This is a genomic window from Actinoallomurus sp. NPDC052274, assembly GCF_040679475.1.
Taxonomy (GTDB): Bacteria; Actinomycetota; Actinomycetes; order Streptosporangiales; family Streptosporangiaceae; genus Actinoallomurus; species Actinoallomurus liliacearum.
The window spans coordinates 1-45,070 of the sequence record NZ_JBFAUT010000066.1 but is presented as its reverse complement, the minus strand read 5'-3'; the positions used below and the strand labels follow the sequence as shown (position 1 = coordinate 45,070).

49 protein-coding genes and 2 pseudogenes are annotated in these 45,070 nt (G+C 71.9%); 21 read left to right on the top strand and 30 right to left on the bottom strand.

Going from position 1 to position 45,070, the window contains the following annotated elements:
• A partial coding sequence (locus AB0K82_RS37520; protein ID WP_364406314.1) for a triacylglycerol lipase occupies positions 1-693 on the bottom strand: 693 nt, incomplete at its 3' end.
• Between the two features lie 470 nt (positions 694-1,163).
• Between AB0K82_RS37520 and AB0K82_RS37515 the strand changes: the two genes are divergently transcribed.
• The gene (locus tag AB0K82_RS37515) at positions 1,164-1,721 is read left to right on the top strand and encodes a hypothetical protein (protein WP_364406312.1); all 558 of its coding nucleotides are present in this window, start codon (positions 1,164-1,166) and stop codon (positions 1,719-1,721) included.
• Positions 1,722-1,786: 65 nt separating this feature from the next.
• Here the strand turns inward: AB0K82_RS37515 and AB0K82_RS37510 are convergent, their stop codons facing one another.
• Entirely contained in the window at positions 1,787-2,884 is a 1,098-nt protein-coding gene (locus AB0K82_RS37510) for a DUF5925 domain-containing protein (RefSeq protein ID WP_364406310.1), read from the bottom strand.
• Positions 2,885-2,990: 106 nt separating this feature from the next.
• Here AB0K82_RS37510 and AB0K82_RS37505 point away from each other — a divergent pair, with 106 nt between their 5' ends.
• Positions 2,991-3,416 carry an OsmC family protein gene (locus AB0K82_RS37505; protein WP_364406307.1) on the top strand — a complete coding sequence of 142 codons (426 nt, stop codon included), beginning with the start codon at positions 2,991-2,993 and terminating at the stop codon, positions 3,414-3,416.
• 141 nt (positions 3,417-3,557) lie between these two features.
• On the opposite strand, the gene AB0K82_RS37500 is transcribed toward AB0K82_RS37505, so the two are convergent.
• From AB0K82_RS37500 to AB0K82_RS37485, 4 genes are all read right to left on the bottom strand, one after another.
• Positions 3,558-4,448 (bottom strand): TIGR03620 family F420-dependent LLM class oxidoreductase, encoded by an 891-nt coding sequence (locus AB0K82_RS37500; RefSeq protein WP_364406304.1) that lies wholly within the window; start codon positions 4,446-4,448, stop codon positions 3,558-3,560.
• Between the two features lie 110 nt (positions 4,449-4,558).
• Complete coding sequence (locus tag AB0K82_RS37495) at positions 4,559-4,891, bottom strand: metalloregulator ArsR/SmtB family transcription factor (protein WP_364406302.1); 333 nt, start codon at positions 4,889-4,891, stop codon at positions 4,559-4,561.
• A 19-nt stretch (positions 4,892-4,910) separates the two neighbouring features.
• Entirely contained in the window at positions 4,911-5,096 is a 186-nt protein-coding gene (locus AB0K82_RS37490) for a helix-turn-helix transcriptional regulator (protein WP_364406321.1), read from the bottom strand.
• A gap of 321 nt (positions 5,097-5,417) precedes the next feature.
• A complete protein-coding gene (locus AB0K82_RS37485; protein WP_364406299.1) occupies positions 5,418-7,364 on the bottom strand; it encodes a helix-turn-helix transcriptional regulator in 1,947 nt (648 codons plus the stop codon).
• An 11-nt stretch (positions 7,365-7,375) separates the two neighbouring features.
• Here AB0K82_RS37485 and AB0K82_RS37480 point away from each other — a divergent pair, with 11 nt between their 5' ends.
• Together AB0K82_RS37480 and AB0K82_RS37475 are read left to right on the top strand one after the other, a co-directional pair.
• Positions 7,376-8,302, top strand: coding sequence for an alkene reductase (locus AB0K82_RS37480; RefSeq protein WP_364406318.1), 927 nt, complete (start codon positions 7,376-7,378; stop codon positions 8,300-8,302).
• A 257-nt stretch (positions 8,303-8,559) separates the two neighbouring features.
• Positions 8,560-9,297, top strand: coding sequence for a hypothetical protein (locus AB0K82_RS37475; protein WP_364406296.1), 738 nt, complete (start codon positions 8,560-8,562; stop codon positions 9,295-9,297).
• 64 nt (positions 9,298-9,361) lie between these two features.
• Here the strand turns inward: AB0K82_RS37475 and AB0K82_RS37470 are convergent, their stop codons facing one another.
• Positions 9,362-10,906, bottom strand: coding sequence for an AMP-binding protein (locus tag AB0K82_RS37470; protein ID WP_364406293.1), 1,545 nt, complete (start codon positions 10,904-10,906; stop codon positions 9,362-9,364).
• A gap of 12 nt (positions 10,907-10,918) precedes the next feature.
• Positions 10,919-11,539, bottom strand: coding sequence for a TetR/AcrR family transcriptional regulator (locus AB0K82_RS37465; protein ID WP_364406291.1), 621 nt, complete (start codon positions 11,537-11,539; stop codon positions 10,919-10,921).
• A 189-nt stretch (positions 11,540-11,728) separates the two neighbouring features.
• On the opposite strand from AB0K82_RS37465, the gene AB0K82_RS37460 reads away from it, so the two are divergent.
• Positions 11,729-13,258: an MFS transporter gene (locus AB0K82_RS37460; protein WP_364406289.1), complete on the top strand. Its 1,530-nt coding sequence runs from the start codon at positions 11,729-11,731 to the stop codon at positions 13,256-13,258.
• Positions 13,255-14,253, top strand: coding sequence for an ADP-ribosylglycohydrolase family protein (locus tag AB0K82_RS37455; RefSeq protein ID WP_364406287.1), 999 nt, complete (start codon positions 13,255-13,257; stop codon positions 14,251-14,253). Before AB0K82_RS37460 ends, AB0K82_RS37455 begins: the two co-directional genes overlap by 4 nt.
• Here the strand turns inward: AB0K82_RS37455 and AB0K82_RS37450 are convergent.
• Positions 14,250-14,468 (bottom strand): hypothetical protein, encoded by a 219-nt coding sequence (locus AB0K82_RS37450; protein WP_364406285.1) that lies wholly within the window; start codon positions 14,466-14,468, stop codon positions 14,250-14,252. The two genes, AB0K82_RS37455 and AB0K82_RS37450, sit on opposite strands and share 4 nt — an antisense overlap.
• A gap of 157 nt (positions 14,469-14,625) precedes the next feature.
• Positions 14,626-15,480, bottom strand: coding sequence for a helix-turn-helix transcriptional regulator (locus AB0K82_RS37445; protein WP_364406282.1), 855 nt, complete (start codon positions 15,478-15,480; stop codon positions 14,626-14,628).
• A gap of 250 nt (positions 15,481-15,730) precedes the next feature.
• Here AB0K82_RS37445 and AB0K82_RS37440 point away from each other — a divergent pair, with 250 nt between their 5' ends.
• The gene (locus AB0K82_RS37440; protein ID WP_364406279.1) at positions 15,731-16,582 is read left to right on the top strand and encodes an SAM-dependent methyltransferase; all 852 of its coding nucleotides are present in this window, start codon (positions 15,731-15,733) and stop codon (positions 16,580-16,582) included.
• A 67-nt stretch (positions 16,583-16,649) separates the two neighbouring features.
• The gene (locus AB0K82_RS37435; protein ID WP_364406276.1) at positions 16,650-18,329 is read left to right on the top strand and encodes a class I adenylate-forming enzyme family protein; all 1,680 of its coding nucleotides are present in this window, start codon (positions 16,650-16,652) and stop codon (positions 18,327-18,329) included.
• A gap of 64 nt (positions 18,330-18,393) precedes the next feature.
• On the opposite strand, the gene AB0K82_RS37430 is transcribed toward AB0K82_RS37435, so the two are convergent.
• Positions 18,394-18,903, bottom strand: a complete 510-nt coding sequence (locus AB0K82_RS37430; RefSeq protein WP_364406273.1) for a WYL domain-containing protein — start codon at positions 18,901-18,903, stop codon at positions 18,394-18,396.
• 164 nt (positions 18,904-19,067) lie between these two features.
• On the opposite strand from AB0K82_RS37430, the gene AB0K82_RS37425 reads away from it, so the two are divergent.
• A complete protein-coding gene (locus AB0K82_RS37425) occupies positions 19,068-20,675 on the top strand; it encodes a benzoate-CoA ligase family protein (protein ID WP_364406270.1) in 1,608 nt (535 codons plus the stop codon).
• Positions 20,676-20,685: 10 nt separating this feature from the next.
• Here AB0K82_RS37425 and AB0K82_RS37420 read toward each other — a convergent pair whose 3' ends face one another.
• From AB0K82_RS37420 to AB0K82_RS37405, 4 genes are read right to left on the bottom strand one after another with little or no spacing between them, the layout of a single operon-like run.
• On the bottom strand, positions 20,686-21,333 hold the full coding sequence (locus AB0K82_RS37420) for a Rieske (2Fe-2S) protein (RefSeq protein ID WP_364406316.1): 648 nt from the start codon (positions 21,331-21,333) through the stop codon (positions 20,686-20,688).
• Positions 21,334-21,335: 2 nt separating this feature from the next.
• A complete protein-coding gene (locus AB0K82_RS37415; RefSeq protein WP_364406267.1) occupies positions 21,336-21,938 on the bottom strand; it encodes a sigma-70 family RNA polymerase sigma factor in 603 nt (200 codons plus the stop codon).
• 45 nt (positions 21,939-21,983) lie between these two features.
• The gene (locus AB0K82_RS37410) at positions 21,984-22,913 is read right to left on the bottom strand and encodes a metallophosphoesterase (RefSeq protein WP_364406264.1); all 930 of its coding nucleotides are present in this window, start codon (positions 22,911-22,913) and stop codon (positions 21,984-21,986) included.
• Entirely contained in the window at positions 22,910-23,380 is a 471-nt protein-coding gene (locus AB0K82_RS37405; RefSeq protein WP_364406261.1) for a cupredoxin family copper-binding protein, read from the bottom strand. The genes AB0K82_RS37410 and AB0K82_RS37405 overlap by 4 nt, the downstream gene beginning before the upstream one ends.
• A gap of 213 nt (positions 23,381-23,593) precedes the next feature.
• Between AB0K82_RS37405 and AB0K82_RS37400 the strand changes: the two are divergent.
• Both AB0K82_RS37400 and AB0K82_RS37395 read left to right on the top strand, forming a co-directional pair.
• Positions 23,594-23,764 (top strand): annotated as a pseudogene (locus AB0K82_RS37400) (DUF5999 family protein); the annotation flags it as partial.
• A 100-nt stretch (positions 23,765-23,864) separates the two neighbouring features.
• Positions 23,865-25,643 (top strand): annotated as a pseudogene (locus tag AB0K82_RS37395) (glycoside hydrolase family 15 protein); the annotation flags it as partial.
• A 195-nt stretch (positions 25,644-25,838) separates the two neighbouring features.
• Here the strand turns inward: AB0K82_RS37395 and AB0K82_RS37390 are convergent.
• The gene (locus tag AB0K82_RS37390) at positions 25,839-26,678 is read right to left on the bottom strand and encodes a PaaX family transcriptional regulator C-terminal domain-containing protein (protein WP_364406259.1); all 840 of its coding nucleotides are present in this window, start codon (positions 26,676-26,678) and stop codon (positions 25,839-25,841) included.
• 122 nt (positions 26,679-26,800) lie between these two features.
• Between AB0K82_RS37390 and AB0K82_RS37385 the strand changes: the two genes are divergently transcribed.
• Entirely contained in the window at positions 26,801-27,949 is a 1,149-nt protein-coding gene (locus AB0K82_RS37385) for a Fic family protein (RefSeq protein ID WP_364406257.1), read from the top strand.
• A gap of 109 nt (positions 27,950-28,058) precedes the next feature.
• Here AB0K82_RS37385 and AB0K82_RS37380 read toward each other — a convergent pair whose 3' ends face one another.
• Positions 28,059-28,904: a hypothetical protein gene (locus tag AB0K82_RS37380; RefSeq protein ID WP_364406255.1), complete on the bottom strand. Its 846-nt coding sequence runs from the start codon at positions 28,902-28,904 to the stop codon at positions 28,059-28,061.
• A gap of 153 nt (positions 28,905-29,057) precedes the next feature.
• Positions 29,058-30,305, bottom strand: a complete 1,248-nt coding sequence (locus AB0K82_RS37375) for an ROK family transcriptional regulator (RefSeq protein ID WP_364406253.1) — start codon at positions 30,303-30,305, stop codon at positions 29,058-29,060.
• Between the two features lie 93 nt (positions 30,306-30,398).
• Here AB0K82_RS37375 and xylA point away from each other — a divergent pair, with 93 nt between their 5' ends.
• Both xylA and xylB read left to right on the top strand, forming a co-directional pair.
• Entirely contained in the window at positions 30,399-31,541 is a 1,143-nt protein-coding gene (xylA, locus tag AB0K82_RS37370; RefSeq protein WP_364406250.1) for a xylose isomerase, read from the top strand.
• On the top strand, positions 31,538-32,917 hold the full coding sequence (gene xylB / locus AB0K82_RS37365; protein WP_364406247.1) for a xylulokinase: 1,380 nt from the start codon (positions 31,538-31,540) through the stop codon (positions 32,915-32,917). Before xylA ends, xylB begins: the two co-directional genes overlap by 4 nt.
• Positions 32,918-32,962: 45 nt before the next feature.
• Here the strand turns inward: xylB and AB0K82_RS37360 are convergent, their stop codons facing one another.
• The 3 genes from AB0K82_RS37360 to AB0K82_RS37350 are packed head-to-tail and all read right to left on the bottom strand — an operon-like array spanning position 32,963 to position 35,078.
• Positions 32,963-33,145 (bottom strand): hypothetical protein, encoded by a 183-nt coding sequence (locus AB0K82_RS37360; RefSeq protein WP_364406244.1) that lies wholly within the window; start codon positions 33,143-33,145, stop codon positions 32,963-32,965.
• Positions 33,142-34,086, bottom strand: coding sequence for an ATP-binding protein (locus AB0K82_RS37355; protein ID WP_364406241.1), 945 nt, complete (start codon positions 34,084-34,086; stop codon positions 33,142-33,144). The genes AB0K82_RS37360 and AB0K82_RS37355 overlap by 4 nt, the downstream gene beginning before the upstream one ends.
• 44 nt (positions 34,087-34,130) lie before the next feature.
• Positions 34,131-35,078, bottom strand: a complete 948-nt coding sequence (locus tag AB0K82_RS37350; protein ID WP_364406238.1) for a DUF2690 domain-containing protein — start codon at positions 35,076-35,078, stop codon at positions 34,131-34,133.
• A 396-nt stretch (positions 35,079-35,474) separates the two neighbouring features.
• Here AB0K82_RS37350 and AB0K82_RS37345 point away from each other — a divergent pair, with 396 nt between their 5' ends.
• Complete coding sequence (locus AB0K82_RS37345) at positions 35,475-36,053, top strand: hypothetical protein (RefSeq protein WP_364406236.1); 579 nt, start codon at positions 35,475-35,477, stop codon at positions 36,051-36,053.
• 388 nt (positions 36,054-36,441) lie between these two features.
• Complete coding sequence (locus tag AB0K82_RS37340) at positions 36,442-36,810, top strand: hypothetical protein (protein ID WP_364406233.1); 369 nt, start codon at positions 36,442-36,444, stop codon at positions 36,808-36,810.
• Here AB0K82_RS37340 and AB0K82_RS37335 read toward each other — a convergent pair.
• From AB0K82_RS37335 to AB0K82_RS37320, 4 genes are all read right to left on the bottom strand, one after another.
• A complete protein-coding gene (locus tag AB0K82_RS37335) occupies positions 36,797-37,102 on the bottom strand; it encodes a hypothetical protein (protein ID WP_364406231.1) in 306 nt (101 codons plus the stop codon). The two genes, AB0K82_RS37340 and AB0K82_RS37335, sit on opposite strands and share 14 nt — an antisense overlap.
• A gap of 92 nt (positions 37,103-37,194) precedes the next feature.
• Positions 37,195-37,698 (bottom strand): site-specific integrase, encoded by a 504-nt coding sequence (locus tag AB0K82_RS37330; protein WP_364406228.1) that lies wholly within the window; start codon positions 37,696-37,698, stop codon positions 37,195-37,197.
• A 468-nt stretch (positions 37,699-38,166) separates the two neighbouring features.
• Positions 38,167-39,144, bottom strand: a complete 978-nt coding sequence (gene pip / locus AB0K82_RS37325) for a prolyl aminopeptidase (RefSeq protein WP_364406225.1) — start codon at positions 39,142-39,144, stop codon at positions 38,167-38,169.
• An 11-nt stretch (positions 39,145-39,155) separates the two neighbouring features.
• Positions 39,156-39,914, bottom strand: coding sequence for a class I SAM-dependent methyltransferase (locus tag AB0K82_RS37320; RefSeq protein WP_364406222.1), 759 nt, complete (start codon positions 39,912-39,914; stop codon positions 39,156-39,158).
• A gap of 311 nt (positions 39,915-40,225) precedes the next feature.
• Here AB0K82_RS37320 and AB0K82_RS37315 point away from each other — a divergent pair, with 311 nt between their 5' ends.
• Complete coding sequence (locus tag AB0K82_RS37315) at positions 40,226-40,465, top strand: hypothetical protein (protein ID WP_364406219.1); 240 nt, start codon at positions 40,226-40,228, stop codon at positions 40,463-40,465.
• A 62-nt stretch (positions 40,466-40,527) separates the two neighbouring features.
• Here the strand turns inward: AB0K82_RS37315 and AB0K82_RS37310 are convergent, their stop codons facing one another.
• Complete coding sequence (locus AB0K82_RS37310; RefSeq protein ID WP_364406216.1) at positions 40,528-40,992, bottom strand: hypothetical protein; 465 nt, start codon at positions 40,990-40,992, stop codon at positions 40,528-40,530.
• Between the two features lie 434 nt (positions 40,993-41,426).
• On the opposite strand from AB0K82_RS37310, the gene AB0K82_RS37305 reads away from it, so the two are divergent.
• Entirely contained in the window at positions 41,427-41,828 is a 402-nt protein-coding gene (locus AB0K82_RS37305; RefSeq protein WP_364406213.1) for a VOC family protein, read from the top strand.
• 83 nt (positions 41,829-41,911) lie between these two features.
• Here AB0K82_RS37305 and AB0K82_RS37300 read toward each other — a convergent pair whose 3' ends face one another.
• Genes AB0K82_RS37300 through AB0K82_RS37285 form a run of 4 tightly spaced genes read right to left on the bottom strand, consistent with a single transcriptional unit; the run spans position 41,912 to position 43,054 of the window.
• On the bottom strand, positions 41,912-42,007 hold the full coding sequence (locus AB0K82_RS37300) for a DUF397 domain-containing protein (RefSeq protein WP_364406210.1): 96 nt from the start codon (positions 42,005-42,007) through the stop codon (positions 41,912-41,914).
• The gene (locus tag AB0K82_RS37295) at positions 41,998-42,105 is read right to left on the bottom strand and encodes a DUF397 domain-containing protein (RefSeq protein ID WP_364406207.1); all 108 of its coding nucleotides are present in this window, start codon (positions 42,103-42,105) and stop codon (positions 41,998-42,000) included. Before AB0K82_RS37295 ends, AB0K82_RS37300 begins: the two co-directional genes overlap by 10 nt.
• 26 nt (positions 42,106-42,131) lie before the next feature.
• A complete protein-coding gene (locus AB0K82_RS37290) occupies positions 42,132-42,227 on the bottom strand; it encodes a DUF397 domain-containing protein (RefSeq protein WP_364406204.1) in 96 nt (31 codons plus the stop codon).
• Positions 42,218-43,054, bottom strand: a complete 837-nt coding sequence (locus AB0K82_RS37285) for a helix-turn-helix transcriptional regulator (protein ID WP_364406201.1) — start codon at positions 43,052-43,054, stop codon at positions 42,218-42,220. Before AB0K82_RS37285 ends, AB0K82_RS37290 begins: the two co-directional genes overlap by 10 nt.
• An 87-nt stretch (positions 43,055-43,141) precedes the next feature.
• On the opposite strand from AB0K82_RS37285, the gene AB0K82_RS37280 reads away from it, so the two are divergent.
• The 3 genes from AB0K82_RS37280 to AB0K82_RS37270 all read left to right on the top strand — a co-directional run bounded on the left by AB0K82_RS37280 (position 43,142) and on the right by AB0K82_RS37270 (position 44,985).
• The gene (locus AB0K82_RS37280; RefSeq protein ID WP_364406199.1) at positions 43,142-43,444 is read left to right on the top strand and encodes a hypothetical protein; all 303 of its coding nucleotides are present in this window, start codon (positions 43,142-43,144) and stop codon (positions 43,442-43,444) included.
• Positions 43,441-43,803, top strand: coding sequence for a hypothetical protein (locus AB0K82_RS37275; protein ID WP_364406196.1), 363 nt, complete (start codon positions 43,441-43,443; stop codon positions 43,801-43,803). The genes AB0K82_RS37280 and AB0K82_RS37275 overlap by 4 nt, the downstream gene beginning before the upstream one ends.
• Before the next feature lie 276 nt (positions 43,804-44,079).
• Positions 44,080-44,985, top strand: a complete 906-nt coding sequence (locus tag AB0K82_RS37270; RefSeq protein ID WP_364406193.1) for a TIGR03619 family F420-dependent LLM class oxidoreductase — start codon at positions 44,080-44,082, stop codon at positions 44,983-44,985.
• Positions 44,986-45,070 lie beyond the last annotated feature (85 nt).

The window sequence follows — 45,070 nt, the reverse complement described above, 5'->3', positions numbered from 1 at the left end:
GGACGAGGAGTCGGGTTTCACCCGGCGGTCGGTGTCGCCCCCGCATCCCGGCCTGCGCGGTGAGGCCATCGAGGGGCTGCTGCGCCCGGGCGCGGCGTAGTTGTTGGTGGCGCCGTTCAGCTCGGTGCTGGTGTAGGGGTTGATGACCCCGTCGCACGGCGAGTACCAGGTCGCGTACTTCGTGTCGCCCGGCGTCTCGTCACCCGACGACAGCGTGGCGATGAACGACGAGCCGGGGGTCATCTCCTGGCAGGTGACGTACACCTCGCACGCCAGCGCGGCGGTGGTGCCGTGGTTCGCGCCCGCCAGTGACGCCAGGTGGCGGACGTACTGCTGGCCGCCGAGCTCCTTGATGTACCAGAGGCTGACCAGGCCGCCCATCGAGTGGTTGACGATGTCGACCTTGTCCGCGCCGGTCTGCCGCCGTACCTGCTGCACGTACGAGGCGAGGGACGCCGCGTTGGTCTTGTTGTCGCCGTAGGAGTCGTAGTTGAAGGCGTACAGCTCGTTGGCGCTGTAGCCGGCCGCCTCGAACACCGCCTCGGCGGTCACCCAGTTGGTCGAGTTGCCGGTGTAGCCGTGGACGAACACGACGGGCGTGTGGCCGGCGGCGTGCGCGGTCCCGATGGTGCCGAAGACGACGCCGACGGCGGCGAGTACGGCCGCCAGCAACGAGCCGAGTGTTCGGCGCATGAACTCCTCCTGCGGGGTGGGAAGGGTTGATACGCCGCAGAGTCTCCGGCTCCGGAGCCGACCCCCGCATCGGTGAAATCGCCAGTGTCCACCAGTGGACTCCACTCACCCAGCCGTCATTCCTCAAGGCGACGCCGCTCTGATGGATTCGGCTCGCGTCGGGGCGGGCGTAATGCTCGGTGAAGCCACTCGGAGCGGGGTCCGAAAGAGGGCGAACCGCCCGGTGGTGCGGGCCATTACCGAGCCCTTGCGCCAGCCCCCTGTACGACCCTGGGCGACGATGCTCGGTCGCGTGGGCTTTTGCCGAGCCTTGCGCGCATCCCCTGGGCGTCGGCCGGACGCTCATCCCTCGGCCGCCACCCGAGCGGTCCCCCGGGCGGGTACGGCTCCGAGAAAAGCTGGAGACGGTGGGCTCCCCGCCGTGCAGACTGTCCAGTACCTCGTCCACCCACGCATTGGAAGCCCCCCATATGACCGCGATCGTCGGCATCACTGACGGCAAGACCGTCGTCATCGCTGGAGACTCCGCCGGGGTAGGCGGAGACGTCACTCAGCCCCGTCTGGACGCCAAGGTCTTCGTCAACGGGCCTTACGTGATCGGCTACACCACCTCATTCCGCATGGGCCAGATCCTCCGCTACGCCTTCAAGGCCCCGGTCCCGCCCGACGGCGAGGACGGCCTGCACGCGTTCATGTGCACCGGTTTCATCAACGGCGTTCGTGAGGGCCTCAAAGAGGGTGGATGGGCCAGCAAGAGCAACGATCAGGAAGAAGGCGGGTCGTTCCTCGTCGGCCTCCGTGGCCGTCTCTTCGAGATCGGCTCGGACTACCAGGTGGGCGAGCTGGCGGACGGATACACGGCGGTCGGGTGCGGAGCGGAGATCGCCCTCGGAGCCCTCCACGCCACGGCCGACGCCGGCATGCCCCTCGAAGCCCGTGCCATCGCCGCGCTCGAGGCCGCGGCGCACTTCTCCACCGGGGTTCGAGCACCATTCACGATCGTCGGCACGGCAGAGCACGAGGGCTGAGCGGCATCGCCGCCGAAACGCGAAAAACGGCCGTCATCCTCATCAAGAGGACGACGGAGCGTCGCTCAGAGGTAGAAGCCGGTGCCCGAGGTCGGGGGCGGGGCGTCCGGGGCGCGGCCGTCGCGGATCGCGTAGAGCTCCGCGAGCGTCGCGCCGTCGGGGACGCCGTCCGTGGTGCCCAGCCAGGTGGCCGCCTCGGCCCTGGACAGCGGACCCATCTCGATCTGCGCGATGCACCGGCCGGGGCGAACGACGGCGGGATGCAGACCGGCCAGCGGCCGGTTGGTGGTGAGCGCGACGAGCACGTCGCGGCCCTGGCCGACCAGGCCGTCGGTGAGGTTCAGCAGGCGGGACAGCGCCTGCCCGGTCTTCTCGCCGCCCTCGGCGCGGATCAGCTCGTCGCAGTCCTCGAGGACGAGCAGCCGCCAGCGCCGGTCCTCGTCGTCGTCCTCGTCCCCCACGGCGACCTCCATGAGGTAGGCGGGGTCGCCGAAGAGCTCGTCGGGGTCGAGCACACAGTCGAACTGGCACCACTTCGCCCATTCGCGGGCCAGGGCCCGCAGGGCCGTGGTCTTTCCGGTGCCGGGGGGACCGTGCAGGAGGAGGAGCCGGCCGGTCACGTCGGCCGCCTGGACCGCCGCGAGCCGGTCGACGGCCGCCGCGGCCCTCGCCGCGTAGTTCCCTCTGATCTCCGCCCACGGCGGCGCCGTGATCGACCGCTCGCGGCGCTGTGGCCCTTGCCGGCCGGAGTGCCAGAAGCCCATCTCGACGCGGTCCTGCGCCGGTGCCTCGTCGACGGCGTCGCGGACCGACTGCGCGAGGATCGCCGCGGCCAGTTCGTCGCTCACGGCCGTGACCTCGACGACGCCCGCCCCGCTGCGCCAGCGGGCCGCCCGCAGGGTCCAGCCGTCGCCGGAGGCCAGGAGCGCCTCGCAGTTGTCCTCGCGGACCGCGCGGAGCACCCCCGCGTCCGCCGGGCGCAGCGGCGCGTCGGGGCGGATCCGGTCCAGGTGCTTGACCCGGGCGTACGGCTGGCGGCCCGTCGTGAACGGCTGCAGGGCGAGGACGTCGATCACGCTGCGGAGCGAGTCGGTCGTGTCGAGGCGGTAGTCGACGGGTGCCTCAGGCTCGGCCCCTATGATCGGGACGACGGGTTCGGACATGCCCTCGATGATCGGGGCGCCGTTGGGCCGAGTCCAGTGAATTACCACTCTTCGGGCGCGCCGCCGCTCGGCGGCGGACCCCGTGCACGTCCAGAAGGAGCATCACATGGCCACCGTCCGTACCGCGAACGCTCACTGGGAAGGCCCGCTCATGGGCGGGCAGGGCAAGGTGTCGCTGGACTCCTCCAAGGTCGGGGAGTTCGAGGTGAACTGGCCGTCCCGGGCCGAGAAGCCCGAGGGCAAGACGAGCCCGGAGGAGCTGATCGCCGCCGCGCACAGCACGTGCTTCTCGATGGCGCTGTCGCACGGCCTCGCCGGGGCCGGCACGCCGCCGGAGTCGGTGGACACCCGTGCCGACGTGACCTTCCAGCCGGGTGAGGGCATCACCGGCATCCACCTGACCGTGCGCGCGTCGGTGCCCGGCCTGTCCGCCGAGGACTTCCAGAGCGCCGCCGAGCAGGCGAAGGCCAACTGCCCGGTGAGCAAGGCGCTGGCCGGGACCAAGATCACGCTCGACGCGTCCCTGGCCTGATCCGGTCCGGCGTGGGCGCCGGTACGTCCCGCGCCCACGCCGCGCCCCGGCTCAGGCACCGGACCGGGCTCAGGCACCGGGCCGGGCTCAGGCGCCGGGCCGGGCTCAGGCGCCGGGCCGGGCTCAGGCGCCGGGCCGGGCTCAGGCGCCGGATCGGAGTGGCAGCGCGTCGCCGAGCGTGCGCCAGTGTGGCATCGCCGACGCGCCGGGCTCGATGCCGATGACCTGAACGGCGACGTGGTCGGCGCCGGCCTCGACGTGGCCGTGGAGCCGCTCCACGATGGCGTCCGGGTCGCCCCAGAAGACGAGGTCGTCGACGATGCGGTCGCTGCCGCCGCCGGCGATCTCCTCCTCCGAGTAGCCCAGCCGGCGGAACTTCGCGATGTTGTACGGAGTCGTCAGGTACGGGTGAAGGTGCTCGCGCGCGATCGCGCGGGCCGTGCCGGGATCGGTCTCGAAGAGCACCGGGTGCTCGACGCCCAGGAACGCGTCCGGCCCGAGGGTCTCCCGCGCCTGCGCGGTGTGCGCGACCGTGACGTGGTACGTGTGGGCGCCGGCGGCGTGGTCGCGGGCCAGTTCGAGCATCCTGGGCCCGTACGCGGCCAGGACCCGGCGCATCGGAGCCCGCGGCGCGGGGCTCGCCGCCTCGATGGCGTCCATCGCGTCGAGGTACTCGCGCATGGCCGCCAGGGGCTTGACGCCCGGCAGCCGCTCGCCGCCGAACCCCAGGCCGAGCACGTGCCGGTCCGGGTAGGCGTCGGCCAGGAGACGGCCGCCGCCGTACGTCGCCCGGGCCGTGCGCGACCAGATCTGCGCGATGCCGTTGACGACGTGCATCCGCTCGGTGGCGGCGAGCAGGTAGCCGGCCTGCGTGAACGCCTCCCGCCCGCCGACCTCGGGGAACCAGAACGCCCGCCAGCCCAGCTCCTCGAGCTCCTGGATCGACTCGCGCATCCGCGCGGCCGGCTGGTGCTCGAAGTCGAACGTGTAGATCCCGAACGTCCCGAGATCCAGGCCGTCAATGCCGCCCATCGAACATCTCCTCGTCCACTCCAGCGTGACGCATCGAAATATCGCAGATCTTCGATATGAGATGCAACCCATCGCCGTACCGCCACGACCGTACGAGGGTCCGGCGCTCTCTAGAGGGTCCGGCCGAGCGCGGCGACGAGCTGGGCGATGCGCTGCTCGTCGCGCTTGTAGTGGGTCCACTTGCCGACACGCGTGGCGCGCACCAGGCCGGCACGCTGAAGTTCGGCCATGTACGCGGACACCGTCGACTGGGCCAGGCCCGCCTTGGCCTGGATGTGGCTCACGCACACCCCGACCTCGACCTGGTCGGCGATCGCCTGCTCCGGCGGGAAGTGACGCTCGGGCTCGCGCAACCACGACAGCATCTGCAGCCGCATCGGATTCGACAGCGCCTGCAACGCGCGGACCAGGTCGGGATCCGGTGAGAGCGCATCGTCCGCCATGGATCCGGAGTATAGGTCGCTACCGCGTCAGCTCCAGGCGGGCCAGCTCGCGGCGGGACGAGACGCCGAGCTTCGGATACGCCTTGTAGAGGTGGTACTCCACCGTCCGCGGGCTCAGGAACAGCTGCGCGGCGATGTCCCGGCTGCTGTTCCCCTCCGCCGCCAGCCGTACGACCTGCAGCTCCTGAGGGGTGAGCCGCTCCAGGAGGTCGGCGGCGGCCGGGCGGGCGGCGGTCGCGGACTCGCCGGTCGCCCGCAGCTCGGTCCGCGCCCGCTCGGCCCACGCCTCGGCGCGCAGTCGTTCGAAGATCTCCAGCGCCGAGCGCAGCGGGAGGCGCGCGTCGGAGCGGCGGCGGGCGCGGCGCAGCCACTCCCCGTACAGCAGTTCGGTCCGGGCCCGTTGGAACGGCCGCCCGCCCTTGTCGTGGAGGCGCAGCGCCTCGGCGTACGCCGCCTCGTCGTCGTGCAGGAGCGCGCGAGAGCGGAGGGCGACCGCTCGCGCCCACGGCAGGCCGCCGGCGCGCGCCTACTCCTCGAACCGGCGGAGCGCCGGCTCCGCCCGTTCGTGGCGCCCGGCGCGGACCGCCGCCTCCACCTGGTCGGCGTTCGCGACGGTCACGGCGGTGGTGAAGTCCCCGGGACCGCGTCGCGCCTCCTCCAGCCGGTCGAGCGCGTCGTCGTAGCGGCCGAGGCCGAGGTCGAGGAGGCCGCGCGCGCAGGCCGCGGCGGCGGCCTCGGCGCCCGGCGCGCTCCGGCCGCCGACGCCGAGCGCGTCATCGGTCAGCGCCCGGCAGCGCTCCTCGTCACCCTGGACGGCGGCGACCCAGGCGAGCACGATCTCCAGCCGGCCGACCCGTTGGCGCCGGCCGGTGTCGCGGGCGATCGTGATCGCCTCGGCGACGTTCGCCTCGACGTCGCGGAACAGCCCGGCGGCGACCTGCGCCTGGGCCAGGCGCTGCAGCGCGCCCGCCAGTTCGCCGGCCAGGCCCCGCTCCCGGCAGCGGGCGACCTCGGCGGTCGCCAGCCGGATCGCCGCGTCGTCATCGCCGAGGATCAGCCCGGCGTGGATCGCCTCGACGAGCGCGCCGGGCTCCTCGGGCCCCGCGTCGGACACATCCGTCCGGCGACCGCCGCCCGGCGCGTCCTCGAGAACCTCCCGCATCAGCGGGACGCCGCGCGCGAAGTCGTCGTCGACGAGGTGGGCCATGCCCTGGATCAGCGGATCCCGGTACCCGGCCGCGGCCGACCGTTCGGCGGCGGCGCGGATCGCCTCCGCGTCGCCGGAGAGCCAGGCGTACGAGGCGCCCATGCGCAGCATCGCGGCCGCTCCGCGGTCGTCGGCGACCTGCGCGACGAGGATGCGGGCGGCCTGCCGGGGATCGCCGCGTTCGAACTCGACGGCGGCACGGATCCGCGCCAGCCGCGTCCGGGCGGCCGGATCGGCGGTGAGTCCTTCGGCCCGTACGGCGAGCTCGCCGGCGCGGTCGGCGCCGCCCGCGCTCAGGGCGGCTCCGGCCGCCTCGGTGAGGCGCCGGGCCTGGCCGCCGGTGTCGGGCGTCAGCTGGGCGGCCTGCTGGAACAGGGCCGCGGCGGCCGCCCCGGCCGCGCGGTCGCGGGCGCGTACGGCGGCCGCCTCGAGGTCGGCGGCGACGTCCTCGTCGGGCGCGGTCGCGGCCGCGGCGCGATGGCGCGCCCGGCAGTCGGGGTCGGCCGCGGCGGCGGCGAGGGCCCGGTGCACGGTGACGCGGCGGGCGAGCGAGGTGCCCTGGTAGGCGGCGGCGCGGACCAGCGGGTGCCGGAAGGAGATGGAGGTGCCGGTCACCTCCACCAGCCGCGCCTGCTCGGCCGGTTCGAGGTCGTCGGGGGACACGTCCAGGGCCGTTGCCGCGCCGAGGAGCGTCGGCAGGTGGCCGCGCGCCTCGGCGGCGGCGACGAGCATCATCAGCCGGGTCCGCTCGGGCAGCCGGCCGATCTGGGCGCGGAAGGCCGCGAGAACCCGGTCGGCCACCGGCAGCGGCCCGTGCCCGCCGTCGTGCCGCCGCCCGGTGGCTCCCAGTTCCAGGAGCGCGAGCGGGTTGCCGTCGGCCTCGGCCATGACCCGGTCCCGGCGATCGGAGGGCAGCCGTCGGCCGGCGAGGAGCCGCGCGGCGTCGGCGCGGTCGAGCCTGGTCAGCTCGATCTCGGGCAGGCCGTGCCCGGCGAACCCGTCGTCGCGGGCGGCGAAGACGATGACGACGCCCTCCGCCGACAGCCGGCGCGCCGCGAACAGCAGCGCGTCCACGCTCGCCGAGTCGATCCACTGCGCGTCGTCGACCAGGCACAGCACGGGCGTCTCGTCGGCGAGGTCGGCCAGCAGCGTGAGGAGGGCCAGCCCGGTGAGGAAGCGGTCGCCCCGGCCGGGGCCGCCGGAGCCGAAGACCGTGCGCAGCGCGTCCGCCTGCGGGCCCGGCAGGCCCGACAGTCGTTCCTGCACGGGCCACCGGGCTGATCGTCACGGAGGGCACGCAGCCGAGCGTGATCGGCCAGGGCTACCTCAACACGCCGGGCCTGCACTCCTCCGAGCAGGTGGCGGCCTGGCGGAAGGTGACCGACGCCGTCCACGAGAAGGGCGGCCGGATCGTCGTCCAGCTCATGCACTCCGGTCGGATCGGTCACCCGGTCCTGTACCCGGACGGAGCGCTCCCGCTGGCGCCCTCGGCGATCGCCTCGGGGCAGAAGCTGTTCACTCCCGAGGGCATGCTCGACCACCCGACGCCCCGGGAGATGACGGTGGACGACATCGCCCGGACGATCGAGGACCACGCGTCCGCCGCGCGCAACGCGCTGGACGCCGGGTTCGACGGCGTCGAGCTGCACGGGGCCAACGGCTACCTGATCCATCAGTTCCTCGCCGATGGCAGCAACCGGCGGACCGACGCGTACGGCGGTTCGGTGGCGGGCCGGATCCGGTTCGCGGTGGAGGTCGCCGAGGCGGTCGCGGACGCGATCGGGCCCGAGCGGGTCGGGATCCGGGTCTCCCCCGGCGCCCCGGTGAACGGCATCACCGAGTCCGACACCGGCGAGCTGTACCCGGCGCTCGCCGGCGCGCTGGCGCCGCTGGGCCTCGCCTACGTGCACGTGATGGAGGCCGGCGACCGCGGGCCGACGCGCGCGATCCGGGCCGCGTGGCCGGGCGCGCTGATCCTCAACCCGCATCCGTCGCCGGAGCCGCTCCCGGCGACCCCCGAGGCCGGCGTCGACGCGCTGCGGGAGGGGCTGGCCGACGCGATCGCGCACGCCCGCCTGTGGCTCGCCAACCCGGACCTGCCGGCACGGATCAAGGCGGGCGGTCCGTACAACGAGGCGGACATGGCGACCTTCTATGGCGGCGACCACCGGGGCTACACCGACTACCCGGTGCTCGGCGCCTGACCGCCGCCGAGCCGGCGACGACCGTGGCGACCACGGCCGTCCGACGCTCGGTACCGGACCGCCGCCGAGCCGGTGACCGCCGTGGGGGGACCACGGCCGTCCGACGCTCGGTACCAGACCGCCGCCGAGCCGGTGACCGCCGTGGGGGGGGGACCACGGCCGTCCGGCGGCCGAGGCGGCCCCATCCTCATGCGATCCCCGAGGCCACGCAGTACAGTGCGCCGGAGGACCAGAGCCTGAGGCGGAGGATGCGCGCGGTGACCACCGAGCTCCCGGACGAGCCCGCACCGACGCCGTACGTCGCCCGGTACCGGCGTGTCTCGCCGATCCTCATGATCGTGGCCGGGGCGTTCGCCTGCGGGAAGGCGATCCGCTGGATCGCCGGCGCGGCACACGGCGGGCACCCGGACCGCGTGCCCCCGCCCATGGCGCTGGCGGTCGCGTCGATCCTGCTGACCGCCGCCGGGGCGGTGCGGCTGGCGCGGGCCCGGCGCACCGGCGGGATCGCCTTCGCCGTCGACGCGGACGGGATCTTCCTGGGCGCGTCGACGGACGGCGGGCACCACCGGTTCACCTGGGACGAGGTGAGCGCGCTCGTACTGTTCTCCCGGCGTACGGACTTCGTCCACGGCACGGTCCGGTGCGTAGGGCTCCGGGTGCACCCCACCGCCCCGGGCTCCCCCGAGCGGCACCTCGCCGAACTCGACGAGGCGGTCTCCCGCCACGACCTTCCGCTGGGCGCCTGGGCCCGCCTCCGCCGGCTCGACCGGCGGCCGACGCGAGAGGGACTGGTGCTCGCCGTCAGCTTCCACGCCGAGGCCCGTGGCTGGCGGTGCCACTCCGCCCGGCTGGCCCGGGCCATGCGCGCGTACGCGCCCGGGGTCCCCGTCGTCCGCGAGCCGTCCGAGCGGTACTACGACCTGGTCGGCTGGCGGGCCGACCAGGTCGAGCTGCGCCGGATTCTCGAGGACGCCGAGCTGGGCCACTGGTGCTGAGCGGCGCGCCGATACCTGCTCATCCGCCGCTGGGCCGGCGCGCCGGCATCGGCTGCCGCGCGCCTCAGATGCGCCTGTCCCGGCCGGTCCAGTAGGGCTCGCGGACGAGCCGCTTGTAGAGCTTGCCGGTGGGCGTGCGCGGCAGGGCGTCGACGAAGTCGACCGAGCGGGGGGCCTTGTAGCGGGCCAGTGAGGCGCGGCAGTGCGCGATCAGCTCCTCGGCCAGCTCGGGCGAGGGCACGTGGCCCTCCTCCAGCTCGACCGCCGCCTTGACCTGCTCGCCGTACTCCTCGTCGGGCACGCCGAAGACCGCGACGTCGCGTACCGCCGGGTGGGTGATGAGGACGCCCTCGATCTCGGCCGGGTAGATGTTGACCCCGCCACTGATGATCATGTCGATGGCCCGGTCGGCGAGGAACAGGTACCCGTCCTCGTCCAGGTGGCCGATGTCGCCGGTGGTGAACAGCCCGTCGCGGTGGATCGAGGCGGTCTTCTCGGGGTCGCCCCAGTACTCGACGTCGTCGCCGCTCGCGTAGCGGAACCACAACTGCCCGGGTTCGCCGGGCTTGGACGGGGTGCCGTCCGGGCGCAGCACGTGGGTCTCCACGGAGGGCAGCGGCCGCCCGACCGTGCCCGGCCGTTCCAGCCACTCCTCGGACGTGACGACGGTGTTGATGGACGCCTCGGTCGACCCGTAGTACTCGTACACGACCGGGCCGAGCCATTCGATCATCCGGTGCTTCACGTCGGGCGCGCACGGCGCCGCGCCGTGCCAAACGGCGGCGAGGCTGGACAGGTCGTACGCGCGGCGGGTCCGCTCGTCGAGGCGGAGCAGCCGGACGAACTGGGTCGGCACGAGGTGCGTGTTGGTGATCCGGTACCGCTCGACGAGCCGCAGCGTCTCCTCCGGGTCGAAGCCCTGCCGCATGACGAGCGAGCGCCCGGCGCACAGCAGGACGTAGGAGAAGAGCCACTGCGCCGAGTGGTAGACCGGGCCGACCAGCAGCGATCGGCCGCCCTCGGGGATGTGAAGGGCCTGGGCGTACGTGGGGGCGATCGTCGCCATCGTGTCGATCGGCGCGCCGGGCCGCACCAGTTTGCGGCTGACCCCCTTCGGACGGCCCGTGGTGCCCGACGTGTAGATCATCGGCCAGCCGAGGACCTGGTCCGCGGGTTCCCCGTCCGGGCCGGCGGCCAGAACGTCCTCGTACGGCCGGAAGCCCGGGATCTCGCCCAGGCCGATCCTGATGCACGGGTCCGTCTCCGCCGTGGCGGCCACGGCGGTCTCGGCGAACCGGGCCTCGGAGAAGATCGCCTTCGCGCCGGAGTCGGCCAGCACGTACGCCAGCTCGTCCGCGCTCCAGTGCCAGTTGACGAGGACGTACCGCAGGCCGATGTGGGTGGCCGCCGCCATGATCTCGACGTGCTCCCGCCGGTTCCCCGAGTGGATCGCGATGACGTCGCCCGCGGTCAGGCCGAGGCCGCGCAGCGCCCCCGCGAGCCGGTCGACCCGCGCGTCCAACTCCCGCCAGGTGGTCGTGCCGCGCTCGTCGACGACGGCGGGCTCGTCCGGCCGGGCCTGGGCGTACGGGCGGAGAAGTCGGGCCATGAGGACCTCCGATCAGTCGGTCTGGGCACCCGCCATGCGCAGCGCCAGCTCCACGTAGCGGGCCTGGAGCTCGGCGGCGCCGGGCCGCCGGTCGCGGAACCACTCGCTGATGTGCACGCACATGTCGAGGATCGGGACGGCGGTGAGGACCGCGGCGGCCCGGCCGTCGCCGCCGACCAGCCGGAACACGCCCTTCTCGTGCCCGGCGAGCAGGACGTCGACGACGCGGTCGCGCAACCGCCGGCGGATGGTCACGATCTCGTCGTACCACGCGCCGCCGAGCAGCCGGTACTCCCGGTTGGCGACCCGCGCCGTCTCCCGGTGGTCCGCGTGCCGCCGGACGTACACCGCGACGATCGCCCGCAGCTCTTCGCGGGGGTCCCCCGCGACGGCCTCCAGCGCTGCGGTCACCTCGTCCTCCAGCCGCAGGTGGATGTCGCGGACGATGACGTACAGCAGCTCGTCCTTCGACCCGAAGTGGTTGTAGAGGGCGCCGGGCGTCAGGTCGCACGCCTCGGTGATCTGCCGCACCGGGGTCGCGAGCGCGCCCTGACGGTAGAACAGCTCGACCGCGGCCGCGGCGAGCCGGCGCTGGACGCGCGACCCTCCGAGTGGCAGGTCCGATTCGGTCACCGGCTTCGTTCCTCCTCTTGACTGCCGCCCGACCCGAGCGTACTAATGGGTTCCATTCTGTGAATGAACGCTCATTCACTACGCTTACACGGCCAGGATGACACAGGTCGTCCGGGTCCTCGGGGGCGGGGTGCCACGTGCGCTCCGGAGCGTACGCACGCATCGAATCCCGCAGGAAACGAGGTGGCGATGGCCCCCACCGACCCGACGACGTCCCCGTCCGACGGCCTCTCGCTCGACCGGCTGTGGAGACGCGGCCTCGACCGTTATCCGGACACCGCGGCGCGTTACCGCTATCTGGCCGTGGCGGTGTTCGTCACGATCGTCCTGTACTACGAGCTGTACGTCGCGGGCGGCGTCGCGCCGCTGATGCTCGCGCATTTCAAGATGTCGTTCATCTACTACGTGAACATCCTGGTGGTGTCCAACCTGGTCGGTGCGTTCGGATCGCTGGCCGCGGGCATCGCCGACCGGTGGGGCCGCGCCAACCTCGTGACGTACGGGCTGCTGGCCACGGGCGTCCTGGCGATCCTGACGCCGTTCGCCCCGGACAAGGCGACGTTCGCCGTCTTCGCCGTCCTGTCCGGGCTGGTCGAGGGGATGTGCCTGGTCGCCACGCCCGCCCTCGTCCGCGACTTCTCACCGCAGATCGGCCGCGCCTCGGCGATGGGCTTCTGGACCCTGGGCCCGGTGATCGGCAGCCTGGTCATCAGCTTCGTGGCCAACCGCACCCTGCCGCACTTCGACGAGTCCTGGTCCAGCCAGTACTACATCGTCGGTGTCGTCGGACTCGTGGCGTTCGCCGTCGCCCTGGTCGGGCTGCGGGAGCTGCGGCCGGGGCTCCGTGACCAGGTGATGGTGAGCATGGCGGACCGGGCGCTGGTCGAGGCCCGGGCCGAGACCGCCGAACGCGAGGCCGACCTCCGCAACCCCTGGCGGCAGATGCTGCGGCTGAACATCCTCGCCCCGGCCCTCGGCGTCAGCGTGTTCCTGCTGATCTACTACACCGCGGTCGCGTTCTTCACCATCTACCTGACCTCGAACTTCGGCCTCACCACCGCGAAGGCCAACGGCGTCAACAGCTGGTACTGGGCGATGAACGCGATCTCCCTCGTCATCGTCGGCGTGGTGTCGGACCGGCTGCGGGTGCGCAAGCCCTTCATGGTGGGCGGCACGGTCCTCGCGGTCGTGATGACGTACGCGTTCCTGACGCGCACCACCCATCCGCACACGAGCGCGTCCACCCTGATCTGGATCATCAGCCTGCTCGCCGTCGGCCTCGGAGTGGCGTACACGCCCTGGATGGCGGCGTTCACCGAGACGGTCGAGCGGCGGAACCCCGCGCTGACCGCCACCGGCCTGGCCGTCTGGGGCTGGATCCTGCGGATCGTCGTCTGCGTCGCCTACTTCGTCCTCCCGTACGTGGTCGGCGCCATGGACACGCTGACCCGGGCGCCCGAGGTGCTCGCCGCGGCGAAGAAGGTGCCGCCCGGCACGCCCCCGCCGCCCGCGCTGCTGCAGGAGCTCGGCAAGATCAAGAAGGCGGCGGCCGACGCACCGCACCAGTGGCAGCACTGGTGGTGGGTCTGCATCGCCACCGAAGTGGCCTTCGTCTTCCTCATGCTGCCGCTGGCGGGCCGGTGGAGCCCGAAGGCGGCCCGCGCCGACGCCGAGGCGCACGAGCGGGAGGTGGCCAGGCTCACGGGCTCGGCGGAATGACCGACGGAACCATCGAGACCGCCGGCACGTCCGTACTCCTGATGCTCAACAACGATCAGCGAGACCGGGCGGCCGGCCTGCTCCTCGGCGCGGCCTGCGGGGACGCGCTCGGCGTGCCGTACGAGTTCGCCGAGCCCCTGCCGGAGACCGCCGTGCCCGAGATGGTCGGCGGCGGGCTGGGTCCGTACGCGCCCGGCGAGTACAGCGACGACACCCAGATGCAGGTCTGCGTGGCCGAGGTCGCCGCGACGGCGGGCGACCTGCGCTCGGAGGAGGCGCTCGACGGCATCGCCGAGCGCTTCCTGCGGTGGTTCCACGGGGGCGCGAGCGACGTGGGCCTGCAGACCTCCGGGGTGCTGGCGGCCACCGCGCGCGCCGGCGGCCTCGCGCGGTCGATGCGGGAGGCGTCGGCCGACCTGCACCGCAAGACGGGGCGCACGGCCGGGAACGGCTCGCTCATGCGGACCGGGATCGTGGCCCTGCCGTACCTGGCCGACCCGGCGGGGATGGCGGAGGCCGCGCGGCTGGTCAGCTCGCTCACCCACTTCGACGACCTGGCGGCGGACGCCTGCGTGCTGTGGTGCTCGGGCGTACGGCGGGCGGTGCTGGACGCGACGTTCGACGGCGTCCGGGAGGGCCTGGACCTGCTGCCCGCCGAGCGGCGGAACCACTGGGCGGCCTGGCTCCGGGACGCCGAGACCGGCCCGCCGTCGCGGTTCAGCCCGAACGGCTTCGTCGTGCCCGCGCTGCAGGCCGCCTGGTCGGCGATCACCCACACCGCGAACCTCACCGGCGGCCTCGTCGCCGCCGTCCGCGTGGGCAACGACACCGACACGGTCGCGGCGATCGCCGGGGCGCTGCTGGGCGCGCGCTACGGCCTGTCCGCCGTGCCGGACGAATGGCGCGCGCAGGTGCACGGCTGGCCGGGCCTGCGCGCCGACGACCTGGTGAGCCTGGCCCGCCGCGCCGCCGAACCGACCGCCGACCGGCCCTAGCTCGCCGCGTCCTCCCCCGGCCCGCCCGCGCCGCCGCCCGGACGCGCGCGCCGAGGTCCGTTCTGGTGCGACTCGTCGTGGCGGCGGGCGAGGCGCAGGGCGTACTCGCGCGGCGACACCCCGAGCCGCCAGGTGCACACCGCACAGGCCAGGTGGTCGTTGGTGGTCTGTTCGTCGTGGACGATGTCGACCACGCCGATCCGCAGGTTCTCCACGGCCCGCACCGTACACGCAGCGTGACAGGGCACTCCACTTCCGTGACGCGCGTGTCAGCGAGCCGGTGGCGGGGTCAGCGGACGAGGACGCGCACCTCCACGCAGTTGCCCTCGGGGGTGCTCTTGGAGCTCTTTCGCCACAGGTCGTCGGTGCGCGTCACAGGCCCTCCAGGATCGTGCCGATGAGATCGATGGACTCGTCGGGGGTGGCGCTGACGACGCTGAGGCGGTCCATGGCGAGGGTGTACCGGTCGACGTCCTCGCGTTTGTCGAGGTAGAGCGCGTTGCCGAGCTGCTCGACGTAGACCACGTCGGTCAGCTGCGGGTCGGCGAACCGCAGGATGGTGAACCCGCCGGGCGCGGCGTGCAGCGCGCCGGCCTCGAAGGGCGTGACCTGGAGCGTGAGGCCCGGCTGCTTCGCCACGGCCATGAGGTACTCCAGCTGGCCGCGCAGCACCTCGGGACCGCCGACGGGACGGCGCAGCGCCACCTCGTCGATCACCGCCCACAGCCGCAGCACGCCGTCGCGGAAGCGCCGCTGCCGCGTGGCCCGCAGCGAGACCCGGCGCTCCACGTCCTCCGGCGGGAAGTCGCCGAGGGAGATGACGGACGCGGCGTACTCCTCGGTCTGCAGCAGGCCGGGGATGAACTGCGGCTCGTAGGTGCGGATGCGGGCCGCCGCCTGCTCCAGCCCGACGTAGGGCTGGAACCAGGAGGGCAGGATGTCGCCGTAGCTGTGCCACCAGCCGGGCTGGTTGGCCCGGCGGGCGAGGGTCAGCAACTGGTCGCGCTCCTCCTCGGCGGTGATGCCGTACAGCGACAGCAGGATCGCGACGTCCGCCTCCTTGAAGCCGCTGCGGCCGAGCTCCATCCGGCTGATCTTCGACTCGGATCCGCCGATGGCCCTGGCGGCCTCGGCCGAGGCGACCCCGGCCCTGTCCCGGAGCCGGCGCAATTCGGATCCGAGAAGGATGCGGAGCGCGGTGGGGCCGCTCGCTCCCGCGTTCGCCATGACCTCGACCTCCTTCGCGGCAGGCCTCCGAGTCTTCCACGACCGGCCGGGGACCGCCGCGATGCAATCCCATTTTCCGATGGGCTTGCATCCTCAGCGTCGTGGCGCAATGCTATCCCATGGCTGGATGCAATCCCATTGTCAGCCGTGGCCAGGCATGTGATGGTGATGTGGGCGATCCTGTGGCCGCCCACCGATCGTCCGTGTCCGGCGGCAGGTTCCCGGATCCAGCCGCCGGACACGGGCGTTCGTGGAAGAATCGACCGCCTCCGACATCCCGGCGATGAGGCTTCTCGTGACGGACTACGACCGGCAGAACGAGTTCCGGCCTGAAATCCCCAGCCCGGCGCGGGTGTACAACTACATCCTCGGCGGCAAGGACCACTATCCCGCCGACCGCGTCGTGGCGGAGAACACCATGGCGGCCCTGCCGAGCGCGCGCGACGCCGCCCAGGAGAACCGCGGGTTCCTGCGCCGCGCGGCCCGGTTCCTCGCGGCCGAGGCGGGCGTCCGGCAGTTCCTCGACATCGGCACCGGCCTGCCGTCGAACGGGCAGGTCCACGAGGTCGTCCAGGAGATCGCCCCGGAGTCCCGGGTCGTGTACGTCGACAACGACCCGGTCGTGCTCGCCCACGGGCGGGACATGCTGCACGGGATCGACGGGACGGCGATCGTGCGCCACGACCTGCGCGACCCCGAGGGCATCCTGGCCGATCCCGTGCTGCGCCGGCTGCTGGACCTCGACCGGCCCGTCGGCCTCATGCTGGTCGCGGTCCTGCACTTCATCCCCGCCGCCGAGGACCCGCACGAGCTGGTCCGCCGCCTCCTGAAGCCGCTCCCGGCGGGCAGCCACCTGGTGATCTCCCACGCCACCGACGACGGGGACGACGACGTGGAGACCGCCCTGGAGGAGAACTACAAGACCTCCAGCTCGGCCCATGTCCGGACCCGCGCGCAGGTCGAGGCGTTCTTCGCGGGTCTCGAACTGGTCGAGCCCGGTGTGGTGTGGACTCCGCTGTGGCGCCCCGACCAGGCGTCCAGCCCGCTCAGCGACGATCCGTCCCGGAGTGTCTGCTGGGCGGGAGTCGCCCGCAAACCCTGAAGCCGCCCACCTCAGGGGACTTTTCTAGAACGGCATTCGGATCGTAGGCTCCGGTCCGGAGGTGCCCATGAAGAGTCTGGATGAGGTCAGGGCCGAGCTGACCGCGCCGGGACAGCTGTTCGAGATGGACGAGGTCGACATCCGCGGCGTGCGGACGCGCGTCTGGAAGTACGCTTCCCCATCGTTGCGGGCCGTCCTGGAGAACAGCCGGGGGCACGGCGACAAGCCGTACATCGTCTACGAGGACGAGCGCCTGACCTTCGAGGAGCACTTCCGGCACGCCGCGACGTTCGCGCGCCGGCTGACCGAACGGTACGGCGTGCGGAAGGGCGACCGGGTCGCCATCGCGATGCGCAACTGCCCCGAATGGTTCGTCGCGTTCTGGGGCGCCGCGGCCGTCGGCGCCATCGTCGTCCCGCTGAACGCCTGGTGGACGGGTCCTGAGCTGGAGTACGGACTGCGGGACAGCGGCGCGACGGTCCTGGTGGCCGACGAGCAGCGCCTCGACCGGCTCACCGACGTCCTGCCCGGGCTCGGCGTCGCCACGATCGTCGTCCGGGCCGAGGGGACACCGCCGCCGGGCGCGGAGGCGTACGAGTCGGTGCTCGGCGACGTCACCGAGACCACCCTTCCGGACGCCGACATCGAGCCGGAGGACGACGCGACGATCTTCTACACCTCCGGCACGACGGGCCGGCCGAAAGGCGCGCTCGGGACGCAGCGCAACATCACCGGCAACACCCTGAGCCTGGCGTACGCCATGCTGGGCGCCGGCCTGCAGGCGGGCAGCCCGATCGAGGAGCTGGCCAACCCGGGGCGACGCATCACACTGACGAGCCTGCCGCTCTTCCACGCGACCGGCTGCCACACCGTTCTCGTGGCCAGCGCGGTCCTGGGCGGCTCCATCGTCCTGATGCACAAGTGGAGCGCCGAACGCGCGCTCCAGCTCATCGAACGCGAGCGGGTAACGGCGTTCGGCGGGGTGCCGACGATGGCCTGGCAGCTGCTGACCTCCCCCGAGTTCGACAAGTACGACACCTCCAGCCTCGCGTCGGTGTCGTACGGAGGCTCGCCCGCTCCGCCCGCCCTGCTGGAGAGGATCAAGGAGGTGCTCCCGGAGCGGGTCCCGAGCAACGGGTACGGCCTGACCGAGACGTCGGCGGTGACCACGTACAACAGCGGGATCAACTACCTGACGCATCCCGACAGCATCGGCCCGGCGGTCCCGGTGTGCGACGTGAAGGTCGTGGACCCGGCGGGCGCGGACCTGCCCACCGGTGAGATCGGCGAGCTCCTCGTCCGGGGGCCGAACGTCATCAAGGGCTACTGGAACAACCCCGAGGCGACCGCGCAGGCGTTCCACGACGGCTGGTTCCACACGGGGGACCTGGCGCGCATCGACGCGGACGGCTTCGTCTACATCGTCGACCGGGCCAAGGACATGCTGATCCGCGGCGGAGAGAACGTCTACTGCGCCGAGGTCGAGTCGGCGATGTACGACCATCCCGCGGTCGCCGAGGCCGCCGTGATCGGGGTGCCGCACGAGGCGCTGGGCGAGGAGGTCGGCGCGGTCGTCTGCCTCCGCCCGGGACTGACGGTGACGCCGGAGGAGCTGCAGGAGTTCCTCCGCGAACGCATCGCCGCGTTCAAGGTCCCGGCCCACATCTGGTTCCGCGAGGGCGAACTGCCCCGCAACCCGGCCGGCAAGATCCTGAAGACGCGGCTCCGCACGGAGCTGATCGGCTGAGACGCGTCCTCGCCGCCGGGGTGGACGGGGCCGGGCGGCCCCGTCCACCCCGGCGGCGGTCGGATCAGCGACGGCAGTGCGCGGTCCGCGCCGCGCGCGGCTGGAACGGCAGGAAGCGGTCGGCGCGGTGCGGGCGCGCCGGGATCTCGGTCGCCTCGAGGGCGAGCATCCGGTCGAAGCGGAAGGCGCGGATGTGCCGGCGCAGCCGGCACCAGCCGACGAGATACCAGTGGTCACGGTGCACGAGGCAGGTCACCGGCTCCACCTCGCGAACCGTGACGTCACCCCGGGCATCGGCGTAGTGGAGGCGGACGACGAGGCGCGCGGTGATCGCGCCCGCCGCGGTCCGGGCCCGGTGCGCCGTCGCCGGGTCGAGCGGGCGGGCCAGGGTGTCGAGGGTCGTGCCGGCGGTCTCGGCCGGGTCGAGATCGTCGAACAGGCGGCGCAGGGCCCGGCGGGCCGTGGCGGACTGCGGACCGGCGCCCAGGTGGGCGAGCGAGAGGGCGAGGGCCGCCACCTCGGGGGCCGGAAGTGAGGGACGGGTACGGCTTGCGAGCGTCGCGTTCTCGGCCATGGTTCGATCATACGTTCGAACACTGACATTTTCGAGAGCCGTTCCCCCGCTTCTGCCCCGCTCCGGGCACGGGGCGACTAAGATCATCAACTGCCCGGCGCCGGCGAGACGCGGCATCGACGGCAGGTCCGTTCAGCAACGAGTTACGTCCCCCAGTCAAGGGCGTGAGGCCGGTGTTCAACGCCAGCACCCATCTCGTCGACCGGCATGTCGAGGCCGGCGACGGCGACCGGATCGCCGTCACCGGGCCGGGCGGCACACTCACCTACACGGACCTGCTGGGCCGGATCCGACGCACGGCCGCCGGGCTGCGCGAACTCGGCGTACGGCCCGAGGAGCGGGTCTTGCTCTCCATGGCCGACGGCCCGGACCTGCTCACGCTGATCCTCGCGGCGATGCGCGTCGGCGCCGTGCCGGTCCCGGTGTCCACGATGCTGACCGCCAAGGACCTCGCCGGGCTCCTGCGCGACTCGCGGGCGCGGGTGCTGGCCGCCAGCCCGGAGTTCGCCGCGTCCGCCGAGGAGGCCGCGCAGTCCGCGCCCGAACTGGCCGCGTTCCTGCTGAGCGGGCCCGACGCGCCGACGCCGCCCGCCTGGGCGGAGGGTCACCGGCTGGACGCCGTCGTCGGCGACGAGGGGAACGGCGACCCGTACGACACCCATCCCGACTCCAGCGCCCTCTGGCTTTACACCTCCGGGACGACCGGCCTGCCCAAGGCCGCCGTCCACCGGCACGCCTCGATCCGGTCGGTCGCCGAGACGTACGGCGCCCAGGTGCTCGGGATCGGGCCGGAGGACCGGTGCCTGTCGGTGCCGAAGCTCTTCTTCGCGTACGGCATCGGCAACTCCTGCTTCTTCCCGCTCTCGGCCGGCGCGTCGACCGTGCTCGAGCCGGGCCGCCCGACGCCGGCGCTGATCGCCGAGCGCGTCCGTCGGGACCGGCCGACGCTGTTCTTCGCCGTGCCGACCTTCTACGCCGCGCTGCTCGCCGCGGAGCTGCCCGCGGAGACGTTCGCGCCGGTCCGTACGGCGGTGTCGGCGGGCGAGCCGCTGCCGGCGCCCATCTTCCGGCGGTTCGCCGAGCGGTACGGCGTGGAGATCCTCGACGGCATCGGCGCCACCGAGGCGCTGCACATCTTCATCTCCAACCGCGCGGGCCAGGTGCGGCCGGGCACCAGCGGCGTGCCGGTCCCCGGGTACGACCTGCGCGTCGTCGACGACTCCGGCGCCGACGTGCCGCGCGGCACGCCCGGGAACCTGATGGTGCGCGGCGACTCGATCGCCACCGGCTACTGGTGCCGTACGGCGGTGACCCGGAAGGTGTTCCAGGGCGAGTGGCTGCGCACCGGCGACACGTACGTCGTCGAGGAGGACGGGGCCTACCGGTTCCTCGGCCGCTCCGACGACATGATCAAGGCCGGCGGGATCTGGGTGTCTCCGAGCGAGGTCGAGGCCCGGCTGCTGGAGCACTCCGGCGTCGCCCAGGCGGCGGTGGTGGCGCTGCCGGACGGCGACGGCCTGGACAAGCCCATCGCCGCCGTCGTACGCGCGCCCGGATCCGCCGTCACCGCCGAGGAGCTCGTCGCGTTCTGCCGGGACGGGCTCGCGTCCTTCAAGCGGCCCCGCGCGGTGCACTTCGTCGAGTCGCTGCCGACGACGGCGACCGGGAAGGTCCAGCGCTATCTCGTCCGCGAACGCCTCGGCCGAGCCGGCCGTAGCCCGGCGGCTCCGGGCGACGGCGGGCTTGACCTCCTGGACGAGACCCGGTCCTGACCCGCAGGCCCTAAATGGCGGTGACGTAGACCTCGACGACGCCGCGCGCCTCGCGGACGGCGAGCCGGGGGAGCGCGGGGATCGGCGCGGAGAGCCTGTGGTAGAGGACCTTGCCGTCGAGGGCGAAGAGCGCCCGATGGCAGGGGCAGCGCAACCGCGCGCCGCCCTCGACGTGCAGGCGGCAACCCTGGTGCGTGCACACGCCGGAGACCGCCCGCAACCGACCGGCCCTTCGGGCCACGAAGCCGGTGATGCTGCCGGCGTCGAAGGGGACCACCGCCCCCTCCGTGAGCTCGGCCGCCGCCGCGACCGTATGCCACCTGCCGTTGAGGGGCCGCAGCGTTCCGTCGCCCGCGAACGTCGGACCGCGGGTGAACGCGCGGTCGATCGACACTCCCGCGACGGCTCCGGCCCCGGCCAGCGCGCCGCCCAGGACCAGCCGGCGGCGGACCGGCAGCGGCGGCCGCGCGGGCTCCGGCTCCGCCAGGCGACGGTGCAGGTCGGCGACGAACTCCTCGCGCGGCGCGTCCGATCCCGGACGGGCGGCCCGCAGCTCGATGGCCAGGCGGAGCGCGTCCGCGTCCGCGTCGTCGACCGGGAAGGGATGCGGACGGCGGCCCTTGATCAGATCCTCGACGTATCGCCGCAGGCCCTTCATGGTCACCACCCCCTCCTGTCTCCTGGAGATTCTTCCCGGACGATCTCGGCGGCGAGCCTGAGCGCCCGATGCTGGAGCACTTTGACGTTCCCGGCGCTGGTCCGCAGTTCGCGGGCCGCCTCGCGAATCGAGTAGGACCGCAGGAAGCGCAACTCCAGGACGCGCCGGTACCGGTCGGGCAGCGCCGCCAGGATCCGCTCGACGCGTTCCGGAGAACGGCCGGTCTCGGGCGGCCGCCCGAAGTCAGCCGCCACGCGCTCCAGGTCGATGCCGGTGATCTCGCGCCCGAGCGTGCGACGCCAGTGCGCGGCCAGCACCGTACGGGCGGTGACGAGCAGGTACGCGCGGACCTCGCCCACGCTCGCGGAGGTGCGCAGCGGTCGCAGCGCGGTGAGGAAGACCTCGGCGGTGAGGTCCTCGGCGTCGGGCCGGTTGCCGACCTTGGCGAACATCAACCGGTAGATCCGCTGCACGTTGTCGAGGTAGATGGCCTCCCAGCCGGTGTAGGCCTCCCCCTCCACCAGGCGCAGCGGCGGGCGGTGTTCAGCGGGAGCCTCGGCGTCCGGCCCCGGGCGTTCGCGCCGTCCCGGGATCCAGCGGTCCATGACCAGTCCCCTTCACCATCGTCGCACGGTGGCGGGGCCGGGGACTCAACCGAGTCTCTTGTCGCGGATCGCCAGGGCGTGCCGGCCGCGCACGTAGCCGACCTCACGGATCCCGAGCGCGTGCCGCAACCGCCCGGCCGGCAGGGTGACCGGGGCGGGTGCCGGGCCGTCGCCCGGGTGCGGCAGCGGATAGGCGGTGGTCGTGGCGCTGTGGAACGTGACGTTGCCCTCCGTCTTGGTGAAGAGCTGGTGGATGTGACCGTTGAGGCAGGTCACCGACGCGAACCGCCGCAGGAGGGCGAGGGCCTGTACGGAGTCGTCGGTCGCCCAGCCCCACTTGGGGTACAGCGCGAACATCGGGATGTGGCTGAGCACGACGATGGGCGTGTCGCTGGACAGCCCGGCCACGTCCTTGCGGATGAAGTCGAGCTGCTCGGCGCCCAGATGCCCGAGCTTGCTCATGTGCAGCGTGTTCACCAGCGCGATGAAGTGCACGCCGTGCACGTCGAAGCTGTACCAGCCGTCGCCGCGCGTCCCGGCGCCGAAGGCCCGGCGGTACTTCTGACCCGCGTCGTCGATGGAGTCGTGCTCGCCCGGCACCGTGAAGACGTGTCCCGTCTTCAGCGTCGTCATCATCTGCTTGACCTGGTCGAACTGCCCTGGAGTGGCCAGGTGGGTCAGGTCTCCGGTGTGGAAGACGAAGTCGGGCCGGTGCGGCAGCGCGTTGACCCGGTGCAGCGCGTCGGCGAACGAGTCGGCGACATCCGTGTTCGCCGGTCCGTGGAAGCCGATGTGGCTGTCGCTGATCTGCACGAACCGCAGCGCGGCGTTCGCGGGCAGCGCGTCGCTCGATCCGGCGACGTGGCTGACCACCTCGCCGCCGGCGACCGCGAGGACGACCACTCCCCCGAACCACGCGCTGTGCCGAAGCAACTGACGGCGGGTCATGCCGGCGGGATCATTCTCGGCGTTCACGGCGTCACCACCACCGTTCCGCGCATGAACGGATGGATCGAGCAGACGTACGGGTAGCTTCCGGGCTTGGTGAACCGGTGGCGGAACGCGCCGCCCGGCGTCAGCGTCGCGGAGCGGAACGCTCCGCCGTTCGCCACCACCGTGTGCGGCTCCTCGTCCTTGTTCGTCCAGGTCACCGTGGTGCCGACCTTGACGGACACCGACGCCGGCGCGAACGCGAAGCCCTTGATCGACACAGAGTTCGCGGCGACCGGTGCGGCGGCGGGCGCGGCGCCGGACCCGGAGCCGCCGTGCATCCGCATTCCCGGCATGGTCCCTGCCGGGGCGTCGGCCCGGGGCGCGGATCGGGCCGCCGGTGAGCTCACGGTGTCCTGCCCCCAACCGCAGGCGGCCGGCAGGAGCATCCCGCCGACGGCGATGAGCGCCGCGGGCCATGGCCGCCCACGAGCGAGAGATATGCGGTTCATCGGTATTCCCCCCGTTCCGCGTGGGCGGTGATCTCCGCCCTGCGGACGTCGTCGTATATCCGCACTTCGCGGACCTTCCACCTGAGATAGGCCGGGGGGTTACACCAGGCGTCCGAGCCGCCTCCGCGGCGGATCTACCGGCTGTAACCCGTGCGCCTATCTCTTGTCGAAGGCGCTCTTAGGGAAAGGCGCTCACCAGCTCGGAGGTTTGCCATGTGCCGCCATCGACCGCACTGTCCACCGGCCGACGCCGTCGACCGGGACGCCGCGCACACCGTCGTCTCCCACCCCGAGCAGGGATGGAGTCTGCTGTGCAACGGCGTCGTCCTCTTCGACGACACCGGAGAGCTCCTGCCGGACGGCGCAGCGATCGCACCGCACCGGCACACGGACGCCCACTGCGGCTCCGTACCCGACCCCGGGCCGCCACGGGCCCGTCCGAGACGGTCGCCCGCATGTGGCGCCCGCCGATAGGAGGTGTGGCATGAGCACCCGGCCGATCAGCGATCACGGCCTCCTGTCCGACTGCCGCTCGGCCGCCCTGGTCACCTCGGACGGCTCGGTGGACTGGCTGTGCGCACCTCGCTTCGACAGTCCGGCGATCTTCGCCAGGCTGCTGGACGAGCAGGCCGGGCACTGGTCCATCCGCCCGTCCGCTCCCGCGCGGGTCGCCCGCCGGTACCTCGACGACACCCTCGTCCTGGAGACGACCTTCCGTACCCGGGGCGGCACGGTGGTCCTGGTCGACGCGCTCGCCCTGGGCGGCCGCGAGCGCGGGCACGGGCTGGGCGCGTCCTCGCCCGGCGTCCTGCTCCGCGAGGCGACCTGCGTCGAGGGGCGGGTCGACCTCGAGGTCTGCTACGCGCCCCGCCCCGAGTTCGGGCTGATCCATCCCCGCCTGGAGCATTCGCGCGGGGTGCTGATCGCCCGCGGCGGCGCGCAGGTGCTCACCCTGTCGACGCCCGTCGACCTTCGGGTGAGCGGCTCGACGGCGCACGCCACGGTCACGCTGAGAGCCGGGGAACGTCTCTCGATGGCCCTGCACGCCGCCCCCTGCTGGCAGGCCGAACCGGTGTGCTGGACTCCGCGGCTCGTCCACCGCCGCGTCAGGGACACGATCGCCGGCTGGCGCTCCTGGTCCCGGGCGCACACGAGCTACGAGGGACCGTGGCAGGACGAGGTGGGACACAGCGGGCGGGTGCTGCGCGCACTGACGTTCGCCCCCACGGGGGCGATCGTCGCCGCCGCCACCACGTCCCTGCCCGAATGCGTCGGCGGGGGGCGCAACTGGGACTACCGCTACACGTGGATCCGGGACGCCAGCCTCACCGTGCAGGCCCTCACCACCGCCTCGTCGTGCGAGCGAGAACAGGCGGCGTTCTTCGGCTTCCTCGCCCGCGCCGCCGCCACCCAGCTCGACCGTGGCGTCGACCTTCAGATCATGTACGGCATCGGCGGCGAATGCGACCTGTCGGAGCGGCCGCTGCCCCACCTGACCGGGTGGCGTGACAGCGCCCCGGTGCGCGTCGGCAACGACGCGTGGCGCCAGCGCCAGCTCGACGTCTACGGCGAGATGCTCGACGCGGCGCATCACCTGTCCGGCGACACGGCGGAGAACGGCCTTGATCCGATCACCCGCGGCTTCCTGCGCGACGCGGCCGATACCGCCGCCCGCCGCTGGTGGGAACCGGACCGCGGGATCTGGGAGGTCCGCGGGCCGAACCGGCACTTCCTGCATTCCAAGCTCATGTGCTGGGTCGCGCTGGACCGCGCCATCGCCCTGGCGCCCGTCCTGCGGGCGACCGGCCGCGTCGAGGACTGGAGACGGGTCCGCGCGCAGATCCGGAACGCGATCCTGACGGAGGGCTGGAATCCGCGGACCGGCACGTTCACCCAGGCGTTCGGCGGCACCGAACTCGACGCGTCCGCGCTGACCATCCCGATCGTCGGATTCCTTCCCGGCGACGACCCGCGGGTCAGGTCCACCGTGGCGGCGATCGCCGGACGCCTCACCGACGAACGGGGCCTGGTCCGCCGCTACACCGGACCCGACGGGATGCCCGGCGGAGAAGGCTCATTCCTCCTGTGCACGTTCTGGCTCGCGCAGGCGCTCGCCCTCACCGGGCAGCGCGGGCCCGCCGAGCGCGTCTTCCGGACCGCCGCGTCGCAGGCCAACGACGTCGGCCTCCTCGCCGAAGAGGTGGACACCTCGACGGGAGAGCCGCTCGGCAACTTCCCGCAGGCGTTCAGCCACGTCGGCCTGATCAACGCCGCGCGCGCCATCCGCGACGCCGGTGGTGGGCGGCTTCACGGTCACCGCGGCCCCGCGTACCGGTGGCCGTGCCGCCTCGCGGCCGCGCGCCGCGAGCTCCACGGTGGGGACGGGCGGGACGACTCGCCGGCGAGGTCCGGGCGTTCGAGCCGGCGTGAGAGGCCGCCGTCGCGGGAACGCGTCCGGTCAGCCGGCGGCGAGCTCGCGCCAGCGGCGCTGGGCGACGGGGTGCCACTCGGCGTACCGGGCCGCGAACAGCTCGCGGGCCTGGGCGCCGATCCAGCCGGCCGGCAGCAGGGCCGAGGGCAGCCGCGGGTCCAGGAAGGGGAAGCGCCGCCACTCGTGCACGAGCCGCGCCTGCGCCAGCATGATCGACTCAGGTGAGGCGGGACGCAGCGCGTCGAACTCGTCGATGAACGCCTCGTACTCGGCGGCGACCCCGTCCAGATCCCAGGCCCGCTCGACCATCGCGTGCTCGCTGCCGACCCCGGCGAACCGCGCGGTGAACGACATCGCGCCGGCCTGCAGCCCGAGGCCCTCGATGACCGACCGCGCCTCGGTCTCCCGCGCCGACGACGGCGCGATCCACATCCCCGGTCCGGGCGATCCGAAGCCGGCCCAGCTCAGCTTCGTGCGGAGCTGGTGACGGAGCCGGCGCTTGGACTCGGGGACGGAGACGTAGACGATGAGCCAGACGCCGTCCCAGGCGGAGGCTTCGGCGCCGAAGCCGTAGATGCGCTCCCCGCCCTCCGTGAGCAGTCGCCGGCCGGGAGGGGTGAGGGACCAGCGGACGCTCCGCCCGACCCGCTCGGAGGTGAGCCAGCCGTCGGCGGCCGTACGGGCCAGCGCCTGCCGGGCGGACTTCTCCTCGACGCCGAACTCGTCGAGGATCTCCACCAGAGTCGAGGTCCAGACCGGCTCCTCGTACCGCAGAACGAACTCCCCGAGTATGGTCAGCAGCAGCGAACGGGCGCTCGTCTCGCTCAGGGCGTGCCGTCGGGTCAGCGTGGGTCTCGGGGCGGTCACCCATAAATTCTACATAAATCAGCCTCAAAATCGCCGTTTCGTCAAGCTTCAAGAGCTCCGGACAGGGGCGGAGCAGGGCGTACGTGGTTGACGTGGTGATTACGTCACAGCATCATGTAAGGATGTTGTTCCCTACTCCTTCGCTATCGTCCGCCGACGAACGCGTACTCGCCGACGTCGAGCGCATGCGCGAGGAACTGCGTCACCAGGTACGCGCGACGCCCGCGAAGTGGACGGAGGGGCTGCGTAAGTTTCTCACCGCGGACGCTGTCGCCGCGTCGAACTCGATCGAGGGTTTCCGCGTGGCGACGGCCGACGTCGAGGACCTCATGGAGGGGGAACGCGACGTCGAGGTCTCCGATGAGAATCGGGAGGAGACGCTCGCCTACCAGCACATGATGACCTACCTACAGACACTGCACGACGCGGAGGACTTCGCCTACAGCAAGGGACTGCTGAACGCCCTGCACTGGATGCTGCAAGGCCATCGCCACGCCCCCCGGAAGCCGGCCGGGCAGTGGCGGAGAAGTCCCGTCTACGTCACCGACTCTCGCGACCCGAGCATCGCCGCCTACACCGCCCCCGACGCGCGGCAGGTTCCCGCCCTGATGGCCGAACTCGTCGACTGGCTGAACGCGGACGACGACGTCCACCCGCTGATACGAGCCGCGATGGCGCATCTCCACCTGGTGTCGATCCACCCATGGATGGACGGCAACGGTCGCATGTCGCGTTCCCTGCAGACACTGATGATCGCGCGAGAGGGCACCCTGGCTCCGGAGTTCTCATCGATCGAAGCGTGGCTGGGCCGACCGGGGAATACCTGGGAGTACTACCGGGAACTCGCGCGACGCGGCGCGGAGTACCTACCCGACCAGGACGTCAGCGGCTGGGTACGGCTCAACCTCACCGCCTACCACCAGCAGACCCAGACGGTGCGCAACCGTCTGGAACGATCCGGCCGGGTGCTGGAGATCCTCTCCGCGTTCGCCACGGCCGAGGGAATGGACGAGCGGGTCGTGTCCGCCCTACACGACGTCGCGATGACGGGTAGAGTCCGGCGCCTGCGATACGAGCACGCCGAAGGCCTGAGTCTCCAGCAGGCACAACGTGACCTGCGGGACCTCGTGGCGTCGGACGTTCTGTCCTCTGTCGGGCGGACTCGCGCACGGTATTACACCGCCGGCTCCCGCTTTCCCGAGCGGGCGTTGGAGGTGGCTCGCACGCCGATGACCCTGATCACCCCTTACCCGGCCCGCGCGGCGCGGTGAACCAAGCCCGGGTTTGGTGTCAGGAAGATCGTATGGTCGGCCGACAAAGACGCACCGGCCGGGCGCCGACTCGTGGTCGGCGCCCGGCCGGTCCGGTGATCTCAGCCTGTCAGTCCCGGCGAGCGGCCGCCGAGCCTCCCGTAACGAACGGCCCGGACAGCACCGGCGTCCGGTTCACGACCGTGCCGGGAGTCGCCTGCGCGATGACGGACCCGCCCGTGAGGCCGTTGGTCTTCACGTACGGCGAGTTCGCCGAGTCGGAGGCGAACGTTCCGCTGCCGCCCTCGAAAACCGCCGCGTAGTAGCCGCTGCCGTACGCGCGGACCTTCTTGGAGAACTTGCCCTTGCTGTTCGTCTTGGCCCACGCCAGGTGGTACCAGGTCTTCTTGCCCTTGAACCGGAAGACGATCCGCACCTTCCGGCCCGAGTAGCCGCCGCGCTTCGTGTCGCTGAACCAGCGGATCAGGCTGCCGCTCGCCGTCACGTAGTGGTTCTTGCGCACCTTCTTCGGCGAGACCTTGAACGAGTGAATCTCGGTCCGCCAGCGCCAGGCCTTGCGGACCGGGCTCGTCGCCGCCTGGTACGTCGCATCCCCGGCGAACCGGGCCCGCCAGTAGCCGGACCGGCCGTAGTAGAACGTGGCGTTGAAGGAATTACCGTCCTCCGCCGTGACCTTCTTCTTGACGGTCCAGCCGGTCTTTCCGTCGGGCGAGTACTCGATCGTGAGCGGCAGCGCGCTGTAAATGGCGGAATCGCTGCGCACACCGCCGTAGACCGTCACATCGGCGAACGGGTCGTAGGAGACGGTGAAACTGTCGAAGTAGATCGGCTGCGGGTCGAGCCGCGCCTGGGCGGCGTGCGCGACCGGCGCGTCGGCGAGCGCCGCGGTCGGCACGGCCGTGAGCGTGCACATCGCCACGGACGCACTGAGGATGCCGAGGGTGATACGTCGCAAAGTGATCACCTATGGGTCGGATGGAATGATTCGCGTGATCTTCACGCGAGAGGGAGGACGAGTCCCTTCGGCACCCGGTTGCCCGGCCGATGATCACAAAACGGCAACAAGCCGCCGTCCGGCGTTTTCCGTGACTCTGACGGATCCCCACCGTCACCGTTCCTGCGGCCGCGCCGACGCGTCCGCGAGAAGGAGCGCGGGGTCGGTCATGACGCGTTCGACGACGAGCGCGGCGGCGCCCAGGGCGGCGGCGTCGCCGCCCAGCCGGGAGACGGTCAGGCGGGGAGGCGTGTGCCGTACGACGCCGGTGCCGCCGCCGAGCGCCTCCTCGACGGCGGGGGACGCCCACGGGGCGAGCGCGGAGAAGATCCCGCCGAGCACGATGCCGTCCGGGTCGAACAGGTTGACCGCGGCGGAGAGGGCCTGCCCCAGGGCCTGCCCCGCCCGGCGCACCGCGGCCAGCGCCGGTTCGTCGCCGTCGCGCAGGAGGGCGATCAGCGCGGCGAGCGGGCCGTCGGGCCCGGCGGTCGACGTCCCGGTGACGTCGGGGATGCCCGCCGCGCGCAGGATCGCCTCCTGGCCCGCGACCTGCTCCAGGCAGCCCCGGCCGCCGCACGCGCACGGCGGGCCGGCGGGGTCGACGACGACGTGGCCGAGCTCGCCGGCGAACCCGTGCGCGCCGCGGAACACCCGGCCGTCGACGACGATGCCCGCGCCGACCCCGATCTCGCCGGAGACGTGGACGTACGAGCCGAGCTCCGGGCCGTCGCCGAACCACAGCTCGCCGAGGGCGGCGAGATTCGCCTCGTTGTCCTGGTCGGCGGGCAGCGCGAGCGGTGGCAGGCCGGTGGTGAGGAGGTCCCCGGCCGCGACGTCGCGCCAGCCGAGGTTGGGCGCGGTCCGCACGCGGCCGCCGGCCCGGTCCAGCGTGCCCGGCAGCGCGACGACCGCGCCGGCGACCGTCAGGCCCTGGTCCGCCGCCGCGGCGATCGCCTGCTCGGCCAGGTCCGTCAGCGCGCCGATGACGCGCTCGGGCGCGCGCCCCCGGTTGTCGGCGGCGACGATGTGCCGGTGCCGGATCCGCCGTCCGAGGTCGAGCACGCAGGCGGCCAGGTAGTCGACGTTGACCTCCAGGCCGAGTCCGGCGACGCGGTCGCCGTTGATCGACACGGCCGTCGCGGGACGTCCGCGCTCGCCGTCGCGTACGGGTCCGTCCTCGCGGATCAGGCCGGCGTCCTTCAACGCCGCGACGAGACTGGATACGGTGGTCTTGGTGAAGCCGGTGACGTCGGCGAGACGGGCGCGGCTGACCGGCTGCCGACGGGAGATCTCGCCCAGCACCACGGCCAGGTTGCGGGCCCGCATGGTGCCGTGTCGTACGGGCGTGATCTCATTTCGCATGGTCACAGACTAATCCTGCAACCTCTCCCCTGTTGACACCTGGCACCTGCGGGTTTTAATTAGTCCAGAGCGTGAACGAAATGAGGAGACGAGATGTTCGAACCCACCCCTGAGGACAAGTTCACCTTCGGGCTGTGGACCGTCGGCTGGCAGGCACGCGACCCGTTCGGCGACGCGACGCGGCCCCCGCTCGACCCGGTGGAGTCGGTGCACCGGCTCGCGGAGCTCGGCGCCTACGGGGTGACGTTCCACGACGACGACCTCCTCGCCGTAGAGCCGGACCGGGACAAGGCGGTCGCGGCGTTCCGCAAGGCGCTCGACGAGACCGGCCTCAAGGTCCCGATGGCGACGACGAACCTGTTCACCCACCCGGTGTTCAAGGACGGCGCGTTCACCTCCAACGACCGCGACATCCGCCGGTACGCCCTCCGCAAGGTCATCCGCAACCTCGACCTGGCCGCCGAGCTGGGCGCCAAGACGTACGTATTCTGGGGCGGCCGCGAGGGCGCCGAGTCCGACGCCGCCAAGGACGTGCGGGTCGCGCTGGACCGGTTCCGCGAGGCCATCGACACCCTCGCCACCTATGTCACCGACAAGGGCTACGGCATCCGGTTCGCGCTCGAGCCGAAGCCGAACGAGCCGCGCGGCGACATCCTGCTGCCCACGATCGGCCACGCGCTCGCGTTCATCGGCTCGCTCGAGCACGCCGACATGGTCGGCCTCAACCCCGAGGTCGGGCACGAGCAGATGGCCGGGATGAACTTCGTCCACGGCATCGCCCAGGCGCTGTGGCACGGCAAGCTCTTCCACATCGACCTGAACGGCCAGCACGGCCCGAAGTACGACCAGGACCTGGTCTTCGGCCACGGCGACCTCAAGAGCGCGTTCTTCCTCGTCGACCTGCTGGAGAACGGCGGGTACGACGGGCCGCGCCACTTCGACTACAAGCCGACCCGCACCGAGGACATCTCCGGCGTGTGGGCCTCGGCCGCCGCGAACATGCGCACCTACCTCATCCTCAAGGAGCGCGCGCGGGCGTTCCGCGCCGACCCGGAGGTGCAGGAGGCCCTCGCCGCCTCGCGTACCGACCAGCTCGCGGTGCCGACGCTCGCGGAGGGCGAGACGTACGACTCGCTGGCCCAGGACGACTTTGACCTGGAGGCCGCCGCCGAGCGGGGCTACCACTACGAGCGTCTCGACCAGCTCGCCGTCGAGCACATCCTCGGCGCCCGGTGACACTCGTCGCGGGGGTCGACTCGTCGACCCAGTCCTGCAAGGTCGTCGTCGCCGACGCCGAGACCGGCGCGGTCGTCCGCGCCGGTCAGGCGCCGCACCCGGACGGCACCGAGGCCGACCCCGCCGCCTGGTGGGACGCCCTCGGCCGTGCCACCGAGTCGGCGGGCGGCCTGGACGACGTCGCCGCGATCGGCGTCGCGGCCCAGCAGCACGGCATGGTCTGCCTGTCGGAGGCCGGCGAGGTCGTCCGGCCGGCGCTGCTGTGGAACGACACCCGCTCGGCCGACGCCGCCCGCGACCTGGTCGAGGAGCTCGGCGGGCCCGCGAAGTGGGCCGACGCGGCCGGCAGCGTGCCGGTCGCGTCGTTCACGGTGACCAAGCTGCGCTGGCTGGCCGGGCACGAGCCGGACGCCGCCGCCCGTACGGCGTCGGTGTGCCTGCCGCACGACTACCTGACGTGGCGGCTGACCGGCGAGTTCGTCACCGACCGGGGCGACGCGTCCGGCACCGGCTACTGGTCCCCCGCCACCGGGGAGTACCGGCCGGACCTCCTGGAACTCGCGTTCGGGCGGGTCCCGGAGCTGCCGCGCGTCCTCGGCCCGGCCGAGGCCGCCGGGCATGCGCCCTCCGGCGCGCTGGTGTCGGCCGGGACCGGCGACAACATGGGCGCGGCGCTCGGGCTGGGCCTGCGGCCCGGCGACGTCGTGGTGTCCCTCGGCACCTCCGGGACGGTGTTCACCGCGGCCGAGCGGGCGTCCGCCGACCCGGCCGGGGACGTCGCCGGCTTCGCCGACGCGACGGGCCGGTTCCTGCCGCTCGTCTGCACGCTGAACGCCGCCCGGGTGCTCGACGCCGCCGCGGCCCTGCTCGGCGTCGACCACCAGGAGGTCTCCCGGCTGGCGCTGTCCGCACCGCCTGGCGCGGACGGCCTGGTCCTCGTGCCGTACCTGGAGGGCGAGCGCACGCCGAACCGGCCGGACGCCACCGGCTCGGTGCACGGCCTGCGCCTGGCCACGTCCACCCCGGCGCACCTGGCCCGCGCGGCGATCGAGGGCATGCTGTGCGGCCTCGCCGACGGGCTGGACGCGCTCGTGGCCCAGGGCGCGCGGGCCGACCGGGTGCTGCTGATCGGCGGCGCCGCCCGCTCGGAGGCCGTCCGCCGCATCGCGCCGACCGTCTTCGGCCGGCCGGTGCTGGTGCCACCCATCGGGGAGTACGTCGCCGAGGGCGCGGCCGCCCAGGCCGCCTGGGCGCTGTCCGGCGCGGCCGAGCCGCCGCGCTGGGAGCGGGAAGGCCTGGCGACGTACGAGGCCGACGCGGTCCCGGCCATCCGCGAGCGGTACGCCGAGGCCCGCGACCACATCCTGTCCCGCTGAACCGGTACGACGGCGGCCCCGCTCCCGGCGGGGCCGCCGCCGGTGCTACGGAAGGGGCGGGATCGGTCCCGCGTCGCGGGCGAGGATGGCGGCCTGGACGCGGTTCTCCAGGCCGAGCCGGGTGAGGATGCGGTTGACGACGCACAGGTCCTCGCGGCGATCGATGACGGCCCGCAACGCCGCCCGGACCATCTCCTGATCGTCGGCGAGCAGTACCCGGATCGTCATCGAACCTCCCGGAGCGGAAGCGCGGCGTGGACCCGCCACCCGCCATGCGGACACGGACCGGCGTGAAGGGTTCCGTCGAAGGCCGTGACGCGCTCGCGGATGCCCAGCAGACCGCGACCGGATCCCACGGTCGGCCGGTGGTCCGCGCTGGCCGGGCCCTTCTCGACCTCGATCGTCAGGCGGTGGCCGCCGACGCGCACGGTGACCCGGACGCCGACGGGGCCGGCGTGCCGGAAGACGTTGGTCAACGCTTCCTGCAGGATCCGGTACACCGAGACCTGGATGGCGGCCGGCAGCGCGTCGGCTGACGCGTCGAGCGCCGCCGTGACGTGGTGCGCGACGATGTCGTGCAGGTCACGGGCGATGCGCGCCCGCTCCGTGACGACGGCCTGACGCGCGTTGATCTCCTGTTGGGCGCGGAGCCGGTCGCCCAGGTCCCGGAGCCGGCGGGCGTCGAGGTCGATCCGCCGCGCGCCGTACCCCAGGAGCCAGGCGACGAGGAAGTACGCGACGAAGGCCGTCGCGGTGGTCGGTTCGAGGGAGTCGAGGCGGGGCGGCCCGGACCGGCCGCTGAGGGCGTCCGTCGCCACCGCGGCGACGAGGGACGGCAGCACCCACGCCAGGCTGGCCCGTGCCGAGGTCCGGCGGACGAGCGCGAACACTCCGAAGATCAGGAAGTACGGGCCCGGCGTCTTCCCCGGCACCGGGTCGGCCACCTCGAAGATCGCGAAGGCGACCGTCATCGCCGTCAGCACCAGGCGCGGACGGCACCGCCGCCAGAACAGCGGAACGGTCTGCAGCCCCCGCAACGCCAGGCCCGCCGCGCTCGGCGTCGGCGTCCGGGCCGACAACGTCACCGCGTCGAAGGCGGTGAGCCCACCGCCCAGCGCCCGGTCGGTCAGCCACGGCCTGCCGGTGAGCCATCCGCGTGCCCGGCGCACGCTGGCCCGGCCGTCGAAGATTTCCCCTCCCGCGCCGATGTCTCCTAACCGGTCGTGCAGGGGGTGCTGGCGGTGGCCGGTGGTTTGAGGGCGGGGTCGCTGATGGTCACGGTCGCGGTGACGCATCCAGTGGTGGTGAGGAGCATGTTCCCCCACATGAACACGTCTTCGTAGGGTCCGGAGTAGGTGACTCGGCGGTGATCGGTCGGGCGCATCGTGACGAGGGTGATGTGGGCGTGCGGGGCGAAGCGGTTTAGTGCCTTGGTGGGTTCGAAGCGTGCCCAGGCGGCTTTGCAGGCGGGGGAATATCGGGTGATGGCTTGTCCGATGACGGTGCGTCCGGGCCGGTAGATGTTGATGTCGGCGAGGCCCACGGTCTTGGCGTCCGCGTCGCAGCCTGTATCGCGGGGATCCTTATCGTCTCCGGGGACGGCGTGAAGCTGCGGGCTCGGTGAGTGTTCGGCGTTCACCTGCCGATCGGCCGATGTGGGGGAATCCTTAAGGAGCCGCGGTGCGTTCTGAGCCGCCACCACGATGGCCGCACCGGCCGTGGCCATCGCGAGTGAGTGCAGCCAGAACCGAGGTGAGAAACGCCGGGGCCGTCGAATCGTACCGTGAGCGGTCCGCATGCGAGGCCACCCGAGCAGCTCCTGCTGCTCGGGCGCGGCATTGTGCGTGACCTGGTTTTTCAAGACGCTCAGGGCTGTAGTGGAAGGGACGGCCAAGGCGCCACCGGATTGGTCCGTGGCGTCGGCGTCGGTAGGCGTTGCCAGTTCGGCCGAAACTTGTGACCATCGGTCCCTCCACCAGGACCAGTCACCACCGCACACACGCACGAACTCACGCGTGACGTGCTGGGACGGCAGCCGGCGACCTGCGGCCGCGTCCGCCAATGCGCTCTTGGACACCGCGCACCGCCGCGCCATCTTCCAAAACGGCGGTTCGCCCGCCAACGCTCGTAACGCACGCAGCTCACTGGCAAAACGTTCCACCGGTCCGGCTCCTGGATCCAACGGCCGCATACGCCGCCCCATTGACGCCTCCGTCCATCATTGATGGGAACCCTTCCGGATTGTCCACAAAACAGCCCGGTCGGACAATCCGACAGAAGCGATCTTGCAAGACGAGGAGCGCGGCCCCGAGCGGGATAACTTGCTCGAAGGGGGGCCACCCCCAGCACACCCGAGCCCCGGACATCCACAAGCAGGGACATCCGGGGCTCGGCCGTACTAAAGACCGGCGCCTCGATCGCGGCTCTCGCACGTGAGCACGGGGTGAGCCGAGTCGCCGTGCGCACCGCACTGGCCGACCTGCTGCCCGACCCGAGGACCCCGCCCCCTCAGTCCTGATCGAAAGATGAGCCACCCGCATCCGGACACATCCGGACGGTGGACGGCGGTAACTCCGCCCGAACCGGCTCGCTATCGCCGTTGGCCGTTCGGTTGCTGCTCACGGGCCTGGCCCTGGTCGGAGCGGCCATCGCGGTGATGGCCCTGAACGTGCCATGGTTCCTCGGCGATTCTTCCACCTCGGCCGGTCGGCAGGCGAACACCGAACACTTGCCGAGCCCGCAGCTTCACGCCGTACCCGGAGACGATAAGGATCCGCTCGATACCGGTTGTGACAAAGACTCCAAAGATGTGGGCCACGCCGACATCATCGACCGGCCCGGACGCCTCGTCATCGGACAAGCCATCGCCCGCTATTCCCTCGCTTGCAAAGCCGTCTGGGCGCGCTTTGAACCCACCAAGGCGCTGGACCGCATCGCCCCGTACGCCAGCGTCATCCTCATCGCGCAACACGCGGGCGGTCTGGGTCGGCTCTTCTTCACCGAACCCTACCCAGGCACGTTTATGTGGGGAAACATGCTCCTCACTTCCGGTGGATGTGTGACCGTGACCGTGGCCGTGAGCGACCCGTCCATCAAACCAGTGGCCGCCGCCAGCACCCCCTGCGTGACCGGTTAGGCAGGCCCCGCCACCGCTGCCGGGAATCGGCGGCCGCCGGGCGTTGATCCGATGCACCGTCGCGATCAGCAGATCGACCAGGGTGTTGGTGATCTCCCGCTGACGACAGAACAGGTATGCGGCCATCAGCGTCCAGCGGACCTCGTCGCTATGGTCGCGGCGCAGGTGGCTAGGCGCCTCCACCGCGGCCCGGCTCCGCCACCCGGACCGGCACTGATCCATCCGAGACCGGCCGCGCGGAGGGCGCGGCCGGCCGCTCACCGCCGCCGTGCATGCGTCGTCCGCGTCGTCTGGACAAAAGCACGCCGGTTGATTGTCCACATCGCTACCCGCTGGACAATTTTGCCTTTATCCAGGGAGGGACATCGGTTCCGACGAAAGGAACGTCGTGAGCAAGTCCCTGAAAATCGTAGGCGCCGCCCTCACAGGCAGCCTCGCCCTCGCCGCGCTCTCGGCACCGGCCGAGGCCACCGTGACCGGCGGAGCCTCTCCCAGCGACGCCGCCCACTGCGGCTGGACGCCGGGTAACAACTCCCACGCCGTGGGCAAGTACAACGCCTATGTGTACATCTACACGGGGCAGTACACCGACTGCAACGTCAAGGCCAAGACGGGGTGGGCCGACGCCGCCAGCATCGGCTGCTTCGTCATCTCCAATGGAGAAACGTGGTACTTCGCCAGCGACGTGGCCGTCGGAATCACGGGGTGGACCCCGGCGAGCCAACTCGGCACCATCTTCTCCGTCATGCACTGCTGACCCGGACAACCGGTAGGTCCGCCGCCAACCGCGCGGCGTAGCGGGTGTCTCCGGCACCGAAGACGGCGTGTGGGTCACCCATGACGTGGGCGGCCGCTGCCAGGGTGGCAACGTCGGCCGGGTCGAGGGTGACGAGGCGGAGCGGGATGTGCGCGTAGCGCGGGCCGAGCTGCTCTCGCTCGGCCCGGGCCGCGTCACGCTCCCGACGCGCGTCCTCGACCTGCTGACGGAGGTCGACGCGGGCCTCCTCCAACGCGCCGATCCGGGCGTCGTACGCCTCGCCCAGCGCCATACGCTCACGCTCGGCGCCGGCGCGGCCCGCTCCAGCTCGGGGTAGCCCGTAGCGAACGCGGAAAATCCAACGAACCCATGTCTGATCTGGGGTTATTCGAAGACGCGCTCGACGACGGCAGCGGTCTCGGCGGTTCCGGCCCTGAAGTACCGCGCCGAGGTGTCCAGAGACGAGTGACCGAGCAAGGCTTGGACCTGGGCGGGGTCGGCGCCGCCTTGGCGCAGGCGGGTGCCGAAGGTGTGGCGGAGCCGGTGGGGGCGAAGGCCGGTGATGCCGGCGTCGTCGCCGACGGCCAGGACGACGACCTGGGTGATGCCAGAGCCGGTGAGCCGGCCGCGCTGTCCGGTCCACAGCGCGCCCGCTTCGCGGCCGCGCTCATCCAGCCAGTCCGCGATGCGGGCACGGGCGATCGCCGGAAGGGAGACGGTGCGGACCTCATCGCCCTTGCCGTGCAGCCGGACGGTGCCGGTACGGGCGGTGATGGCGACATCCTCCAGCTCCAGGCGGGCGCACTCCTCCACCCGGGCCCCGGCGTACAGCAGCACCGCGACGATTGCCGCGTCGCGAACACCGCGGCGGGCGGCCGCGCGTTCCACGGCGCCCTGCTCGGCGACGGTCAGGGCGTCGGGCTCGCCGGGCTTGGCAGCGCGCGCGCTTGACCGCGATGCGCAGCCCGGCTTGGGCGTACATCAGCGTGGCGGCGGACAGGGCCTGGTTGACGGTGGCGGGCTTGGCCCGGCCCTCGATCAGGTGCCGACGCCAGGCGGTGACGGCGGCCTCGGCGCCGACCAGGTCGGCGAACGCGTCCGGGTGATCGGCGGCGCGGGTGGCCAGCCAGGCGACGAACACGCGGGTCTGCCGCTTGTACGTCTTCACCGTGTTGGGCGCCATCTTGCACCGATCGAGATGGCGGTACACGGCGCTCAGCGCGGTCTCGGCGGCCGCGAGCGGGCCGCCGGTGCCAGGGCGGAGCGCCTGGCTCTGTCTCCTCGCCGTCGCCCCGCTGACGGTCAGCGGGCTGGTCCGCCCCTACCGTCCCGAACCGGTCCGGGTGGGTCCGCCGCTCAGGTCGGCTCCGTCCGAGCCGGTCGCCTGACCGGGGCGGCGAAGCGGTCCGTGGCCGCCACGATGGCGTCGGTCATGCCGCCCCCGCCGTGTCCCGCGTCCTCGATGACGATCAGCTCACTGTCCGGCCAGGCGCGGGACAGTTCCCAGGCCGTGTGGAGCGGGCTGCTGGCGTCGAGGCGGCCGTGGATCAGCACGCCGGGGATTCCGGCGAGGCGTCGCGCGTCGCGGAGCAGGACATCGTCGCCGAGGAACGCGGCATGCCGCCAATAGTGGGTCACCAGCCGGGCGAAGCACATCCGGAAGGCCGGGTCCTCGTACCGTGGGTCGGGGCGGTGATCCGGCCGGACGGCCACGTGCGAGTCCTCCCACGCGCACCAGTCACGCGCGGCCCGCTCACGGACGGCGGGGTCGGGGTCGTGCAACAGCCGGCTGTACGCCTCGACGAGGCTGCCGTCCCGGTCGGCGGCCGGCACGCCCTCGCGGAACCGCGCCCACTGCTCGGGGAAGAGCCGGCCGACGTCCCGGGTGATCCACTCGACCTCCCAGCGCCGCGTCATGCCCACCGCGAACAGGACGAGTTCGCTGACCCGGTCGGGATGCCGTTCCGCGTAGGCGAGCCCGAGGGTGGATCCCCAGGAGCCGCCGAGCACCAGCCACCGGTCGATCGCCAAGTGCCGGCGCAGGAGTTCGATGTCGGCGATCAGATGGTCGGTCGTGTTGGCGCTCAGGTCGACGACCGGGGCGCTCGCGTGGGGCGTGCTGCGACCACAGCCGCGCTGGTCGAACAGCACGACCCGGTAGGCCTCGGGGTCGAAGCGCCTCCGCCACCACGGCCCGCACCCCGAGCCCGGCCCGCCGTGCAGCGCGACGGCCGGCCTGCCGTTCGGATTGCCGCAGACCTCCCAGTAGACGCGCTGTCCGTCGCCGACGTCCAGCATGCCGTGGTCGTACGGTTCGATCTCCGGATAGGGCACGCGTCGTCCTCTCAGTACGCGGGGGCGCCCGGGTCGTCCGCCTTCGCCGCGGTGACGAGCCGGGTGCCCATCCAGGGGCCGCCCCACCACATCCGCCAGCCGAGCGGCCGCATCTCGACGTCGGCCGCGCCCAGCTCCGTGAGCCGCCGCCGGTACTCGGCGGCCGCGACGATGTCCGCGATGAACAGCCTGCCGCCCGGGCGGAGCACCCGCACCGCCTCGTCGATCGCCCGCGCCCGGCCCTCGGCGGACTTGATGTTGTGCACGGCGAGGTTCGAGACGACCACGTCGAACTCGCCGTCGCCGAACGGCAGCTCCGTCATGTCCCCGGTGCGCAGCTCGACCCGGTCACGGACACCCTCCGCGACGCTGTTGCGCTCGGTCACGGCCATGGCGTTGCCCGACTGGTCGACCGTGCGCCACAGGTCGACGCCGACCGCCCGGCCCGTCGTGAGCCGCCGCGCCGCCAGCAGCAGGACGGCGCCCCGCCCGCAGCCGAGGTCGAGCAGCCGTTCGTCACCGCGCAGCGCGGCCTCGTCGAGGATCTCCGACCACACCTGGAACTTGCCGCGCCGCGTCGCGTTCAGGTACAGCGCGAAGCCGACGGCCATCACGGCCGCCAGGACATAGCACACCACGGCGAGCGGCGCGCCGAGCCCGATGCCCACGCCGATGCCGGCGAACACGAGGCCCACCGCGCCACACGCCAGGCCGAAGAGCACGTAGGGCGCGTCCACGCCGTACGAGCCCCGCCGAGCGATTCCGGTCATGGTCCCCCTCTTCCGCGCGACATCGCCCCGACTGTAACCGATCACCTCAGCAAATGATCAAGAACGGCTGAGCCATCCGACGACCGAGCCGACCACGATCCCGAGGGGGCCGGGCTTGCTTCGCGTACGGCCGGGACCGGCGCGGCGGCGCCGGGTGCCGACCTGCGCGGCGGGAGCGGCCGCGCTGCTGTAGCACAATGGCGGTCATGCCGAATTGAAGAGGGCCGGATCCGCAGCGCTGGCTCAAGGTCGACCTGTCGAATTTCGTCCAGGACGGCGACCGCCGGGTCTGCGCCGCCTGCCGCAGGACCGTGCGTTCCTACGCGTACCGCTACCACCCGCCCGAGTCGACGAGCTACGAGCGCTGCGTCTCCCTGTCCTGGTGTTCTGGCTGCCGGATCTACACCGGAACGATGGCCCACGTCCCGCGCCATAAGACCCTCCCCGACGCTCTGGCGGCTCTTCCCCTGGACGAGCGGGACCGGCTGAGACGAAACGAGGTCCGCCTGATCGCCTACCTGGAGCGCCGTACGGGCGAGGAAACGCCGTGATCACTGGCGGTCGCCGCCTATAGAAAGCAGTGAACGCCAATGATCATCGACCCGCCGGAGACTCAGTGCTTCGCCGCGTCGCAGGTCTGCGTCTTGCTCCCGGAGGTCACGGTGACCTGCGGGTAACCGGCGTGCGAGATCGCCGGGAACCGCAGATCCTTCGCCTGCCGGCCCTGGGCCATCGTGAACTGCTGGTGCGCCTCGGGCGGCGGCTCGGACTTGTCCGTCATCGACAGGTCGACGCTGATATTCGCCGGTCCGGGGTACTCCACGTGGACGCGCGTGCCGGATCGCGCCGGGGTGTACCAGGATTTCAGGCACGTGCCGAACACGTGGGTGACACCGCTGGACGTGTCGACCGGCCCGGAGAAACCGGGGATGTTGGCCTTGGTCGCCGCTTCGGCCGCGGCGGTCGATTTCGGCGACTTCGTTCCCGCGGCACCGGTCGACGTCGCCGGGTGAGAACCGCTCGAACAGGCCGACGTCACCGCGAGCGCGGCGACGGTCATGATCATAAAACGACGCATGCAGGTAATCATCGTGCAGACGGACCCCCGAACGATCCCGAACGACCCGATGGAGGGCCCCCCTTTGCGAAACCGCGTTCATCACGGCTCCCGACAAACCATCGATCGACCTCGGTTTCAGGCGTCAGGCGTCAGGCGTCAGGCCACGCCATGATCACTGGCGGTCGCTGCGCATAGACCGCAGTGAACGCCAGTGATCACCGCAGGGCCACCCCGAAACGCGGGGCCACCCCTAAACGCGACGTTGTCCTCCTCCATCAGGGCTATTAGGGTCGACGGTGTGACTGCCGGGTCGGCCATGGGCCACACACGAGTGAGGCGCCCGGCCTCCGCGTGACCGCACGGCGGGCACGCGGCCCGCCCGTCCCTCTCCCCCGTCTCGACCTGCGGCGCCCACGCGTCGCCGATTCCAGCGAAAGAGGAGAGGCATCACCATGACCCAACAGCACGTCACCACGGTTCAGCTGAACCACACCGCGATCTACGCCACGGACAAGCGAACATCGGCGGAGTTCATCGCCGAGATCCTCGGGCTGGAGGTCGGCGCGCCGTTCGGGCCCTTCCTGCCCGTCGACCTCGGCAACGGCGTCACGCTCGACTATCTCGACAAGCGGGACGAGCCGGTCCAGTCACAGCACTACGCGTTCCTCGTCCCCGACGAGCGGTTCGACGACATGATCGCCCGCCTCGAGGCCGCCCGCGTCACCTACTATGCCGACCCCCACCACACCGAACCGGGGAAGACGAACAACCTCTTCGGCGGTCGCGGCGCCTACTTCGAAGACCCGGACGGCCACAACATGGAGATCCTGACCCGCCCCTACGTACGCCCTTAGGATCCCCAGCCGTCCACGGGGACGGTTACCCGGCCTGCGAGCGAGCCGGGTAACCGTTCGCGCGTCCCGAGGGCTTGGCCCGACTACTTGGCCGCCTTCTCCGTCACGGCCACCTCTACGCAGGCACCGCCGTTCTGTCCACTACGGCAGGACTTGCGCCAGTCGGTGATCAGACCCATCGTTCCTCCACTGCTCGCCAGAGTGTGGTCACTTCCACGCACGCGCCACCGTTCTGCGCGCTACGCTGCGACTTCCGCCAATCAGTGATCAGGCCCATGGCTGCTCCTTTGGAGCTCCGCTTGGCTACTTGGCTGCCTTCTCCGCCACGGCGACCTCTACACAGGCACCGCCGTTCTCCGCGCTGCGCCGGGACTTCCGCCAATCAGTGATCAGACCCATCGTTCCTCCGCCGTTCTGCGAATGAATTCGATCGACCCGTGCTGCGGCATCGCGAACGACCGCACGGACTCCCACGCATACGAAAGGATCGAGACATCCTCCTGAGTGGAGGTCACCAGTCCGCGCACCGCCGTCTCCAGATACGCCACGTCGCGCCCGTCCACGGTCGCGAGGATGTACGCCCCTGCCGCTCTGGGATTCACTTCTGAGCGTACAACTTGGATTGTGCGGCGAGGGCCTGCGGAGTCGGCAAGATGCATCAACTGGTCATGCATGATCTTGGGCCCTCCGCGTCCTCGGTACAGGACTGCTTCGTCGAGAACGAAGTGCAGCATTGGAGGCTCTGGAGACTCCCTGGTCAGAAGCTGTTGGCGTTCCAACCGCGCGGCCACCGCCGCCTCGTCTCCTCCGAGCAGGACGGACGCGTACGTCTCCGTCTGCAGAAGGCCGGGGATGTTGGAGAGCTCGACCCAGCGGAGTACGTCCGCTGTCGTCTCGACGTCGCGCCACTCTCGGAACCACTGGGGTGTCGGGTCGATGTCGAGTTGCCGGCAGACCTCCATGAGGACGCCCGCGGGGATGTGCAGCGCCCTCTCGATGGCGGCGACCTGGTCGGCCTTCGGGAGGAGCCGCCCGGTCTCCAGCGCGCTCACCCATGGCTCGCTGTAGCCGAGGAGATCACCCAGCTCCCGCTGGCGGATTCCGGCGGCGTCGCGGTACCGCCGGACCTGACGGCCGAGAGTGATCAATGCCGGGCTCGGCATCCTGCCCATTTTTGTCCCCTTTCGCCGGACCATAACGCGCAATATCTTGCGCGGCCCCCTCATGGCCTTGCCGTGACAGGCGCTTCAAGGTGTTCCGATCATAAGCGGCCGATGGCGATTCTGGACCCGATTCGAGAAAGGGGACCACGAATGGAAGAGCACACGGCGGAACAGATATACGCCTACGCGAAGTGGCTGACGCAGGCCTGCCAGACGGCCGGCCTCGACGCGGAACTCTACGGACACACGGTGTTGGTCATCGCGGCGGACCACCACCTGTCCGAGCAGGTCACCTGCCGACCGGACGAGGGCGGCGTCCTGAGGTGGTACTGGTCCTGGGGCAGGCCGATCACCTATCTCCGTGACGGGAACCGAATCCTCACCGCCGACGAAGTCGACGATCTCGTCACGGCGATCAAGAACGTCGTATCCATTCAGGTTCGGCGCCGATGACGCCCGAAGAAGAGCTCCTAATATCACTGTCCCGGCTGCGCGCGTCGATCGGCGCATTGACCGATCGGACTCCCTCGACGTCCGCCGAGTTGTTGCAACTCGACCGACTCATCCGCAAGTATCCGGCCGCCGCCGCCATAAGCCTGAGATTCGCGCAACGAATACCCGTCGAGCTACCGGCGCCGCCCGGCTGGTCGGCGACCTCGAACCTCAACGGCATCCCGCTGTGGGAGTGGCACGGCGGCGGCCCCGTCTACGTGGCGACCGCCGACCTCGACCAACTGCGTTTCCTCGGCGCGATGCTCTCTCGCTTCGACCGGATGACGGCCGAAGAACTGCACGCGTACCTCGGAGAATGACCCACACCTGTCCGGTGGATCATGCGCTCTGCGCGACCAACGGGCCGACGGTCGTCCGGCGTCGTACCGATCGTGCGGAAAAGGGGCCGTCCGCGGTGCGGGTCTGTGGGCTTTGGTCCCCTTTCCGCACTGCGTTCGCCGAGCATTTCCAACGGACCGGCGGCTTGGGGGCCATCGTCACCAGCGGTCCGGCCGTCCGGATCATCATGGGTAGTGGCCCGACCGACCGGGGTAGGTTCGGCGGCAGGAGCGATCTGTCCGCGACCGGAGGGGCGTATGGACTTCGGGCTCAACCTTCCCTCGTACGGGTCGGGGGCGTCGCCCGAGGCGGTGGTCCGGGTGGCGGAGCAGGCCGAGCGGATCGGGCTGGGCGCGGTCTGGACGTTCGAGCGGCTGCTGCGCCCCGTGGAGCCGGTCTCCTACGGCGGGTTCGCGCCGTCGGCGCCGCTGCCCGAGGCGTACGCCACGGTCTACGACCCGCTGGAGACGCTGAGCTTCGTCGCGGCGCGGACGAGCCGGATCCGGCTGGGCACCAGCGTGATCGCCGCCCCGTTGCACCCGCCGGTCGTGCTGGCGCGGCGGCTGGCGACCCTGGACGTGCTGAGCGGCGGGCGGCTGGTCGTCGGTCTCGGGCAGGGGTGGATGGCGCACGAGTTCGCGGTGGCCGGTGTGCCGAGGGAACGGCGCGGCGCGCGATTCGCGGAGCATCTCGCGGCGATGCGAGCGGTGTGGGGACCGGACCCCGTACGGTTCGAGGGAGAGTTCTACGAGATCCCCGAGTCGCAGATCGGTCCGAAGCCCGTGCGGCCGGGCGGACCGGCGCTCCTCGCCGGCGCCGTCGCCCGAGCCGCGGTCGAACGCGCCGCGCGACTGGGGCTCGGGCTCAATCCGGTGGTCATGGCGTGGGAGCAGCTCGAGGACACGGTGTCGGTGTTCCGGCGGGCGGCGGAGCGGGCCGGGCGCGATCCGGAGTCCGTGCCGATCGTCGTCCGGGTCAACGGCTCCATCACCGCGAAGCCGCGCGCGAGGCGGACGCCGCTGACCGGGTCGGTGGAGCAGGTGCTCGAGGATCTCGCGCGCGTACGGGCGCTGGGCGCCGCGCACGTGCTGTGGGCGATGCGGACGCATCCGGACGAGCAACTGGCGGTGATGGAGGACCTGCTGGCCCGGGCGCCGTCCTGACGGACGGCGGCCGCGGGGGGGGGGAGCCCGGGGGGGGGCCCGCCCCGCCCCGCCACGCCCCCAACCCCCAAAAAGACAGGTGGTA

What these genes read in the sequence shown, in the direction of transcription:
- AB0K82_RS37515 (WP_364406312.1), top strand. Translation starts at nt 1,164, where the DNA reads ATGACCGCGATCGTCGGCATCACTGACGGCAAGACCGTCGTCATCGCT.
- AB0K82_RS37510 (WP_364406310.1), bottom strand. Translation starts at nt 2,884, where the DNA reads ATGTCCGAACCCGTCGTCCCGATCATAGGGGCCGAGCCTGAGGCACCC.
- AB0K82_RS37505 (WP_364406307.1), top strand. Translation starts at nt 2,991, where the DNA reads ATGGCCACCGTCCGTACCGCGAACGCTCACTGGGAAGGCCCGCTCATG.
- AB0K82_RS37500 (WP_364406304.1), bottom strand. Translation starts at nt 4,448, where the DNA reads ATGGGCGGCATTGACGGCCTGGATCTCGGGACGTTCGGGATCTACACG.
- AB0K82_RS37495 (WP_364406302.1), bottom strand. Translation starts at nt 4,891, where the DNA reads ATGGCGGACGATGCGCTCTCACCGGATCCCGACCTGGTCCGCGCGTTG.
- AB0K82_RS37470 (WP_364406293.1), bottom strand. Translation starts at nt 10,906, where the DNA reads ATGGCCCGACTTCTCCGCCCGTACGCCCAGGCCCGGCCGGACGAGCCC.
- AB0K82_RS37460 (WP_364406289.1), top strand. Translation starts at nt 11,729, where the DNA reads ATGGCCCCCACCGACCCGACGACGTCCCCGTCCGACGGCCTCTCGCTC.
- AB0K82_RS37455 (WP_364406287.1), top strand. Translation starts at nt 13,255, where the DNA reads ATGACCGACGGAACCATCGAGACCGCCGGCACGTCCGTACTCCTGATG.
- AB0K82_RS37445 (WP_364406282.1), bottom strand. Translation starts at nt 15,480, where the DNA reads ATGGCGAACGCGGGAGCGAGCGGCCCCACCGCGCTCCGCATCCTTCTC.
- AB0K82_RS37435 (WP_364406276.1), top strand. Translation starts at nt 16,650, where the DNA reads ATGAAGAGTCTGGATGAGGTCAGGGCCGAGCTGACCGCGCCGGGACAG.
- AB0K82_RS37430 (WP_364406273.1), bottom strand. Translation starts at nt 18,903, where the DNA reads ATGGCCGAGAACGCGACGCTCGCAAGCCGTACCCGTCCCTCACTTCCG.
- AB0K82_RS37420 (WP_364406316.1), bottom strand. Translation starts at nt 21,333, where the DNA reads ATGAAGGGCCTGCGGCGATACGTCGAGGATCTGATCAAGGGCCGCCGT.
- AB0K82_RS37415 (WP_364406267.1), bottom strand. Translation starts at nt 21,938, where the DNA reads ATGGACCGCTGGATCCCGGGACGGCGCGAACGCCCGGGGCCGGACGCC.
- AB0K82_RS37405 (WP_364406261.1), bottom strand. Translation starts at nt 23,380, where the DNA reads ATGAACCGCATATCTCTCGCTCGTGGGCGGCCATGGCCCGCGGCGCTC.
- AB0K82_RS37385 (WP_364406257.1), top strand. Translation starts at nt 26,801, where the DNA reads ATGTTGTTCCCTACTCCTTCGCTATCGTCCGCCGACGAACGCGTACTC.
- AB0K82_RS37375 (WP_364406253.1), bottom strand. Translation starts at nt 30,305, where the DNA reads ATGCGAAATGAGATCACGCCCGTACGACACGGCACCATGCGGGCCCGC.
- xylA (WP_364406250.1), top strand. Translation starts at nt 30,399, where the DNA reads ATGTTCGAACCCACCCCTGAGGACAAGTTCACCTTCGGGCTGTGGACC.
- AB0K82_RS37360 (WP_364406244.1), bottom strand. Translation starts at nt 33,145, where the DNA reads ATGACGATCCGGGTACTGCTCGCCGACGATCAGGAGATGGTCCGGGCG.
- AB0K82_RS37335 (WP_364406231.1), bottom strand. Translation starts at nt 37,102, where the DNA reads ATGGCGCTGGGCGAGGCGTACGACGCCCGGATCGGCGCGTTGGAGGAG.
- AB0K82_RS37320 (WP_364406222.1), bottom strand. Translation starts at nt 39,914, where the DNA reads ATGACCGGAATCGCTCGGCGGGGCTCGTACGGCGTGGACGCGCCCTAC.
- AB0K82_RS37310 (WP_364406216.1), bottom strand. Translation starts at nt 40,992, where the DNA reads ATGCGTCGTTTTATGATCATGACCGTCGCCGCGCTCGCGGTGACGTCG.
- AB0K82_RS37305 (WP_364406213.1), top strand. Translation starts at nt 41,427, where the DNA reads ATGACCCAACAGCACGTCACCACGGTTCAGCTGAACCACACCGCGATC.
- AB0K82_RS37300 (WP_364406210.1), bottom strand. Translation starts at nt 42,007, where the DNA reads ATGGGTCTGATCACCGACTGGCGCAAGTCCTGCCGTAGTGGACAGAAC.
- AB0K82_RS37295 (WP_364406207.1), bottom strand. Translation starts at nt 42,105, where the DNA reads ATGGGCCTGATCACTGATTGGCGGAAGTCGCAGCGTAGCGCGCAGAAC.
- AB0K82_RS37290 (WP_364406204.1), bottom strand. Translation starts at nt 42,227, where the DNA reads ATGGGTCTGATCACTGATTGGCGGAAGTCCCGGCGCAGCGCGGAGAAC.
- AB0K82_RS37285 (WP_364406201.1), bottom strand. Translation starts at nt 43,054, where the DNA reads ATGAGGGGGCCGCGCAAGATATTGCGCGTTATGGTCCGGCGAAAGGGG.
- AB0K82_RS37280 (WP_364406199.1), top strand. Translation starts at nt 43,142, where the DNA reads ATGGAAGAGCACACGGCGGAACAGATATACGCCTACGCGAAGTGGCTG.
- AB0K82_RS37275 (WP_364406196.1), top strand. Translation starts at nt 43,441, where the DNA reads ATGACGCCCGAAGAAGAGCTCCTAATATCACTGTCCCGGCTGCGCGCG.
- AB0K82_RS37270 (WP_364406193.1), top strand. Translation starts at nt 44,080, where the DNA reads ATGGACTTCGGGCTCAACCTTCCCTCGTACGGGTCGGGGGCGTCGCCC.